Origin of the sequence: Thioalkalivibrio sp. ALJ16, assembly GCF_000377345.1 — a bacterium.
In the GTDB taxonomy this organism is placed as follows: domain Bacteria; phylum Pseudomonadota; class Gammaproteobacteria; order Ectothiorhodospirales; family Ectothiorhodospiraceae; genus Thioalkalivibrio.
Genome location: NZ_KB898046.1, coordinates 1 through 57671, shown reverse-complemented (window position 1 = coordinate 57671; position 57671 = coordinate 1). Strand labels below are relative to the sequence as shown.

The window sequence follows — 57671 nt, the reverse complement described above, 5'->3', positions numbered from 1 at the left end:
CCTCGCCATCACCCCGGCGATGGCCGATGTCGATCCCAACATCCCGGCCTACCAGTCGGTCTCCGGTATCTCCGGCAACCTGTCGAGCATCGGCTCCGACACCCTGAACAACCTGATGACGCTGTGGGCCGAGGAGTTCCAGAACTTCTACCCGAACGTCAACGTCCAGATCCAGGGTGCCGGCACCTCCACCGCGCCGCCGGCCCTGACCGAAGGCACCGCCGACTTCGGCCCGATGTCGCGCATGCCGCGTGACAGCGAGCACGCCGAGTTCGAACAGCGCCACGGCTACGAGATGACCGCCGTTCCGGTCGCGATCGACACCATCGCCGTGTACGTGAACCGCGACAACCCGATCGAGGGCCTGACCCTCGAGCAGACCGACGCGATCTTCTCCTCCACCCGCCGCTGCGGTGGCGCCGAGGACATCACCCGCTGGGGCCAGGTCGGCCTGGACGGCGCCTGGGACAACCGCGACATTACGATCTACAGCCGTAACGCGGTCTCCGGCACCTATGGCTTCTTCCGCCAGCACGCCCTGTGCGACGGTGACTTCAAGGATTCGGTCAACGAACAGCCCGGTTCCGCCTCGGTGGTCCAGGGTGTGTCCGAGTCCCTGAACGGCATCGGCTACTCCGGCATCGGCTACATGACCTCCGGCGTGCGCGCCATCCCGCTGGGCCAGAACGAGGGCGAGTACTTCGAGCCCAACGCCGACAATGCCTCCACCGGTGACTACCCGCTGGCCCGCTTCCTCTACGTGATGGTGAACAAGCACCCGGAAGACGGCCTGACCCCGCGTGCGGCCGAGTTCCTGAAGATGGTGCTGTCGAAGGAAGGCCAGGAAGTCGTGGTGCGTGACGGGTTCATCCCGCTGCCCGCCTCCGTGGCCGAGCGCGAGCGCAAGAACCTCGGCCTGGAATAATCCCAGGTCCCACGCCGGCCATCTTCGGATGGTCTGAACCGGGCCCCTCGCGGGGCCCGGTTTTTTTGTGCCCGTTGCATGCGCCCAGGCACCACAACCTGCCATCCAGCGTTCAATCGTCCGTCATATGGCTGTCACGTTTTTGTCACGAAGCACCCGTAGCATTCCCCTCAGTTTCACCCTATACCTGCCGCATCAGGGGACCCTGAATGTCCAGCCTTACCGCAACCACGACCCTCGGTCGCTTCCAGCGCTGGCGCCGCGCCAAGGATCACACCGCCCGCTACACCATCGGCTTTTTCGGTGTGGCCGTGATCGGCGCACTCACTCTGATGTTCGTATACCTGGCCAGCGAAACGCTGCCCATGTTCCAGGGGGCCACACTGGAGCCGCGCACCGAATACGCGGCCCCAGGCGGCGCCGACACCCGCACCATCCATCTCGCCGTGAACCGCCACCGCGAGATGGCGGTGCGCCTGACCGAGGACCGCCGCGCCCTGTTCTTCCGCCCCTACAGTGGCGAAATCGTCAAGGAAGAGGCGCTGCCGATCCCGGAGGATGTACAGGTCACGAGTTTCAGCGCCGCCGAGCCGCGCACGCGCCTGGTGGCCGCCGGCCTCGACAACGGCCAGGTGCTGGCCATTCAGTACGAATACAACGAACGTTTCAGCCCCGAGGGTCGCCTGTACGACCCGGGCCTGGTGTATCCGCTGGGCGACGAGGACTCGGCCCTGCTGGACGTCGATGATGCCGGCCGCGCCATCTCGGTCGTCGGGGTGCAACGCGGCTCCAGTGGCATCCGTATAGCCGCCGCCACCGAGGACGGCGAGCTGAAGCTAGTGCGCTTCGAGGAGCGCACTTCGATGATGACCGGCGAGACCGAGGTCCGGCGCTCGGCCTTTGACCTCCCCTCGCTCCCGGATGGCGCCACGCCCACCCGCATCCTGCTGGACATCACCGGCCGCCACATGCTGGTCGGTGACGATCAGGGCCAGCTGCACTTCTTCGACATCAACAACCCGGCACGCGCCAGCCTGGTCGACAGCAAGCGCGTGATCCGCGGCGATGCGGCCGAGGTCACCTCGCTGGAATACCTGCTGGGCACGGTCTCCATCATCGTCGGAGGCTCCGACGGCACGGTCGCGCAGTACATGCTGGTGCGCGACGACGACAACGTGAATCGCATCACCCGGGTGCGCGATTTCCCGTCGCATGCCGGCCCGATTCGCAACACCCAGCCGGAGTACATCCGCAAGGGCTTCCTGACCGCCGACGACCGCGGCGAGGTCAAGATCCACTACTCCACCTCGCAAAGGACCCTGATCGAGCGCCAGATCACCGACCAGCCGCTGCATCGGGTGTATGTCGACCCGCGCAACCGCCTGCTGATCGGCATCGACGACCACGAGACCTGGCACCTGCAGGACCTGTCCAACCGGCACCCGGAGGTCTCCTTCCACGTGCTGTGGCAGAAGGTCTGGTACGAGGGCCGATCCGGGGGTGACTACGTCTGGCAGTCGTCCTCGGCCACGGACGAGTTCGAGCCGAAATTCTCGCTGGTGCCGCTGACCATCGGCACCATCAAGGCCGCGTTCTACGCGATGCTGTTCGCCACCCCGCTGGCCATCATGGGGGCGATCTACAGCGCCTATTTCATGTCGCGGCGCATGCGCAGCATCACCAAGCCCTCGATCGAGCTGATGGAGGCGCTGCCGACGGTCATCCTCGGCTTTCTCGCCGGGCTGTGGCTGGCCCCGTTCATCGAGGCCAATCTGCCGGCTGTCGCCAGCATCCTGATCCTGATACCACTGGGAATGCTGGTCGCCGCATTCCTGTGGACCCGCGTGTTGCCGGAGAACCTGCGCAACCTCGTGCCCGCCGGCTGGGAGGCCGCGATCCTGATCCCGGTGATTCTGGTCATCGGCTGGTTCTCCGTTTCCATGAGCCCGCTGATCGAGGTCTGGATGTTCGGTGGCGATGCCCGCCAGTGGCTGACCGATCAGGGCATCACCTACGACCAGCGCAACGCGCTCGTGATCGGCATCGCGATGGGCTTCGCGGTCATCCCGACCATCTACTCGATCTCCGAGGACGCGGTGTTCAACGTGCCCAAGCACCTGACCCAAGGCTCGCTGGCACTGGGCGCCACCCCCTGGCAGACGGTGTTGCGCGTGGTGCTGCTGACCGCCAGCCCCGGGATCTTCTCGGCGGTGATGATCGGCTTCGGCCGCGCGGTGGGCGAGACCATGATCGTGCTGATGGCGACCGGCAACTCGCCGGTGGTCAACTTCAACATCTTCGAGGGCATGCGCACCCTCTCCGCGAACATCGCGGTGGAGATGCCGGAGGCCGCGGTTGGCAGCAGTCACTTCCGCATCCTGTTCCTGGCCGCCCTGGTCCTGTTCGCGCTGACCTTTGCAGTGAACACGGTCGCCGAGATCGTGCGCCAGCGCCTGCGCCAGAAATACAGCTCCCTTTGAGGCATACCCGATGAATCGTTGGTTCAAATCCGGCACCCCGTGGATCTGGCTGAATGCCGGAGCGGTCGCTGCCTCGCTGGTGATGGTCTTCGGCCTGATCCTGATGATCGCCGTGAACGGCCTGTCCTTCTTCTGGCCCTCCAAGGTCATCGAGTTCGAATACCAGACGGAGCAGGACGCCGAGCCCCGGCGCATCATGGGCGAGCTGCAGCGGTCCGAGACGATGACCGCCCAAGCCATGCGCGACGCCGGCTTTACCGTGCCGGAAGGCCAGGACATCGTGGTCCGCCACCTGATCAAGCGCGGCAACCGTGACCTCGACAGCCGCGACTTCCAGTGGTACCTGGACGACTTCATGTCCGAGTGGGATCGCCCGCGCGACGCAGTGGTGCTGGAGCGCCTGCAGTGGGGCGATTTCTTCGGCTATATCCGCGAGTATCAGGAGGACGGCGAGACCGTCGCCGAGGGGGCCGAGGCGCGCACCGCGTTCGAGGAACGCATGCCGCAGACCCGCGAACTGGTCCAGCAGATCCAGCGTATCGAGCGCATCGAGATCGGCCGGGTGAACTTCGATCTGGAGCGGCTGCGCATCGCCCAGCGCGGCGTGGAGCGGGCCGAAGAGCTGTCGCTGGAGGAACGCGGCCGGCGCCAGGAAGAACTGGAAGCCGAACGCGAGGGACTCGACGCCCGTTACGCCGAACTCGAGGCCGAACGCAACGCCCTGCGCGAAGAACTGGCCCGCTTTGCGATCGTGCTGGAGACCGCCGACGGCGAGCACTCGACCATCCCGCTGTCACGCATCGTGAATGCCTGGTGGCCGAACGACATGAGCGTTCCGGCCAAGCTGCGCCACTATGTGGTCGCCTTCTGGGACTTCATGACCGGCTACCCGCGCGAGGCGAACACCGAGGGCGGCATCCTGCCGGCGATCTTCGGCACCGTGCTGATGGTCATCCTGATGTCCATCGTCGTCACCCCGTTCGGCGTGCTCGCCGCGATCTACCTGCGCGAATACGCGAAGCAGGGCCCGCTGGTGCGCACCATCCGTATCTCGGTGAACAACCTCGCCGGGGTGCCGTCGATCGTGTTCGGGGTGTTCGGCCTCGGCTTCTTCGTGTACCTGATCGGCGGCAACATCGACCAGATCTTCTTCCGCGATGCCCTGCCCTCGCCGACCTTCGGCTCGCCCGCGATCATCTGGGCCTCGCTCACACTCGCGCTGCTGACGCTGCCGGTGGTGATCGTCTCCACCGAGGAAGGCCTCACCCGGATCGGCGCCAGCATCCGCCACGGCTCGCTGGCACTGGGCGCGACCAAGGCCGAGACCCTGTGGCGCCTGATCGTGCCGCTGTCGGCCCCGGCGATGATGACCGGGCTGATCCTGGCCGTGGCCCGGGCCGCCGGCGAAGTGGCCCCGTTGATGCTGGTGGGAGTGGTCAAGCTGGCCCCGACCCTGCCGCTGGACGGCAACTTCCCCTATCTGCACCTGGACCGCGCGTTCATGCACCTGGGCTTCCATATCTTCGACGTCGGCTTCCAGAGTCCGAACGTCGAGGCCGGGCGCCCGTTGGTCTACGCCACCGCCCTGGTGCTGGTGCTGCTGATCATCGTACTCAACCTGACCGCGATCTCGATCCGCAACTACCTGCGCGAGAAGTACCGCGCCGACAGCGACTGATGCGTCGAACCCTGTTCCCCATGGAGTACCCGAGATGAGTGATTCCCAGACCCACAGCGTCAACGTGGCCCAGAATACGCAGGCCCACCGTGGTCTGAGCCTGGATCGCGAGGACATCTGCCTGACCGCCGAAGGCCTGAAACTGTTCTACGGCGAGGACCAGGCCCTGAAGGGCCTCGATATCCGCATCCCGAAAAACCGCATCACTGCGTTCATCGGGCCCTCGGGCTGCGGCAAGTCGACCTTCCTGCGCTGCTTCAATCGCATGAACGACCTGATCGATGCCGCCCGCATCGAAGGCACGATCCGGCTGGACGGCGAAGACATCTACGCCAAGGCCGTGGACGTGCCGGAGCTGCGCCGCCGCGTCGGCATGGTGTTCCAGAAACCGAATCCGTTCCCGAAGTCGATCTACGAGAACGTCGCCTACGGCCTGCGTCTGCAGGGCGTGAACAACCGCCGGCGCCTGAACGAGGTGGTCGAGAAGTCGCTCAAGCGTGCCGCGCTGTGGGACGAGGTGAAAGACCGCCTGCACGAGAACGCCTTCGGCCTGTCCGGCGGTCAGCAGCAGCGCCTGGTGATCGCCCGCGCGATCGCGATCGACCCCGAGGTCCTGCTGCTGGACGAGCCCTGCTCCGCGCTGGACCCGCTGGCCACGCTGAAGATCGAGGAGCTGATGATCGAGCTGAAGAAGGACTACACGCTGGTCATCGTCACCCACAACATGCAGCAGGCCGCGCGCGTGTCCGACTACACCGCCTTCATGTACATGGGCGAGCTGATCGAGTACGCCGACACCGACACCCTGTTCACCTCGCCTGCCAAGAAGCAGACCGAGGACTACATCACCGGCCGCTTCGGCTGAGGGCGCACAAAATGGACAAGACCTTCTTCAAGCAGCACATCTCGCAGCAGTTCAATGCGGAGCTCGAGGACATCATCAAGCAGGTGATGGCCATGGGCGGCCTGGTCGAACAGCAGCTTGCCGATGCCGTACACGCCATGGTGGAGGGGGATGTCGAACTCGCCGAAAAGGTGATGACCTCGGACTATCAGGTCAACGCCAAGGAAGTCGAGATCGACGAGGAATGCACCCACATCCTCGCCCGGCGCCAGCCCACCGCCTCCGACCTGCGCCTGGTGATCGCGGTGATCAAGACCATCACCGACCTGGAGCGCATGGGCGACGAGGCCGAGCGGGTCGGCCGCATGGGCCTGCACCTGCTGGACGAGGACCGCAATAGCGCGCCGATGGCGGATATCGCCAGCATGGGCGAACACGCCCGCGAGATGACCCGCGGCGCACTGGACGCCTTTGCCCGCATGGATGTCGATCAGGCGGTCCGGGTGGCGCAGCTGGATATTCAGATCGACAGCCTGTACGAGACCATCACCCACAAGCTGATGAAGCAGATGACCGCCGTACCCGATTCGGTGCCACGCCTGATGGATATCGTCTGGGCCACCCGCTCCCTGGAACGGATCGGCGATCGCGCCCGCAACATCTGCGAATACGTCGTCTACTTCGTCAAGGGCAAGGACGTGCGCCACACCAGCTACGAACAGATGGCCGAACAGGCCACCGGGGACCGCCACTGACCGCTCCCCCGGCAACGGCCGGATACAGCCGGTTGCGTCGCCGGCCGCAGCCCGCTTGAATGGGAGGATGACGAGCACCCGACCCCGCTTCACTGCGAATTCGAACCGCCGCAGCACCTGTGTGCTGCTGTATCTGCTCGCACTGCTGGCGTCCGCCCCGGTACTGGCGGGCCACCCGCTCGATGCGCCCATGAGCGCACCCGAGCCCGTACCCGAGGAGGCCGCCTCGGACGCCATCGTGCAGCTGCTGCAGCGCGACGAGCTCCCCACGGGTGTTGTCTTCGAACTGATCGAGAACGACCGCGCGGCACTGTCCGCGCTCCTGCCCGAGATTCGCGCGAACATCGCCCAGCTGCGCGAACGCGATCCGGACTTTCCGATCGCCGTGGTCAGCCATGGTGCCGAGCAGTTCAGCCTGGCCCGTGGCGAGACGTCCACGCACCCGGGGCTGCATCGCGATGTGGAAGCCCTGGTCCGCGATGAAGGCGTGAACGTCGAGGTCTGCGGCACCTTCGCCGAATGGCGCGGCATCGAGCCGGACGCCTTCGCCGGCTTTGTCGAGGTCACCGCCAACGCGCCCGACCGCCTCGACGACTACCGCAGCCGCGGCTACGAGGTGATTCGCCTGCGCCCCTCCCTGCTCGACGCCCCCGACCAGGACCCCTGGCAGTTCGACTTCGGCACCCCCTGACCTCCCGTCGCACAGGTCGTTTCAACACAAAGCGCACGCAGAAGGGCCCGGTCAAGGGCGCTGAACAGGAAGGCTGGAAGACACGAAGAATGGATTGGCCAGAAATCGCCGGACTTGCGATCCGTGCGGCACACCGGGCAAGCCCCCTGTGGGAGCGGGTTTGCCCGCGAAGCCCCCGCCCGCGACTACTCAGCCACTGCCTTCACATCACCCCCCCGGCAAGCCTGGCCGTTCCTCTACCCCACCAAGCCCCCTTCCTGTCTTCCCGACTTCCTGTGAATCCCCTTGACCTTGACCTGCCCCTTCTGCGTGCCTTCAAACAGCCATCCACAGCACATGACTAACACTCCGGCCGTCGGGATGCTGTAACGGCTGCGGGCTCCTGTGGCATGCTCTCGCCATGCGATTCCTGATCCGAACCTTTTTCCGTGGCGTACGCCTGATCCTCACCCCGTTCATGCTGATCGGGGAGCGCGTCTCACGACCGCGCGGGATCGAACGCGACCCGGCCGAACAGGCGCGCGTGGACGAGCAGACGCGGGCCCTGGCGCTTTACCACTTCCCGGCCTGTCCGTTCTGCATCAAGGCCCGGCGCGCGATGCAGCGCCTGTCGCTGGATATCGAACTGCGCAACGCCCAGGCCGCCGGTCCCTGGCGTGAGGAGCTGCAGAACGAGGGTGGCCGCCTCCAGGTGCCCTGCCTGCGGGTGGAAGAGGACGACGGCTCGGTGCGCTGGCTGTACGAGTCCGATGTCATCATCCGCTACCTGCGCAACCGCTTCGACCCGGAACAACCGGAAACCGCCGCCGCGCCCGACAGCGCGCCGCGCTCCTGACGACCGCAGATCCGCCCCCCCCATGCAGACACGCCTGCGTCCCGCGATTGCCGCAATTGGCCTGGTTCTCGCACTGCCGTTCACAGCGGCCAGCGCCACCACACCGATCTTCGATGCCCACCTGCATTACCGCCCGGCGGTGATCGAGACCTTCGGCATCACCGACGTGGCCCGCACCCTGGCCTCCAACGAGGTCCGCTCCGCGATTGTGATGACCCCGGACCCGGCGCTGATCCGGCGCCTGCAGGCCGGCACGGATACACGCCTGGTGCCGTTCCTGGAGGTTTCCCAACGCCTGGGCCGCAAGATGGACTGGATGCACGTCGAGGACCTGGGCGAACGCATCGCCACGATGCTGGATGCGTCCGAAATCCGCTGGCAGGGGCTAGGAGAATTTCACATCCTGGCGGATGACCGTTTTGCCCCGGGCTTTGAACAGCTGCTGGACCTGGCCGTTGCGCGGGACCTGACCGTGATGATCCACGGCGACCCGGCGGTCATCGACCACGCCTACGCGACCCATCCGGAGGTGCGCATCCTCTGGGCCCACGCCGGCAGCTATGCCTACCCGCCACTGGTGCGCGACTACCTCGAGCGGCATCCGCGCATGCACATGGATCTCTCCATGCGCAACCCGCGCATCAATCCTGGCGGCACGATCGACGATGACTGGTTCGAACTGTTCCTGGACCACCCCGACCGCTTCCTGATCGGCGTGGATACCTTCACCGCCCATCGCTGGCAGCAGTACACCCAACTGAAGGACGAGACCCGCGCCTGGCTGCGACAGCTACCCGAAGACATCGCCCGCGCCATCGCCTTCGAAAACGGCGAGCGGCTCTTTCCCGCGCACTAACCTCCTGCGTTCCCCAGGAAGCTCGGGCAGAAGGACCAGGTCAAAAGCCAGGGCGATTCACAGGAAGATTGGAAGGCGGGAAGATTTTGGTTGTTGGGACGAGGCCGTGGTCCGGCCATCCCGGGGCTGACGTCGCATCCCGGCGAAATCCTTCCTGTCTTCCCGACTTCCTGTGAGCCGCTTTTGAGCTTGGCCCCGGCCGTTATCCCGAACGAAGCCGCGCGTCGTGATCAGACCTTGAACTGGCCCACGCGCTCCTGCTGCTCCGAGGCCAGCTTGGACAGTTCCTCGGCGGCGTTGCGGATCTGCTCGGAGCCGGACGCGGTCTGATCCAGCACCTCAGTGATGTTGGCCACGTTGCGGTTGATCTCCTCGGCCACGGTGGACTGCTCCTCGGCCGCACTGGCGATCTGGGTGTTCATGTCGCTGATGCGCGTGACCGACTGGGTGATCGCAACCAGCGACTCGCCGGCCAGATTCACCTGCTCCACGCTTTCGTGGGCCTTGGCACGACCATCCTCCATCGCCCGCACCGCCTCGCGCGTGCCGCTCTGCACGCGCTCGATCATCTGCTGGATCTCGTGGGTGGAATCCTGCGTGCGGCTGGCCAGGGTACGCACCTCGTCGGCCACCACCGCGAAACCGCGCCCCTGTTCTCCGGCCCGTGCCGCCTCGATCGCCGCGTTCAGCGCGAGCAGGTTGGTCTGGTCGGCGATGCCGCCAATCACCTCGAGGACCTTGTTGATCTCCTCGGCATCCTGGGACAGGCGCCCGACCACCTCCGCCGCGCTATCCACCTGCGCGGACAGGCCATTGATCGCATTGACCGTCTTCTGCACCACCTGCTGCCCGGCATTGGCGTCCTGATCGGTGCTTTGGGCCGCCGCGGCGGCATCCGCCGCATTGCGCGCCACTTCCTGCACCGTGGCGGTCATCTCGTTCATCGCAGTGGCCACCTGGTCGGTCTCGGCCTTCTGTCGCCGCACCTGTTCGTTGGTCTCCTCGCTGGTCGCGGAGAGCTCGTTCGCGGCGGCCGCGACCTGATCGGAGCCAGCTGCGACCTGCTGGATCAGTGCCCGGATCTTTTCGACGAAGGCATTGAAGGCCTCCGACAGTTCGCCCAGCTCGTTGCGCCCGGAAACCTCGAGCTTGCGCGTCAGATCGCCCTCGCCACTGGCGATGTCGTTCAAGCGCACCACGGTCTGGCACAGCGGCCGCACGATGCTGCGCGTGAGCAGCCAGGCCATCAGCGCGCCGAGCAGGACCACCGCCGTGCCGACAGCGACCACCGTACCGGTGGCATTGCGCGTCATCGCCACGTAGGCGGAACGATCCACCATCAGCTCGAGCACGCCGACCGCGTCACCCGAGAAGTCCCGCACCGGACGCCCGATCACAGCCATCGGCGTGCCGTTGTAACGGACCTGGCGCACGATCTCGTCGCCATCCAGCACCCGGCGCATCTCGGCCTCGCTGAAGCTCGAATCCCCGTCGATGGTCCCGCCAAAGCGGCTGAAGCGGCCGTCACTGCGCAGATACAGCGCCACCGGCGCCTCGGTATCGGCCGTGAAATCCTCGAAGAAGGAATCGCCAAAGGACAGGCCGAACTCCACCGACCCGACGTGCTCGCCCTGGTGCGCGATCGGCGCAACGCCGCGGATCCCGAGGCCGGCCACGCCTTCCTCGAGCCCCGACACCGGCGCGCGGGAGGCATTGGTCTCGACCACCGTCTGGCGGAAACCGGAGAGGTCATCGCCGTAGCGATCCGGTCGATGCACCCGCAGGAAGGAGGTCGCCGGCGGGGTATGGAACTGGTACTGCTCCGCCCCGTAGCGCTCGCGCAGGGCATCGAACGTCGGCACCGTCAGCTCGGCGAGCCGGTCCCGATCCCCGGCCGCCAGCGCGGCTTCCACGTCCGGTATCCGCGCCACGGTCTCGGCCATCGAAGTGGCGCGCGCCGCCTCCTGATCCAGACGACCGATCAGCTGCTCCGCCAGATCGTTCATCTCGCGTTGTTCCGCGCGTTCCCCCATGGTCCCCAGGCTCTGGACCACCACGACCAGCGTGACGACCACCGCCAGCACGACCAGCAGGATAATGCCGGCCATCAGCCGGATACCGATTCGGATGTTGTCGAACATGTGTGGGCTCCCTCAGTCCCTGCGATCTCGTTTTCCGGCATGCACGGGGTCGCCGGGTTACAGGCTGTTTAACGGCTGCGGTCGCGGGGACTTGAGCGAAACCATCCCACACTGCCCACCATCGCTGGCTCTACCGATAACTGTAGACGCTGACGAGCGCCGAAGGGCGCGGGATTCTACCGACACAGGGTGCAAACCGGTAGCCCGCAAGGCCAACGCGGAACGGGGCCGGCACAGAGACGGGACGGCCCGTCAGGCAAGTACGAGGCGTTCGGCGAGGAAATACACCGCGAGGCTGACCAGCAGGATCGCCACCAGCGACAGCGGTGCACCACCGCGGATCATGTCGACCACGCGCAGGCGGTTGCTCGCGAACACAATGGCATTGGGCGGCGTAGCCACCGGCAGCATGAAGGCCACCGAGGCCGCGAAGGCCACCGGCAGGGCCAGCAACAGCACGGGAATCTCCATGCGCATCGCCAGCGCCGCCACCAGGGGCAGCAGGGTGGCCGCGGTGGCGGTATTGCTGGTCACGTGGGAGAGCGCCATGGTGACCACGACCACCCCGCCCATTACCAGGATCAACGGCCAGGCCTGCGCCGCGATCAGGGCATCGGCCGCGAGCTCCGCCAGGCCACTGGACTCGATCGCCGCCCCCAGGCTCAGACCGCCGCCGACCAGCAGCAGCACGCCCCAGGGCAGCTCCCGGGTATTGTCCCAGGCCAGCAGCGCGCGCTGCTCGCGCGAGCCCGAAGGCAGCAGAAACAGCAGGCCCGCCCCGAGTATCGCGATACCGGCGTCGGTCAGCTCCAGCGGCAGCCAGTCATCCAGCAATGGGCGCGACAACCACAGCAGGGCGACCAGCGCGAACACCCCCGCCACCCGTTTCTCCGCGACCGACCAGGCCCCCACCTCGGCACGCTGCTCGTCCAGCAGCGAGGCCAGGCCATTGAGGCGCACCCGATGGACGGGAAAGACCCAGCGCGTCAGCAGCCACCAGGCCAGCGCCAGCAGCGTCGCGGCCAGGGGCAGGCCCAGCAGCATCCACTGCACGAAACCGATCTCGATGGCGTGCCGGTCCGCCAGGTAGGCGGCGGTCAGCGCATTCGGGGGCGAGCCGATAATCGTCGCCATGCCGCCGATGTTCGCGGCGAATGCAATCCCCAGCAGCAGGGCCAGCGCGGGTCGCCGCGCATCGGCACCTGCCCCCTGCCCGCTCGGTTGCGCGCCTTTCTCGATCAGGGCCAGCACCGACAGCGCAATCGGCAGCATCAGGGCCGCCGTCGCGGTGTTGCTGACCCACATCGAAAGCCCCGCCGTCGCCAGCATGAACGCCCCGACCAGCATGTGCAGGTGATCCCCCGAACGCACGAGGATCGCCAGCGCCATGCGCCGATGCAGATTCCATCGCTGCACCGCCAGCGCAATCGCGAAGCCGCCCATGAACAGGAAGATGATCGGGTTGGCGTAGGGTGCGGTCGCCTCGTCCATCGGAACCACACCCAGCAGCGGCAGCAGTGCAATCGGCAAAAGCGCCGTGACCGGCAGCGGCAACGCCTCGCTGATCCACCAGGTCGCCATGAACAGGGTCAGCCCCAGCACCCACCAGGCCGCCGGCTCGAATGCCGCCGGTGCCGGTATCACCAGGAACAGCCCGAAGATCGCCGGGCCGAGCATCAGGCCGATGCGCCCGCGCCAGTTCACCGGAGCGGGTGCCGGGGCCGCAGTTTCGGGTTGCCGTGACGTGTCGTCGCTGTCCGCCATGGGCCTCTGTGTTCAGGAGGGGCCTGTTGATAAGGCAACGCGGAAAATCCGCGCTTCCTTAAAACCAACCCTCATTATCGGGAATTGCATCACCCGGGCAACGTGACTATCGTTGACGCGTTACAGGACGGTCCCCGCCCGGGGCACCGTTCATCCAGTTTCTCACGACACGAATCAAGGAGTCTTTCATGGCCTACGAACTGCCCGAACTGCCCTATGCCAAGAACGCGCTGGAGCCGCACATCTCCGCCGAGACGCTGGAATTCCATCACGACAAGCACCACGCGACCTACGTGACCAAGCTGAACGGCCTGCTGCCGGGCTCCGAGTTCGAAAACGCCACGCTGGAAGACATCGTCAAGAAGGCCCCGGCCGGCGGCATCTTCAACAATGGCGCCCAGGTCTGGAACCATACCTTCTACTTCAACTGCATGGGTCCGGACGCCGGCGGCGAGCCGTCCGGCAAGCTGGCCGACGCGATCAACAGCGCCTTCGGTTCGTTCGATGCCTTCAAGGAAAAGTTCAACGACTCCGCGGTCGCCAACTTCGGTTCCGGCTGGACCTGGCTGGTGCAGAACGGCGACGGCTCGCTGGAGATCGTGAATACCTCCAACGCCGCGAATCCGATGCGTGATGGCAAGACCCCGCTGCTGACCTGCGATGTCTGGGAACACGCCTACTACATCGATTACCGCAATGCCCGCCCGAAGTACCTCGAGAACTTCTGGGCCGTGGTGAACTGGGACTTCGTTGCCCAGCAGATGAAGTAACGCCCCAAGCGGCGATATACTTGGCGCCTTTGGCCGCATGGCGCGGCCGCGCCTTTCATCGAGCCGGCGGCCCTCCGCCGGCTCTTTGGTTTCGGAGAACCCCATGAGCGACGCCCTGCAGAACACCTACAAGCGCCTGCCCGTTGCCTTCGAGCGCGGCGAAGGCGCCTGGCTGTGGGATACCGACGGCAAGCGCTATCTCGACGCGCTGTCGGGGATCGCGGTGTGTGGCCTCGGGCATGCCCACCCCAAGGTGGCCCAGGCCGTCTGCGACCAGGCCAGCACCCTGGTACACACCTCGAACCTCTATCGCATCCCGCTGCAGGAACAGCTGGCGCGGCGCCTGTGCGCGCTGTCCGGCATGGACCGCGCCTTCTTCTGCAATTCCGGCGCAGAGGCCAATGAAGCGGCGATCAAGCTCGCCCGCCTGCATGGCCGCGCCCGCGGCGTCGCCGAGCCCAAAATCGTGGTGATGGAGGGCAGCTTCCATGGCCGCACCATGGCGACTCTGTCGGCCACCGGCAACGCAAAGGTCCGGGCCGGCTTCGAACCCCTGGTCTCCGGCTTCGTGCACGTAGCGCACGGGGACGCCGATGCGGTCGAGGCGCTGGCAACCGACCCTGACGTGGTCGCCATTCTGGTCGAGCCGGTCACCGGCGAAGGCGGGATTCATGTCCCGCCCCCCGGCTACCTGCGGCGCCTGCGCGAACTGTGCGACCGCACCGGCTGGCTGCTGATGCTGGACGAGATCCAGGCCGGCATCGGCCGGACCGGCCACTGGTTTGCGTTCCAGCACGAGGCCGTCACCCCGGACGTGATCAGCCTGGCCAAGGGTCTGGGCAATGGCATCCCGATCGGTGCCAATCTAGTCGCCGGCGCCGCCCGGGACCTGTTCAGCCCCGGCATGCACGGGACCACGTTCGGCGGCAACCCGCTGGTATGCCGGGCCGCACTGGCCGTGCTCGACGTGATGCAGGACGAGGCCCTGTGCGAACAGGCCGCACGCCAGGGCGAGCTGCTGCTGGCACGGCTGCGCGACCGCCTCGCCGCGCATACCGGCGTGGTCGCCGTACGCGGTCGCGGCCTGATGATCGGGGTCGAACTCGACCGCCCTGCCGGCGAGCTGGTGATGGCCGCCCTGGAACGAGGGCTGATCCTCAACGTAACCGCCGAGCGGGTGATCCGCCTGCTGCCCCCGCTCATCATCGACGACGCCCAGGTGGAACAGATCGCCGCCACCGTAGCCGACCTGGTGGAGGCCTTTCTTGCCTCCCCCCAAGCGAACGAGGTCCCCGCATGAACCCACGCCACTACCTCTCGTTTCTCGACCTCTCCGGAGACGAGACCCGCGCCCTTATTCAGCGCGCGATTGAGCTCAAGCAGCAACTGAAGTCCGGCGAACACCATGACGATCTGCTGCGCGGGAAGACCCTGGGCATGATCTTCGAGAAGTCCTCCACCCGGACCCGGGTCTCGTTCGAGGTGGGCATGCAGCAGCTGGGTGGCAACGCCCTGTTCCTGTCCCCGCGCGACACCCAGCTGGGCCGTGGCGAGCCGATCGAGGACACCGCCCGCGTGCTCTCGCGCATGGTCGACTGCGTGATGATCCGCACCTACGAACACGAGAAGATCGAGCTGTTCGCCAAGCACGCCTCGGTGCCCGTCATCAACGGCCTGACCGACTTCGAACACCCGGCCCAGCTGCTGGCCGACCTGCAGACCTATTTCGAACATCGCGGCGATATCCACGGCAAGCGCGTGGCCTGGATCGGCGACGGCAACAACATGTGCCACAGCTACATGTACGCCGCGCGCCTGCTGGACTTCCAGCTGGTGGCCGCCTGCCCCGAGGGCTACGATCCGGAACCCGGCGTCGTCGATACCACGCGCGAACACTTCGAACTGACCCGCGATGCCCGCGCCGCCGCCGAAGGCGCGGACCTGGTCGTCACCGATGTTTGGGCCAGCATGGGCCAGGAGCAGGAAAAGAGCGCGCGCCGCCGCGCGTTTACCGGCTTCTTCGTCGATGCCGACCTGATGCGCCTGGCCAACGACGATGCCCTGTTCATGCACTGCCTCCCCGCCCACCGCGAGGAAGAGGTCTCGACAGAGGTGCTGGAAGGCCCGCAAAGCGTCGTCTGGGACGAGGCCGAAAATCGCCTGCACGCGCAGAAGGCCCTGCTCGAGTTCCTCATCACCCTAAACGCCGGCCAGCCGCCGTCTTGAGGGCGAAAAGCGTTAACAGGAAGATGGGGAGTCAGGAAGGGTTATTGGTGAGGTGGCATCCCCGGCGCGGCGGCTAGCATCGCGCGGTGGGCGAAATCTCAGCCTCCACAATCAGAAGCTTCCTGTCTTCCCGTCTTCCTGTGAAACCCCCTTGACCCGGACCTTCAGGCGGCGGCGCGGCGGCGGGCCTGGACCCGGCGGCTGTGCCAGCGGTAGGCGATGCGCCAGCCCAGCAGGGCCGTCAGGATGGCCGCGTACAGCGCGACCTCGGCATAGTCGGCACGGGCCAGCCACAGGAAGTGCAGCACCGCCAGCACGCCGGCCACATACACCCCCCGATGCAGCCAGAGCCATTTCCGGCGCAGCCAGCGCTGCGCCGCAGTGGTCGAGGTCAGTGTCAGGAGCAGCAGGATCACCCAGGCCGCAAACCCCACCATCACAAACGGGCGCTCGGTCAGGTCATAGAACACCAGCTCCCAGTCAAAGAACAGGTCCACCCCGAGCCAGATCAGTGCATGCGCAGTCACGTAGACGAACGCGACCAGGCCCAGCATGCGCCGCAGCCGGGCAATCCAGGCAAACCCCGTCAGCTGCCGCAACGGCGTCACCGCCAGCGCCACCAGCAGCGCGATCATCGCGTGGGTGCCGGAGAGCTCCAGCAGCTTCTCGACCGGGTTCACGCCCAGCCCGCCAAAGCCGCCCAGCGTGCGCAGGCCGATCCAGAGCGCGGGCAGTAGCGACACCAGCAGCACCGCCCACCAGACCGCTCGTGGCGACAGCCCCCCAGCGCGTTCTTTTGAAACCGTCACACCCACACCGGTTCAGCCAGCACCCGTTCAGAAGTACTCGCGCAGGTCCATGCCCTCGTACAGCGAGGCGACCTCGTCTCCGTAGCCATTGAACATCTCCGTTCGCTGGCGCCGGAACTCGCCGATCCGCCGCTCGGTGCGCTGCGACCAGCGCGGATGGTCCACGTTCGGGTTCACATTGCTGTAGAAGCCGTATTCGTCCGGCTGCGCCTGGTTCCACAGGGTCGGCGGCTGGCCCTCGACGAAGCGGATGTGCTGGATGGACTTGATGCTCTTGAAACCGTATTTCCAGGGCACGACCAGGCGTAGCGGCGCCCCGTTCTGATTCGGCAGCACCTCGTCGTACAGACCCACCGCGAGGATGGTCAACGGGTGCATCGCCTCGTCCAGGCGCAGGCCCTCGGTATAGGGCCACTGCAGCCCACCGGAACTGGCCCGGCGCCGGGGGCGCTGCCCCCGCAGGTTTTCCGGATCGTGAATGCTCTCGAACGCTACATAGCGGGCATCGCCCCGCGGCGCCGCCTTTTCGATGATGCGGTTGAGCTCGAAGCCGATCCAGGGGATCACCATGGACCAGCCCTCCACGCAGCGCATGCGGTAGATGCGCTCCTCCAGCGACCAGGGGCTAATGAAGTCCTCCACCGCGTACTCGCCCGGGTTGTCGCACAGCCCGTCCACGGTGATGGTCCAGGGGTCCGTCTTTAGCTGGTCGGCGTAGGTCTTTGGATCCCCCTTGCCGGGGCCCATCTCGAAGAAATTGTTGTAACTGGTGATCTCGTCGTACGAGGTCTTCGCCTCGTCGGTCGAGAACGCACTCGGCTCGAACTCCAGCTCGTACCCGCGCAGGGCCGCCGCAGCAGGCAGCGCCATGCCAAGACTGCCGAGCGCCACGCCGGCCCCGAGACCGACGCCTGCGCGCAGGAACTCGCGCCTGCGGGCGTAGATCTCCCGAGGCGTGACCTCGCTACGGGAACACTCGGAACGACGTCGGGTACGGATCAGCATGCTCGGCCCTCGCGAATGGGTCACACGGCGGCGGAAAGCGCAACCGCTCGTGCTCCATGGACCAGCCGTATCCGTCCGAGTTCGCCACCCAAGCACCATAAGGAGACACGCGCGAGCATAAGAATTTTCTGCTTGCGCAGGTCCGAAAACCCTTTATAAGGCTTTTCTGATACCGCAGTCCGGGGTGGCCCGGCCGGCTTGTCAGGAGACCCGACAATGGATCCGACGATCGACGACGCGACTGATGGCGCCGACGAGATCGCCAGCCTGTTCGACACTCAGCTCGTCAACGACCGTGGCCCGGCGCGTCATGCCGCCCGCCGCACCCTGGAACGCCTAATGGAAGAACGCGCCCTGCGCGCCCACCTTCAGGACGACTTCGACCTCGACATCCCGCACGAGGCGATGGACTGGTAACAGCCCGGGGTGGCATCGCGCCACCCCTCTCCTGCAGGCCGTCCTGTTGCACCACAGAGGACACGGAGAACAGCCAGGTCAAAAGCGATTAACAGGAAGATTGGAAGGAAGGGTTGCTGTGGGGTGCCCGGGTTAGCCCTGCGCGCCAGGGCTGATCATGACCCGGATGCAGCACTGCCGGCACCCAAAAAAGCCTTCCGGTCTTCCAATCTTCCTGTGAATGCTTTTCGCATTTGACCTGGCTGTTCTCCGTGTCCTCTGTGCGCTCTGTGGTAGAAACGCCCTAGTCGTCGTACCCCGTCAGTTCCACAAAGCCTCGCCCGATAGCCTCGCCGTCCGGGTCGAGGATATCCACGGCGCCCTCCCAATAGCGGATCACGGTGTCCATCTCCTGTTCGTCGCGGATCGCGCGCACGGTGAATTCGCGTGACGCCGAGCCGTCCGGCGGCGCGATAAGCATGGCCCACTCCACCGGATAGCGGTTGCCGGAGGGCTGCGTGGCCCAGCGCCGGGGCTCCAGTTCGACCTGCGCGGGCTCCAGCAGCCGGTCGTCGGCGTCCGCCGGCATCCAGCGGCCCTTGGATAGCGGGTGTGGCTGCCCGTCCGCCTTGCGCAGCTGGTAGTACATCACGTCCAGCCCGTCGGCGAACTGCAGCGCGAACCAGTCCCAGCCCACCTGATCCTCGGACAGCGCACTGGTGCTCCACTCGCGGTCCATCCAGGCCTGACCCGTTACCGCCAGGCGCCCGTGCTGCGCGCGCTCGACCTCCCCGCGCACCGCGATGCGTGGCATGGAGTAGTAGTAGGAGGCATTGCCCGGTTCCGGACCCTTCTGGCTGAGCCCCGCCTCGCCCTGGAGGACCGGGCCGCGCAGGGGCTCCAGTTCCAGCGCCAGCCGGTAGTCGTCCACGCTGAAGTCCAGCGTCCAGCGGTCCCGGTCCAGATGCGCGAGCTGCCAGTCCTCGGCCCAGACCCGACCGACCGGATCGGACGCACCCGCCAGCCCCGCCCCGTCGCGCACGAAGCGCTCCTCGGAGGCGTGGTGCCCGGCCTCGCGATCGACCACCGCCGTATGCGCCATCCAGATATCCGGGCTGGCCCAGGCCGATTCGTGCCAGCGGGCATCCCCCGAAAGCTCCGGTGCGAGCCCGACGCGGAAGAAGGTGATGTGAAAGCCCAGCCGCTCGCCCTCCGGCCCGTCGAGATTGCCGGTCACATACCACCACTCGTTACGAAACCCCGGATGCGGCCCGTGATCACGCGGAAACTCGAATTCCCGCGGCGCATCGGCGCGGCGGAACCCGTCCGTCTCCTCCCCGCCCAGGGCCTCGCCCACGCGCAGGCCGGACACCTCGGCCTCGCGCGCATCCGGCGGCTCCGCCCCGCCACAGGCCGCCAGCAGCACCACGAGCCCAACCAGCACCAACAGGCGCAAAATCTTATGAGGAAACATCTCCAGGAGCACCTGTGGGAGCGGGCTCGCCCGCGAAGCCCCTGCCCGCGTCGGGCTCTGGCAAGATCCTTTCGCGGGCAAGCCCGCTCCCACATGCATCAACCGCTCCATCACGGCACCTCCCGCAACGCCGGCACCAACCGCATGCGTGCCATGCGCCAGGCCGGGATCAGCGCCGCCAGCAGCGCAGCCCCCATGCCCAGGGCGACGGTCTCGCCGATCTCGCGGACTGGCCAGCGCAGGTCCATGCCCCAGCCGAAGGCCTCGCGGTTGATCACCTCGATCAGCAGCCAGCCCATGCCCAGCCCCAGCGGGATCGCGGCCAGCGCGGCAAAGCCCCCCAGCACCGCGCCCTGAAACACCACCAGCCCGCGCACCCCGCCGGGCAGCAGACCCAGGCTGCGCAGCGTGGCGAACTCGCGCGCGCGCTCCATCTGCAGCGCCATCAGCGCCCCGAGGATCGCGATGAACGCGACCAGCAGTGTGATCACCCGCAGCAGGTGCGTGATCGCAAAGGTGCGGTCGAAAATCGCCATCGACTCCTGCTCTATATCGCCGGGCCGCGTAACCATGGCCGCCGTCTCGCGCTCGGCCAGCCACGCCTCCAGGCGCTCGATCACCACGGCGGCATCCGCGCCGTCGGGCAGACGCAGCCCAAACGATCCCACCTCCTCGGCACCGGCCGTGCCCGCGTAGAACCGCTCGCCCAGCATCAGCACGGTGCCCTGCGGGCTGCCGTAGTCGCGATACACGCCCGCCACCTCGAACATCCGCCGACCGTCGTCCACGCGGATCTCCAGGCGATCGCCCACACCCACGTCGTGATGGGCCGCAAAGGGCTCGGTGACCAGCACCGCATCACGCTCGCGCAGGCGCTGGTCGAGTGCCGCGCCCGTGGTCTCGGCCCGCAACAGCGGCAGGTAGTCCAGCCAGACCGGGTGCGGCTCGACGACAAAGAGATCGATCATCCCGGCATCGCTCGGTGTGTCCTGGCTGGAGCCGGTGCTGACCGACTCCGCCTCGGCGATGCGGGCGAGCGGCTCCCCCCAGTCCGCGGGCAGGCGCGCCCCGTTACGCGCCGCGGCGGGCGCCACCGGCACCACGTACACATCCGAGGTAAGCGCCTGCCCCAGCCACTGCTCCACGCTGTCGCGAAAACTCCCGACCATCACCGACACGCTGATCGCGGCCGCCAGGGCCAGCGTCAGCGCCGAGGTGGCCGGCGCGCTGCGCGACAGGCTCCGCTCCAGACTGCGCACCCCGATGCGCGGCAACGTCTGACCGCGACCCAGCCGTGCCAGACCGCTCAGCACCCCGGCCAGCACCAGCGGGATCAGCAGCACAAAGCCGGTAATCAGCAGAAACAGCGCGACAAAGCTGCCCACCAGCCCCCCGATCCCGAGCAGCAATATCACACCACCCGCCGCCAGCAGCACGACCGCCGCCACGGCCAGACCGCGCAGACCCCGGCGCGCCCGCCGCTCCAGCCGCCCGCGGCCGAGGCTGCCTGGGCTGGCCGCCCGTGCCGCCTCCCAGGCCGGGGCGAGCGCCGCCAGCAGCGACAGCCCTACCCCCAGCGCGATCACCGCCAGCAGCGCCAGCGGACGCGGCGTCACCTCCGTTACCGCCACCACAAAGAAATGATCCGTCACCGTCTGCGCGACCTGGCCGACCAGCACCTGCGCAAGACCCATCCCGACCAGCACCCCCAGCAGCGTGCCGATCACACCGACCAGCAAGGCCTCCAGCATCACCACGCCGAACAGCGCCCGCCGACCGGCCCCCACCAGGCGCAGGCTCGCCAGCACCTCGCGTCGGCGCAGCACCGCAAAGGTCTGGGTGTTGTAGATCAGGAAGGCGGCAATCAGCAGCGCCAGCAGGCTCATCGCCGTCAGGTTGATGCGGAAGGCCTGCGCCAGCTCGCGCGAGGCCTGGTCGCGCGCCGCCACTGGCACGAGTTCCAGCCCATCCGGCAACCGCTCCGCGAAGGCGTCGATGTCAGCCTCATCGAGGCGCACGTCGATACGATCGAGCCGCCCCGGCCGGCCGAGCAACGTCTGTGCGGTGGCGATATCCGTGACCCACAGCGAGCCACCCTCGTCGTCTGACTCGGCCGCCGGTTCGTCACGCTCCGCCGCGCGGTCGAGCAGTGTGACCTCGAAGCGCCCGGCAGCAGTCTCGAGCGCAAGGCGGTCCTCGTGGGCCATCCCGGAACCCGCCCACCAGCCACTCGGCGGCAGGATCGTGCCCGGCTCGGTAACGAGCCGCTGCACCGGGGCATCCCCGATATCCGAGGCCGCCCCGCGGAACGGGCCCTCGGCCAGCGGATCGACCCCCAGCACATAGATCGTGCGCCCGTCCGGCAGCCGCGCGGGCCCCTCCACGATCGGCGCGCTATCGCGCCAGCCGGCCAGGCGCAGATCCCGGTAATGTACCTCGTCGAAACCCCGGGCCGGCCCCAGGACCTGGTGGGTCGCCGTTCCCGCCACCTCGTCCATCGAACGGTCGAACGCGCGCTGCGCCGACTGGTTGGCCAGGTCCACCGCCAGCACCACGGCCACGGCGATCACCACACCCACCAGCGTCAGCAGCCGCTGCAAGGGGCGCCTGCGCCAGTCGCGCAGCCAGGCCTTTACCAGCAGCAGGCTCACGTCGCCGGGGTCTCCGCGGCGCGATCCTGCAGATGGCCGTCCTGCATGCGCAGCACGCGGTCCAGACGCCCGGCCAGATCGTCGCTGTGCGTAACCAGTAACAGGGCACAGCCGGTCGCCCGCACCTGCTCCAGCAACAGCGCGAACACCTCCTCGCCGGTGCGCGAGTCGAGGTTGCCGGTCGGCTCGTCCGCCAGGATCAGCGTCGGCCGGTGCACCAGCGCCCGCGCGATCGCCACGCGCTGCTGCTCGCCCCCGGAGAGCTGCTCCGGCTCGCGCCCGGCCTTGTCCCCCAGGCCCACGGCCGCCAGCTGCGCCGCGGCCCGTTCGCGGCGCAGCGCGGCATCCAGATCCGTCGCCAGCTCCAGCGGCAGCATCACGTTCTCCAGCGCCGTGAGCGTGGGGATCAGATGAAACGACTGGAACACGATGCCGACCTGCGCGCGCCGCAGCCGCGTGCGCGCCGCCTCGTCCAGCCCTGCCAGGGCCTGCCCGGCCAGGCGCACCGTGCCCGCGTCCGCCGGCTCGAGCCCGGCGGCCAGATGCAGCAGCGTGGACTTGCCGCTGCCGCTCTCGCCGACAATCGCCACGCATTCGCCCGCGCCCAGTTCGAGATCCACGCCATGCAGCACCTCCCCCTCGCCGGGGTAGGCAAACCCTACATCCGTCATGGACAGGACCATGCCGGCCACCGAGCCTTGCTCGTCCATCGCATGCACCTTTTCTGAGTCACAAATCGTTGCGTCAGCCCGACGCCGAGTGGTTCGCCTGCAAGCAGGCTCCTGCAAGGCAGGACAATCCCCTGCAGGAGCCTGTTTGCAGGCGAACGGAGGGCCCATAACCGGGTCCAGGAACACACCCCACCACCCAACGCTCAGCACTCATCGACCCGCGGACTGGCTGGCCCATCACTGACCATGAAGAGTAGATGAATGTTTCAAAACCCCGCACAAGCGGTTGATTGACGCCCACCATGCGTTAGAATGAGCAGCATCTCCACACACGGGAATGTGCCTTGAAACGTCGATCACGCAATCGATCTATCCGCGCCTAGCGGCAAGCGCCCGTTCTCGAACCGGTCGTTTTCCGTCAGGCCTCTTTGATCAAAGAGCCGGAAATGACCGGGCCCCATGCCCGATCCAAACCGGACCAAGACACCGCATCCGTGCGGCGCCTGGCAAGGCTCTGTATTCAGCCCCAGGCCCGTCGATTATTGCCGGGAGTAAGGCATGGATTCGCATCTGGAACAATCCATCATCGAGCTGAAGGAGCTGCTGCGCCTGGATGAGCGCGACGGCATTCAGGAACTGCTCGACTACATGCGCGTGCAGGACATCGCGCATGCGCTGATGGAGGTGAACGACCACGATCTCGGAATCGTGTTCAACCTGCTGGAGCCTGGACGCAAGGCGGATGTCTTTTCCTACCTCGACACCGCGCACCAGATCCGGCTGCTTGAGGCCTCGCCGAAAGACGATGCCCGCTTCATCCTCTCGGAGATGGAGGCGGACGACCTCACCGGCCTGCTCCAGACCCTGGATCCGGAGGCCCTGCGTGGCTACCTGCGGCTACTGCCGTTCCGTGCCATCCGCCGCGCCCTCAAACAACTCAACTATCCGGAGGACTCCGCTGGCCGAGTAATGTCACCGGATGTCGTCGCGGTGGATCCGGACTGGTCGCTGAAAAGGGCGCTCGCCTTCATCCGCCGTAACGCGGATGAACACTCGAATAACGTGATCTTTGTGGTGGATCAGGAACGCGTGCTGCTTGCCGCCGTGCCGATCCGGCACTTCCTGCGCGCCTCGGCAGACAGCCCGGTGCGCGAACTGCTGAGCGAATCCGACCCGATCACGATCGGGGTATCCGAGTCGGCCGTCGAGGCCGCGCGCAAGATCCAGCACTACGACCTCGAGACCCTGCCGGTCGTCGGGGAACATGGCGAGCTGCTTGGGGTGATCACGGTCGACGACGTGATGGACGTGCTGGAGGCCGAATCCACCGAGGATTTCCACAAGATCGGGGCGGTCGGCACCCTCCCGCTCTCGCCGCAGGATGCGAGTCCCTTTCTGCTGTATCGCAAGCGCGTCGGCTGGCTGATCGGTCTGGTCGCGTTCAACACCATCGGCGCACTGATGATCTCGCAGTACGAGGAGGCCATCGAGGCCCTGGTGGTGCTGGTATTCTTCCTGCCGCTGATTATCGACTCCGGCGGTAACGCGGGTGCTCAGAGTGCCACGCTGATGGTGCGCGCCCTGGCTACCGGCGAGGTCACATCGAAGGACTGGCTGCGACTGTGGGGCAAGGAGCTCGGCGTGGCCGTCGGGATCGGCGTGACCATGGGGCTGGCCGTATCTGTGCTCGGCCTGTGGCGGGGCGGGGCCGACATCGCCCTGATGGTCGCGATTGCGATGACGCTGATCGTCGCCTTTGCCAGCATGGTCGGCATCCTGCTCCCGTTCATCCTCAGTCGCCTGAAGCTGGACCCGGCCACCGCCAGCGTGCCGCTGATCACCGCCATCGCCGACCTCGGCGGCATCATGATCTATTTCTCCCTGGCCGTAGCGATGCTCGGCCTGGCGACTCCGTAGGGGACTGACCGATGAGCCCGACCGACGACGACATCCAGACCCTGCCGGATACGCTCAAGACCGCGCTGAACCAGCCCACGGATGACGCGCTGCGTGGTCTTTGCGATGCCCATGCCAGCGCCGACCTCTCGGATGCGCTGGAGGCGCTGCCGGAAGACCGGATGCTGGACTTCTTCCGCCGCCTCGACGTGGCCTGCTCCGCCGAGGTGTACGCCCACCTGGAGCCCGATCACCAGACGCGCGTGCTGCATGCGCTCGACGAAGACCATGCGAGCCAGCTGATGTCCGCGCTGTCCTACGACGACGCCGCCTCGGTCCTCGAAGGATTGCGCGACGAGCACGCCGAATCCCTGCTCGAGTCCCTGCCGGACGACGACCAGGAGGCACTCGAAACGCTGCTCGGCTACCCGGAGGAAAGTGCCGGGCGCCTGATGACACCGGAATACGCCACCGTCCAGCCGGACTGGTCCGTGGCCGAGGCCATGGATCACCTGCGCGACCGCCACGCACTCGCGGAAACGGTCAACACCATCTTCGTGACCACGCCGGAGGGCGAACTGCTCGGCTGGGTGCGTCTGAAAGAGCTGCTGCTGTCGCGACCCACCATCAGCGTGCGCGAGCGCATGCATACCGATGTCGTGAGCATCGCGGCGGAGGAAGACCGCGAAGAGGCCGCCCACCGCATCGGGCATTACGACCTCGACGTCCTCCCCGTGGTCGACGACAACGGCCACCTGCTCGGCATCATTACCGTCGACGACGTGATGGACGTGCTGCGCGCCGAGACCACCGAGGACTTCCACCGCATGGCGGCAGTCGGCGACATGGTGCTCTCCCTGCGCGACGCCAGCATGAGCCTGCTCTACCGCAAGCGCATCGGCTGGCTCCTGATCCTGGTCGCGGTCAACATCTTCGCCGGCATCGCCATCGGCTACTACGAGGCCGCGATCGAGGCCGTGGTCGCGCTGGTCTTCTTCCTGCCCATGGTCATCGCCTCCGGCGGCAACGCCGGGGCCCAGGCCGCAACACTGGTCGTGCGATCACTCGCGGTGAACGACATACAACTACGCGACTGGTGGCGCCTCGGCGGCAAGGAAGTGCTGGTCGCCACCGCGCTGGGCGTCACCCTCGCCGCCGCCATCTGGGTCTCCGGCAACTGGCTGGGCACCGTCGAGGTCGCCAACGCCATCGCCCTGGGCATGTTCTTCGTGATTGTCTTCGGCTCGCTGTTCGGCATGCTCCTGCCGTTCGCCCTGACCCGCTTCGGCATCGACCCGGCCGTGGCCAGCGCCCCGCTGATCACCTCCGTAATCGACATCGTCGGCATCCTGATCTACTTCGGCGTCGCCGTCGCCGTCCTCGGCCTCTAACCCCAACGGGCTGTTACCCGCAGCCCCTGCGGGAGCCGCCCTTGTGGGAGCCGCCCTTGTGGGAGCAGGCTTTGTGGGAGCGGGCTTGCCCGCGAAGCCCCTGCCAGAGCGCGATACCAGCACCGCACCACCGTAGAAGAAGCCCCTGTACAAACGACCTCTGGGGAGGCAGAGCCATGGGCGAGCGCCCTTCGTGGGAGCGGGCTTGCCCGCGAAGCCCTCGCCAAAGTATGACACCCGCACCGCGCCACCCCCTCGTTACCGCTCTCAAGCACCACCCCACCAGGCCCCCGACGAGCCAAGGCTGCCCCTCCTCATACCGGCACCCCACCGCCATCCCGGCCGCAGCGAAGCAAAGAACCGGACTCTCCACCGATGAGCGAAACCCACCGCATACCGGACCACCACCGAGGACCACCCGGAACAACGACCAAATCGGCAATAGCCCCCGAGACACACATCAGCGGTCCAATCCACGAACCGACCGCCTGAACCCGATACCGCCGGCGATAGCGCCACCCCTAACTATTTTGTACAATCTGTACCTAATAGACAGAAAGGAACCGGCATGCGTACCGTCAGCGCAAGCGAAGCCAAGCAGGGCCTGGCAGCCGTCATCGAATCCGCGCGCAAGGAGCCCGTCATCATCCAGCGCCAGAAACGCGATGTGGCCGTGGTCCTTTCGCCCGAAGAATACGAGCGCCTGGTCCACCTGAACGTGAATGAGTTCCGCCGGTTCTGCGACCAGATCGGTGGCAAGGCCGAAGCGGCCGGCCTGACCCAGGAAAAGCTCGACCAACTGCTCGCGGATGACTGAGTCCAAGCGGCAGCGCCGATGGGTACTGGACACCAACCTGCTCGTCAGCCGCCTCCTGGTTCCATCCGGCCCCGCTGCGCGGGCCGTTGACCACGCACTCGACCGGGGCATCCTCCTGGTCTCGGAGGCCACCCTCGACGAGCTCGTCCAGGTTCTCTCGCGCCCCAAATTCGATCCCTACATCAGTCAAGCGGAGCGACAGCAGTTCATCCGCCTGCTGGGTGGCATTGCACGGTTCGTTACGATTACCACCCCGATCACGGCCTGTCGTGACCCGAAAGACGACAAATTCCTCGAAGTCGCCATCCACGGCGAGGCCCATGCCATCGTCACCGGAGACGGCGACCTGCTCGATCTCGATCCGTTCCACAGCATCTGCATCCTCCGCCCCGCCGATCTCCTCACCCAGCGCTGAACTGCACCCGCACCCAATCCACTTGTCGCGCAGAGCCTTGTCCACCCTGTAGGAGCCGCCTTGCCCGCGAAGCCCCCGCCAAAGCGCGACACCAGCAACGCCCCAGCCGCAGCCCGCTCCCCGTCATACCACGCCCCAGTCATCCCGGCCGCAGCGCAGCGAAGAGCCGGGATCTCCCACCCCGACCCAAACCCCAGGCCACCTGACCACCGACGTCACCCTAGGTGACCATTTTTGTCAGTTGTGTCACATCCCTCCCACCGAAACCGTCCCATGACGGCCCTGCAACCGCGCCCCCAACGCATTTCCGAAAAGGCTCGCCTTCCTGGCACACCCATTGCTAATATCCAGACAGCTGCCTTCGGGCGGCCGGGCCGCCGGCCCCGCTTTCATCACACAAGGGAGTACGACCATGCAGAAGAAGACCGCCCAAAAGGGCTTTACGCTTATCGAGCTGATGATCGTTGTGGCGATTATCGGGATTCTGGCGGCGATTGCGATTCCTGCCTACCAGGACTATACAGCCCGAGCACAGGCCTCTGAGGCTCTTTCCGTCACAGCAGGACTCCGGGCAGACATTGCCGAACGCGTCGCATTGGGCCAGGTCGACAACCTCGACAATATCGTGGAAACCAACACGGATCTGGCTGGCCGCTACGTAGCCACAGTCGACGTCGATGAAGACGGCCTGATTACCGTGGTGTTCGGAACTGCTGGTGTTGCCAACCCAATTTCGGGCGCCACCATGCTTATTGGTCCCGTCAACACTGCGGGGGATGAGATTATTGATGTCGATGACACCATCGATCGCATTGAAGGCTGGGGTTGCGAATGGGCGGAAGGCGCAGACGCCCCCGCCGATAACCTGCTCCCCGGTGGATGCCGCCTTAACTAAGTCAGGTCCAAAAAAACATAGGGTAAAGACACCCACTTAGCACTGTAGCCCCGGCCTTGCGCCGGGGCTTTTTTCTGGTTCATTGTGAACCGTACCGACTTTTCCTGTCCACTTCCCCGGATTAGGTCCACGCATAACTAGAGGTTTCCGGGTGGTGTAGCTGCCGGTATTCGACCGGCGTGAGATCCCCCAGCGAGTCGTGGGGGATGGTTTCGTTGTAGTCCTGCAGCCACTGCTCGGTGTGTTCCCGGACTTCGGTCAGCGTTCGGAAGACGTAGAGGTCCAGGACCCCTCGGCGGTAGCTGCCGTTGAACCGTTCGATGAACCCGTTCTGCATGGGCTTGCCCGGCTGGATGAAGCTCAGTTCCACGCCCCGCTGCTCGGCCCAGTCGGCGATCGCGGCCGAGACGAACTCGGGACCATTGTCGAGGCGGAGTTGCTGGGGATAGCCCCGCCAGGCCGCAATACGCTCCAGCACCCGGATCACACGGGGTGCGGGCAGATTCAGATCGATCTCCACCGCCAGCGCTTCCCGGTTGAAGTCATCTACGACGTTGAAGGTGCGAAAGCGCCGTCCGTCCCACAGCGCATCCGACATAAAGTCCGCTGACCAGCACGCGTTCGGAGCTTCGGTCGATGCCAGAGGTCGTGGCTCCCGTGGTGGTAAGCGGCACCCACTCTCCGGGACACCCACTTTGTCATGGGGCATCCTTCGGGACACTCACGTTGTTTTCGCAGCCACTCTCCGGGACACCCACTTTGTCATAAGCCGGATTCACCGACACCAGCGACACAACCAATTGGCGCGGGGCTCCGCACGCATTCCCAGTCCGCTCCTTCCCCCCAGGGCCACTAGCCATCCCCGGTGTTTTCGCCGTGGCGCGTTATGGCTTGCCAACGACCGGGATTGCCCGAGGGTCCGCGGCTGACCCAACCCGCCAATTGCATTCACCAGTTCCTGTGCATACAGTAATTCTATGGAGATCGAGTTTGACGCAGACAAGGACGCTGCGAACCTGGCGAAACACGGAGTCTCACTCGGCGATGCCCTTGGGCTCGAATGGGATACGCTCCTGGCCATGGAAGACCGACGGAAAAGCTACGGCGAACGCCGAATGCTCGGGTACGCCTTAATGGGAGAACGCTTGTATTGCGTCGTGTTCACCGATCGATCGTCCGTGCGGCGAATCATCAGCCTGCGCAAAGCCAACAACCGGGAGATTGCGCGTTATGTCGAAATCACTAACGCTACGTAGCGGTCGTCGGGTCGTCTTGAACGACTCCGACGAGGAATCGTCCATTCAGGCCGGAATCGATGCCGATTCAGAGACCCGGGAACCTTCCGAAGACGAGACGAAAGCCCTGCGACGCGTCGGTCGCCCACCTCTGCCTGTGACTAAAGAGCGCATCACGATCCGTCTGTCGCCAGACGTCGTGGAAGCATTCCGCGCCACCGGAAAGGGTTGGCAGACGCGAATGGACTCGGCTTTGAAAGACTGGCTCAAGGACCATAACCCGACTTCTAATAATCGTTAATGCTCGGCTCTGCGGCAGTGAGCGTCCGGAGGCGGACAGCAACCGCTGGCATCCGCTGGGACACCCACTTGCGGATATAAGCCGGATTCGCCGCCGCAAGCCCCGCGTCTGCACCCCCGGCCCCTCGCGCAAACCCATTTCCGCGACAGTTGTAACTAAGGTATGATATGACCATCTACATGGTCAGGAGAGTGCGAAATGCCCGAGCCGACGGTTAGCCTGGCGAACGCCAAAGCCCACCTGAGCGAACTGGCGGAACGCGCTGCGGCAGGTGAATCCATCCTCATCACCAAGCGAGGCAAGGCCGTCGTACGCCTTTCCAGCGCCACGGCACCCAAAAAACCGATTGATGCAAATGCGCTCCGTGCAGTGACGGATGCCCAGCAACACGGGTCCGATGAGGCCTTCATGCGACACATCCGCGACGATGCTCGCTACTGATGCGCTATCTGGACACCAGCATCCTGGTTGCGGCGCTCACTCGCGAGCCCCGTACCGAAGATATGCAAAATTGGCTGGCGGCACAGGGCCCCGATTCGCTATGCATCAGTGACTGGGTGCTCACGGAGTTCTCCGCGGCCTTGTCCATGAAGGTTCGAATGGAAATCCTGGCACCCCGGGAACGGGCAACCGTGCTTGGCGCATTTGCAGCGTTGCGGGAATCGTCGCTCTCGACCCTGACGGTCTCATCCATCGATTACCACACCGCTGCCCATTTCGCCGACGATCATGCCTCCGGGTTGCGCGCTGGGGACGCCCTTCACCTGGCCATTGCGTACAACCACGGCGTGGAACTTTGCTCTCTCGACAAAACGCTCATGGCCGCTGCAGAACCCATGGGCGTCAATGCGACGTTGCTGTAACGAGAACCCGCCCAGCCTTCCGAGCGTTCCGCACCAGCCTGCCGAATCACCCACTTTCCCGATCCTCTGGGACACCCACCCTCCTTACTCCCGATCCTCTGGGACACCCACCCTCCTTACCGTTCTCCTGAAAACCCGCAAGACAATGGCTATGCTATCGGCAGGAGCGCAACGGACAGCGTTCCAGCAGGCCTACTCCACGGAAGGAGTCCATCATGACCCAACCCCGCTCGACCCTCGTCTCTCTGGACGATACGCCCTGGTACCACGTGGTCTCGCGCTGCGTGCGACGCGCCTTTCTGTGCGGCCACGATGCACACACCGGCCGCTCCTTCGAACACCGGCGAGGCTGGATCGCCGACCGCATCAAGCAACTCGCTTCGGTATTCGCCATCGACATCGCGGCCTACGCGGTGATGAGCAACCATTTTCACATCGTGGTCCGGGTGGACGACACGCGGGTCCAGGGCCTGGGGCGCGACGAAATTCTGAGTCGGTGGACTCAACTCTTTTCCGGACCCACTCTGGTGCAGCGGTATCTGGCGGATGCGGAACGGCTCGGTCAAGCGGAAATCGTGCTCGTGGACGCCTGGGCGGAGACATATCGCTCGCGTCTGGCTGATCTGTCGTGGTTCATGCGCGTGCTGAACGAGTCGATCGCACGGCAAGCCAACGCCGAAGACGGGGTGACAGGGCGCTTCTGGGAAGGACGCTTCAAAAGCCAGGCGCTCCTCGACGAGCAGGCTGTGCTGACCGCCATGGCCTACGTTGACCTCAACCCCATCCGGGCCGGGATCGCGGATACGCCCGAGCGTTCGGATTACACATCGGTTGCCGAGAGGACCGACCGGCTCCTCAGGTCGGCCAAGGACGACGACCCGCGAACCTGCGGGCCAGCGAGGATCGATGCAGCCGATTCAACGAAAGTGTGCATGAGACGCTCGTACCGAATCTCCAGGGCGGCCGGGCATCAGTGGCGTGCGGATCCACAGGATGCAGAATCCCTGAACCCCGAGTGGGCCCTGAATCGTCTGCCGGGCGCCCCGCTACTGCCATTCGATGCCACTGGCCGGACGGAACCAGCGGTGCCCTTTGGGTTCGAGGACTACCTGCAGCTCGTGGAGGCAACCGGCCGCGTGATCCGCGAAGACAAGCGCGGCTTCATTGATGGCGAAACCCCACCCTTGCTGGTACGTCTGGGAATCGACCCCGACCAGTTCATCCGCACCTCCAGCCGCATGCTGCGGCAATTTGGCAGCGTGGTGGGGACACCGGCTCGCATCACGGCCCGGTGCGACGCGCGCCAGACCCGCTATTTGCGAGGCATCGGGGCCGCCCGCAAGCTCTTCCCCAATCGCGCTGCCTGACACCGTCGACAGCAATACAGACACCAACGGCCGGGATTCGCAGACACTCTGTGCCATCGAGGCCGGGAGATTTCAATTCTGGAGGACATCCACTTTGGCGTCACCCCAGCCCTGCCATCCCGGCCGGAGCGCGGCGAAGAGCCGGGATCTCCCGCGTCGAGGCAGCCCCAATCACCCAGATCCCGGATAACCGCTGCGCGGTTTCCGGGATGACCGGTGGGTGGGTGCGTTCTCTTAGGACACGCACTTTTTTGCTGGGCCCAATTCGCCAGCGGGGCAACGGGGGACACATTTACTTTTGGTTCCCCGAGCACCGGCGCGCGGTCGGGCATTTTATTGCCAGAGGCTGGATTCGCTGATACACCCGGCAGTTTGGGCAGGTCCGGCTTGGGCGGGGGCTTCGCGGCCGAGGCCGCTCCCACTTGGGGCAGGCGAGAACGCCTGACCCTTCAGTACATCGCGCAGCCGGCGCGTCAGTTCTGGAACAGGTCGCTGGCGGGGCGTGGGCGGCCGAGCAGGAAGCCCTGGCCGATGGCGCAGCCTTCGCGCAGCAGGAAGGCGCGCTGGGCCTCTTCTTCCACGCCTTCCGCGATGAGGTCCAGTTCCAGGGCGGCGGCGAGTGCGATGATCGCGCGGATGATGGATTCGTTGTGGCGGGAGTGGCCGATATCGCGCACCAGGGACTGGTCGACCTTGAGGCGATGCAGCGGGAGCCGGCGCAGGTGCGCCAGGTTGGAATAGCCGGAACCGAAGTCATCCATGGCCAGGCGCACGCCCAGGGTATCCAGGCGTCGCAGGATGGACAGCGCACGCTCCGGGTACTCCATGATCATGGTCTCGGTCAGTTCCACCTCCAGGCGTGCCGGGGCGATGCCGAAGCGCTCCACGGTCTCGCGGATGGTGGCGACCAGGCCCTCGTCATGCAGGTCGCGCGCGGACAGGTTGATCGCGATCACCGGGATATCGCGCCCTTCGGCATCCCATGCGGCCAGCTGTTCACAGGCGGCCTCCAGAACCCAGCGGTCAATCGACTGGATGAGCCCGGTCTCCTCCGCCAGCGGGATGAACTCGGCCGGCGAGACCATGCCCCGTTGCGGGTGGACCCAGCGCACCAGGGCCTCGACCCCCACGCAGGCCCCGCTGGCAAGGTCGAACTGCGGCTGGTAGTGCAGCACGAACTCGCGCTGCGTGATCGCCTGGCGCAGGTCGTTCTCCAGGAACAGGCGGTGCTCGGTCAGCGTGCCCAGCTCGGCCTGGTAGACGCACCAGTGGTCGCCGCCACGCCGGCGTGCCTCCCCCATTGCCAGTTCGGCGGCGGTCAGCAGTTCATCGCGGGTGCGGCCGTGCTCGGGAAACACCGCCAGCCCGATGCTTGCAGTCATCACCAGCGAGCGCCCGGCCACCTCGAACGGCGTACGCAAGGCCTCCATCAAGCCCTGTACGAACGCATCCGCCGAGGTGTCGGGCAGGCTTTCGACAATCAGGCAGAACTCGTCCGCCCCGACGCGGGCGACCGTGTCCTGCGGCGTCAACCGGTGCCCAAGACGCTGCGCAATGCCCTGGAGCACGGCATCCCCGGCCGCGGTGCCCAGCGTCTCGTTCACGTTGCGGAACCGGTCCAGGTCCATCAGGATCAGCCAGCGCGTGCGGCCGTCAGCCAGGCCCCGCTCCACGGTATGCCCAAGCCGGTCGTGCAGGAGCACACGGTTCGGCAAGCCGGTGCGGTCATCGTAATGCGATAGCTGCCGCAGCCGCTCTTTCTGCTCCACGCTGGCGGTGAGGTCGGTCCACACGCCGACGATCTCGGGCTCGCCGCGCCCCGGGATCAGACGCATCTCGTCGCGCACATGGCGCAGCTTGCCCCAGCCATCGAAGACCCGCAGTTCGCGCACCAGCTCGCCATCCTCCAGCACCCGGCCATTTTCCCGCTGTGCCGTAACCCGGTCTTCCGGGTGGAGCTGCTGCTCCAACCAGCCCGGGCGCAGGGCCACTTCCGGCTCCACGCCGAACACCCGCTCGATATTGCGGCTGACCCACACCGGGCGAAAATCCGTCCCGCGCAGCTGATAGATCACGGTAGGCCCGCTGTCGAGCAGATGCTCCAGGCGCTGATTCACGGCCCGCAGCTCGCGCGTGCGGTGGCGCACCTGCCAGCGCAGCACCACGCCGGCCAGGGCCAGCAACAGCACGAGGATGGCGGATAGCAGCAGCGTCCAGCCTACCCAGTCCGGCAGGCCGGGGCGCTCGGGGGTCAGCAGGGTGGCGTCCATCGCGTGCTGGTAGGGGGAATCCGCCAGCGGCTTCCAGCGCTCAAGGTAGGCATCGATGATGGCCAGGCGCTCGGTCTGCTGGCCGGGTGCGGCAGCGTAGTACAGCCCGACCTGGCCGAAGGTGATCGGCGTCTCCACCAGGCCGTGCAGCAGGGAATGGCGACGGCCATAGAAGTTGTTGCTGACGGCCACATCGGCCTCCCCCGTCTGCACCGAGGCCAGCACGGACTCGAGGCTTCCGAGGGTCACGAGTTCGAGAGCCTCGATCACACCGGCCATCTGCTGCTGGCGCAGGTGGGCCTCCTGCACCGAGCCCTCCAGCACCGCGATGCGCACGCCGGACAGGTCTTCCAGCTGACTGTGACCCGACTGGGGTGGCCCGTAGACCTGGCTCCAGCCGTGCACGACCGGGATCTGGTGAAACTCCAGCAGTTCCCGGCGCGCATCGGTCAGGGCGACATCCGGCATCAGATCCAGCCGGCCCGCGCGCAGATCGTCCAGGCACTGCGCCCACTCGCACGGGATGTACTCGATCTTCCAGTGCTCGCGCCGCGCAATGGCATCCAGCAGCAGCACGAAGGCGCCGGCCGGCTCGCCGCGCTCGGTTATGCTGACCTTCGGCGCGTTCTGGTACAGCCCCACGCGAAGCTCGGAACCGGCCTGCGCCGAGTTCGCTACCGAAGCCAGCACCAGTAACAGCAACGCCAGCAGGGCACCCGCCGACCACCCGCGGGGCGACAGCCAGGGCTTGTGGCCCGGCATGCCCGCCCTGCGCTGCCCTGCTGTTCGGAACGACACGCTCACCCACTCCCCCCGCTGCGACCCACTTGGGCATAGTGCCACGCCTGCGGCATGCCTGCCCGAAAACGGGTACGGGCTCGCCCGCGCAGCCATCAGGTGGGGTTTTCCTGCTCGTGAAACACACAGTCACGGCCGTGTTGCTTGGCCTGATACATCATGTTGTCGGCGCGCCCGAGCACCGCGTCCAGGGAGTCGCCGGGGCGAAACGCGGTGATGCCGAACGAACCGGTCACCGCGACACCCGCGATGGAAGCACGCGCAATCGCCTCCCGGCAGCGTTCGGCCAGATGCCGGGCCTTTGCTGCGCTGATCTCCGGGGCCACGATCAGGAACTCCTCGCCGCACCAGCGCGCCACCAGATCCGGCTCGCGCACGCTGTCCTGCAGACGCTGCGCGACGCCGGCTATTACTGCGTCGCCCCTGGCATGGCCGTGGGTATCGTTGACCGCCTTGAAATGGTCGATGTCCATGCTGATCACGGCGACCGGCCGGCCGTAGCGCTCGACCGCAGCGGCCTGGCGCTGCAGAAAGGCCTCGGCCGCACGGCGGTTGGCGAGCCCGGTCAGGGCATCGGTACGGGCGGCCCGGGCCATCACCTCGGAACGCACCAGCGCATCCTTGACGGTGTCGCGCATGGAGGTCGCAATGCTGGCCAGCACCAGCAGCACCCCCAGGAACAGGTGCACGCGCAGCAGGTAGACCAGCGACTGGGTGGAAACCTCATCCCGCATGACCTCTCCGGCCACGCCGGTGACGGCAATGGCCGTGGCCAGTACGAGGATCGCAAGCCCCGCCCACAGTCCCTGGCGATGCTCCAGCATTACAAAGGCGGCCAGGATCACGATCCCGACCGCCCAGTAGTGCCCCCCGGCCAGTACCAGCAGATGGTCATCCACCGGGCCGCCGGCGTGGAAATGCCAGGCCAGGCGGCCGAGGATGATCACCGCAACCAGCCCCAGCATCCAGGGCTCCAGCCGCGCCAGCGCTTCGGGATAGCGCCACAGTCCGAGCCAGAACACCGCCAGCAGAGCCGCGAACGCGGGATACAGGTAGGTCAGGAAGGGATCGTCCGGGCCGCGGATCAGCCAGCTCAGCAGGAAGATCGCAATGCCACCGGCCAGCGCCACCAGGTACACGACGCGCTTGCGCGCCATCAACTGCGCCGCATCGAACTGCGCCCCGCCGGTTGCCTCTTCCTGCATCAATTCATCCCAAGGAAAACACTACGGCACCTGCTGCCCCATATGATTGGGCACGACCGCCCCGAGGATGCCCGCTGCGGCGTCTGCGGACAACAACACCCAAACGCACAGGGCCGCCCCGGAGGGCGGCCCTGTACAGATGCTGCAATGGAGGCTGGGGTCGGAATCGAACCGGCGTACACGGATTTGCAGTCCGCTGCATAACCACTCTGCCACCCAGCCTTGAACGGCGGGTTCCGGACCGGAAGGGCCTGCGCCTCTCCAGTGGCCGAAACAGAAAACCCCGGCCGAACCGGGGTTTCAGGAATCTGTTGGAGCGGGAAACGAGATTCGAACTCGCGACCCCAACCTTGGCAAGGTTGTGCTCTACCAGCTGAGCTATTCCCGCTCTTCACTAACGGCGCGTATTCTACCGCAGATTACGGGCACGTCAATACCCACGGTATCCAACGACTCCGGAATCGTGCACCGCACGGTCATACACGACCACCTGATTGCGCCCGGCGTTCTTGGCCACATACATCGCCGCATCGGCCGCCCGCGATAATGCCGGGCCATCGTCGGCATCCAGCGGGAACAGCGCGATCCCGATACTGCAGGAAATGCGCACCTCGACCCCGTCGCAGTCAAACGGCCCCGCCAGGGCGGTGCGGATCTTCTCGCCCACCACGGCAGCCTGCGCCCGGCTCTCCTGGATCGACTGGAAGCGCGGCAGCATCACCACAAACTCGTCACCGGCAATGCGCCCGACCACGTCGCTTTCGCGTATCGCACCCGTCATACGCTGCGCCACCTGCCGCAACAGGAGATCCCCCACCGCGTGACCGTACTGATCGTTTACCGGCTTGAACTCGTCGAGGTCCACGAACATCAGGGCCACCGGCTGCCCTGCACGGCGCGCGCCCGTCAGTTCGTGCTCGAGGATCTGGTAAAACAGGGTGCGATTCGGCAGGTCCGTGAGCGGGTCGTAATGGGCCAGACGCTGCATCTGCTCCTCGGTTGCCTTGCGCTCGGTGATATCGCGCGCGATACCGAGAAACTCGGTGACGCGGCCCTCCTCGTCCAGCACCGGCGACACGTTGCTGGTGTGCCAGCGGTAATGCCCATCCTGGTGACGGATACGATATTCGATGCCCGAGGCTTTCTGCCCGGTGCGGGCAATCCCCTCGAGAAAGGAGTAGCAGGCCGGAAGGTCCTCCGGCGAGACGTACTCGTCGATGGCGTGGTCGATGGCAGCGCTGATCGGGTAACCGAGGTTTTCGGTCCAGTTGGGCGATACATAGCTCAGCACACCGTCGGGGCGTAGCGAATAGATCACGTCGCTGGCCGTCTCCACGAAGGCGCGAAACTTCGCCTCGCTCTGACGCAGTGAAGCCTCCAGTTGCTTGCGCTCGGTTACCTCGACCGCAAACCCGGTCCAGACGATCGCCCCGTCATCGAGCCGGCGCACGGTGTCGTAGGCGGACAGCCACATCTCCCCGCCCCCGTGACAACGCATACGGAACTCCATACTCCAGGGTTCCGCGTGCTCCACGGGCTCCATCCTGGAGCGCATGACCCGCTCGCGGTCGTCCGGGTGGATGCAGTCCAGCAGAGGCGCGCCGTCGACCTTCAGCGCCTCCCGGTCCACGCCGAACCAGCGCTCCGCCATCTTGCCGACATAGGGGCAGACGAAATGCCCGTCAGGCTCCCTGCGCAGCTGGTACACGAAGCCGGGAAGCAGACCCTGAAGCGCCTCCAGCGTCTGGATATTGTCGAGATCGATCTGGGGATCGGGCATGTGTATTCCGCTGGCGACAGGCGGTCAATCCGCGCAGTGTATCGCCGAACGGCGGCCAGGCGGAACGCTCGGCGCAGCGATGTCGCCGCACGGTGGAAGCCCGGCGGCGCCCAAGCAGAAGCCCGGCGGCGCCCAGGCAATGGCGGGTCAGCGATTGTTCGCGGCGGCCAGCATGTACTGGATCATCGACACCAGCGTGAGGGCCGCTGCCAGATACAGGAGCCACTCGCCAATGCGAAAGGTCGGCAGGCCAGCGATGGGCTCGGCCCACAGCAGCAGGAAGATCGCCACCATCTGCGCGGTGGTCTTGACCTTGCCCACCCAGGACACGGCGACCTTCGCGCTTCCGCCAATCTCCGCCATCCACTCGCGCAGCGCGGAAATCGCGATCTCGCGCCCGATGATCACGATCGCCGCCAGCGCCAGGCCCAGCCCCGGGTTGTGGTCCACCACCAGCACCAGTGCCGCGGCCACGATCAGCTTGTCCGCCACCGGGTCGAGGAAGGCCCCAAACCGACTGGTCACCTCCCAGCGCCGGGCCAGATAGCCATCCAGCCAGTCGGTGGCGCCCGCAAGGGCGAAGATCACCGCCGCGACGATGCCAGCAAGCGGCATCGACAGGCCGTAGAACGCTGCCACCAGCAGAGGGATCATTACGATCCGCGACCAGGTCAGCCAGGTGGGCAGTTGGGGAAACATGTCAGTAGCTTAAGGAAACACTGATTAATGTGCACGCTCGCGCTCGAGTCGCTTTTGCGTGCGTTTAATGGGCAGTGACCGCCGTGCAGTCATTCTGCACAAGCGAACCGCAACGCCGGAGCCCCTTCGGGGTTGGCACCCCAGGTTCCCCGATCCTGCGTTGCGGCACTTGCCGGTAGAACCACTACCGGCTGCGCACCGCGCCTTATCTCGGAAAACCTGAGGTGCCAACGCGAGCGTGCACATTAATCAGTGGTTCCTTAACTCTCGTGAAACTGGTCGTAGATCGACTGCGCGAGACGCCGATGGATCCCCGGCACCTTGGCCAGCTCCTCGACTCCGGCCCGACTGACCCCGCGTAGGCCTCCAAAATGCTTCAGCAATGCGCTGCGCCGTTTCGGACCCAGCCCCGGGATCGCCTCCAGGGTCGACTCCTTGCGCGCCTTTGCACGGCGGGCGCGGTGCCCGGTGATCGCAAAGCGGTGAGCCTCGTCGCGGATCTGCTGGATCAAATGCAGCGCACCCGAATGCGCGGGCAGTATAGAGGGGGCCTCTACACCGCTCAATATCAGGGTTTCCATGCCCGGCTTGCGCTCCTCGCCCTTGGCTACGCCGACCACCAGAATGTGGTCGAGGCCGAGATCCGCCAGCACGTTCAGGGCCTGGGTCACCTGACCCTTGCCCCCATCAATGAACAGGATGTCGGGTTCCTGGCCCTCGCCCTTCTTCAGGCGCGCGAAGCGGCGGCTCAGGGCCTGGTGCATCGCGGCATAGTCGTCCCCCGGTTCGATGCCCTCGATGTTGAATCGGCGGTAATCCGACTTGATGGGCCCCTCGGGCCCGAACACCACGCACGAGGCGACGGTGCCCTCGCCCCCGGTATGCGAGATATCGAAGCACTCCATGCGCCGGGGCGGGGACTCCAGGTTCAGTGCGGCGGTCAGTGCATCCAGGCGCGCGCTCTGCCCGGCCTGGCTGGCCACGCGCGTTTTCAGAGCCAGTTCCGCGTTGCGCTGCGCCATCTCCAGCCAGCGCGCGCGTTCACCGCGCAGCGACCACGCCAGGCTGACCTTGCGCCCGCTACGGCGCTCGGCCAGGAAGGCCTCCAGGCCTTCGGCGCCGTCGGGCGCGTGCGACAGCAGCACCCGTGCCGGCGGCTCGCGCTCGGCGTAGTACTGCGCCAGCACGGCGGTCATGATCTCGTCGGTCTCGGTGGCATCCGGCACATTCGGAAACAGCTCGGCATTGCCCAGGTTCTGACCGCCGCGCACGAAGAAGATCTCCACGGCCACCGTGCCGCCCGCGCGGGCCAGGGCGAACACATCGGCCTCGCCCTCACCGCCGGCGACGAACTGCTGCTCCGAGATCTGGCGCAGCCGCGCGATCTGGTCGCGCAGGCGGGCGGCATGCTCGAAGTCCAGCCGTTCCGAGGCGGCCTCCATGCGCTGCATCAGATCCGCGATCACGGTATCGCTTTTGCCCTGCAGGAACTGCACCGAGGACTCGACGTCGCGGGCGTACTCCTCGGGGCTGATGTAATCCACGCAGGGCGCGGTGCAGCGCCCGATCTGATACTGCAGACAGGGGCGCGAGCGATGTGCGAACACGCTGTCCTCGCACTGACGCACCTGAAACAGCTTCTGCAACAGCGCCAGGCTCTCGCGGACCGCGCCCGCCGACGGATACGGGCCGAAGTAGCGCACCCCCTTCTTCTTCGCGCCGCGGTGGAAGCCGAGGCGCGGGTACTCTTGACTGGACACAAAGATGTAGGGGTAGCTCTTGTCGTCACGCAGCAGCACGTTGTAGCGCGGCCGGTGACGCTTGATCAGGTTGGCCTCCAGCAGCAGCGCCTCGGCCTCGGTGTGCGTGACCGCCACGCGGATATCCGCGATCTGGCGCACCATCGAGCGGATGCGCGGCCCGCGGTCGTCACTGCCACGGAAGTAGCTGGCGACGCGGCTTTTCAGGTTGCGCGCCTTGCCCACATAAAGAACCGTACCGGCGCCATCCAGCATCTGATAGACACCGGGCGACTGCGTCAGCGTCTGCAGAAAGGTCTTGGGGTCGAATCCGGTCTCGGGGGTACTCATGATGCCCTCAGGATACCGGAACTGCCCCGACACCCGGCATAGGCACTGCGGCGTGTGCGCCCAGGAACCGCTGCCGGAGCAGCCACCTCGGGTGCGCCGAATGCAGGCTGCCCGCGTATGCCGTGGCAACGCAGGCCGGGCCGCGCTGGCTAGCCGAGGTGGCTGCGAATGCGGGCGAACAGGTCGTGGAACATTTTCGGGGTCAGGCGCCGGGTCTGGGTGTTGTAACGCGAGCAGTGGTAGGAGTCGACCAGGCGGGTCTCCGCATCCAGCGTGTGCTCCGCGCCATGGGCGAACCGCAGGCTGGACAGCGGCAGGCCCTTCGCGCGCAGGATGGCATCGTGGGCGATCTTGCCCAGCGCCAGGATCACCTGCGGCTGCATCGCCGTAATCTCGGCCGCGAGAAAGCCGTTGCAGGTGCGGATCTCTTCGGTGGTGGGCTTGTTCTGCGGCGGCAGGCATTTCACCGCGTTGGTAATGCGGCAGTCGATCAGTTCCAGTCCATCGTCCGCGCTCGTGCTCTCCGGCGCGCTGGCAAAGCCGTGCGCATGCAGCGTCTCGTACAGCAGCACCCCCGCATAGTCGCCGGTGAACGGGCGTCCAGTGGCATTGGCGCCATGCATCCCGGGCGCCAGCCCGACGATCAGCAGGCGCGCCGTCAGCGGCCCGAAGGCTGGCACCGGTGCGGCATGGTAATCGGAATGCTTCGTGCGCACGTCTTCCAGAAACGCGGCCAGGCGTGGGCAGGCGCGACAGTCCGCGGCGAAGATCGCGGGCGGCTCAGGAGGCATCCGACCAGTCGCGGTAGGGATTACGCGCAAGCTCGGTGTTGTAGTAGCGCGGGTCGTGGGAGACCTCCTCGCCCAGCCAGTCGGGGCGCGGGAACTCGGCATCGCTGCTCGGCAGTTCCAGTTCGGCGACGATCAGGCCGGCGTTGGCCCCCTCGAACACGTCGATCTCGTACTCCCAGCCCTGGACGTCGACCCAGTAGCGGGTCTTCTCGACCTGCGGGCCTGCAAGGGTGTCCAGCAGGCGGTGCGCCTCGTCCACCGGGATCGGGTACTGGTATTCGTCGCGTTCCACGCCCAGGGTCGCGCTCTTGATATTCAGGTTGGCGCCCTCCTCGTCCACGCGGACGCGGATGGAGGCGCGGTCGTTGCCACAGAGATACCCCTGGCGCATGCGCTGGGCGCGCACGACACCCCCGCGCCAGGCATCACTGGCCAGCAGGAACTTGCGTTCGATCTCGCGCCCCATGTCGTCGACTCCCGTCTTGCGGCGAACTGCCGGGTGATCTCTTTCCTGCCGGGAAACGCTGTTCAGTATTGCCCGGTCGGCGTGCGCTACATCCGGATCAGCGCGGAACCCCAGGTGAAGCCGCCGCCAAAGGCCTCGGTCAGGATCAGGTCGCCCTTCTTGATGCGCCCGTCACGCACGGCGGTGTCCAGCGCCAGCGGAATGGACGCGGCGGAGGTGTTGCCGTGCCGGTCCACCGTGACGACCACGTTGTCCATGGACATGTTCAGCTTCTTCGCGGTCGCCTGGATGATGCGGATGTTCGCCTGATGCGGCACCAGCCAGTCCAGCTCGGACTTGTCGATGCCGTTGTATTCCAGGGTCTCGTCGACGATCTGGTCCAGCGTGTTCACCGCCACGCGGAAGACTGCCCGCCCTTCCATGCGGATAAACGCAAGGTCCGGGTTATCGCTCGGCTGCGAAACGCCCCCCGGAACCTCCAGCAGGCCCTTGTGGTGGCCATCCGCATGCAGATGGGTGGAAATGATGCCCGGGTCCGGCGAACGCGACAGCACCACCGCGCCCGCACCGTCGCCCCACAGGATGCAGTTGCTGCGATCGGTGTAATCGGTAATACGCGAAAGCGTCTCCGCACCGACCACGAGCACGTGCCGGATCTCGTCGCTCTGCATGAAGCGATCAGCGGTCGCCAGGGCGTACACAAAACCGCTGCAGACCGCCTGGATATCGAACGCCGGACAGCCCCCGATCCCCAGCTTGGCCTGCAGGATGCACGCGGTACTGGGAAAGATCTGGTCCGGGGTCGTGGTCGCCACCAGGATCAGGTCCAGATCGGCGGCGCGAATCCCGGCCGCATCCATTGCGCGTTCCGCGGCCTTCAGCGCGAGGTCGGAGGTCACCTCGTTTTCGGCGACGATGTGGCGCTCGCGGATCCCGGTGCGCTCGCGGATCCAGGCATCCGAGGTATCCACCATCGCCTCCAGCTCGGCGTTGGTCAGGATCCGTTCCGGCAGGTAACTCCCGGTCCCGCTGATACGTGCATGCTTCACTCGCTGCTCTCCTGCCCCAGCAGCTGTCCCAGCTGCTTGTCGATACGCCGCGAGATGTTCGCCTCGGCCTCGATGCGGGCAATCCGGATGGCGTGCTCGAAGGCCAGCTCGTCGGCGCTGCCGTGGCTCTTGATCACCACGCCCTGCAGCCCCAGCAGCGAGGCCCCGTTGTAGCGTCGGTGATCGAAACGATGGCGCAGGCGTCGCAGCACCGGCAGCGCAAACAGGCCGGCCAGGCGCGAATACAGCGATGCGCCGAATTCGGCCTTCATGTTCGAGGAAATCATCTTGGCGACGCCCTCGCTCACCTTCAGCGCGACGTTGCCGACAAACCCGTCGCAGACGACCACGTCCACGTCGCCGCAGTAGACGTCGTTGCCCTCGACGAAACCGATGTAGTTGAGACTGGAGGCCTCGAGCATGCGCCCGGCCTCGCGCACCCGGTCGTTGCCCTTGATGGCTTCGGAGCCGATGTTCAGCAGACCGACCCGCGGGGCCTCGAGACCATCCACGGCGTTCGCCAGCACCGAGCCCATCACCGCGAACTGGTAGAGATGGGCCGCCTCGACATCGACGTTCGCGCCGAGATCCAGCATGTGGGTATGCCCCAGCATGGACGGCAGGGCCGTCGCGATGGCCGGCCGATCAATGCCGGGAAGGGTCTTCAGGACGTAGCGCGCGGTCGCCATCAGCCCGCCGGTATTCCCGGCGGAGACACAGGCCTGGGCGGTGCCGTTCTTGACCTGGTCAATGGCCACACGCATGGAGGAGTCGCGCTTGTTGCGCAGCGCAACCGCCGGGAGCTCCTCCATGCCGACTACCTGGCTGGCATGAACGATCTCGACGCGCTCGCGCTCGGGCGCCGACCAGCCGGAAAGACCCGATTCGATGGTCTCCTGGTCGCCGACCAGCAGCAGGCGGAAGTCATCCGCGACCTTCAGGGATCGCCGCGCCGCAGGCAGGACAACGGGGGCTCCATGGTCGCCACCCATCACGTCCAGTGCGATGGTAAAACTGGCTGTCATGTTCGGGTCCGACGATCGGCCGCGATACGGCCGGATTCAAACACGGAAAGGCCACGGTGCAGGCGCAGCCGTGGCCCCGGGACGGTCATTCCCTGGACCTTAATCTTCGTCTTCGTCGACTTCGACGTCCTGCTGGATCACCTGACGACCGCGGTAGAAGCCATCCGGGGTCAAGTGATGACGGCGATGGATCTCGCCGGTGGTCGGGTCGGTGGACAGGGTAGCGCCCTTAAGACCGTCGTGGGACCGGCGCATATCGCGCTTGGAACGGGTCTTGCGGCGTTGCTGAACAGCCATGATGGATCTCCAGATTAATCAAATCCCGTGGCGACGGGAGTGAGCCCGAAACGGAAACGGGCGCAAGTATAACGGTTTGACCGGGGCAATGCCCCGGCCCGCGTTCACATTCGGAAAACGCCAGTCCGCGCTTTCCTCAGGGGCCATCCCCTCCGGGACCTCCCTTCTTGAGTTGTTCAAGCACCGCAAACGGATTGTCGCCGCGCTCGCCCTCCTCGAATTCGGGTCCGGTGGCGGGCTCGCAGTTCTCGTGGCGCGGCACCAGCGGCCAGGCCAGCAGGATCTCTTCCTCGATCCACGCCGCCGGGCGCAGCAGCCCGTCGGCCTCGAGTTCGACGCAATCGTCATCCTCGCCGACCTCGACCGGCAGGCCCTCCGGCGGCTGCAACACAGCATCCGGCTGCAGGCCGAACGCCCAGGCCATGGGCTTCAGGCAGCGCTGACAGGTCAGCCACAGCTCGCCGGTGATCGTTCCGCTCAGCCGCATCTCGTTCAGCGGCCCGCGCTCCAGCAGGAACTGCGCATGGACCCGCAGCGGATGCCCCGGCAGCGCGTCGGCACGCAGTCGCGGCAGGTCCTCGGGGCGCAGATCGCCCTCGAATTCGAGGTGCCGGGCTCGCGGTTGCCACGGATCGAGAGAGACGGGGATACGACTCATAAACGGCTCGCTTGCAAGGGCGCGGAATATACGCGCGCGCGTGACGAGTGTCAAAGCGAAACAGAAACTTGCAGCCTCCACGCACGACGTCAATACTCGGGGCTTGTCGACCTGCCCGGGGCCTTCCGTTTGATACGCAAGCTGCTCATTGCCAACCGGGGCGAGATCGCCGTGCGCCTGATCCGGGCCTGTAGCGAACTCGGGATCATCTCGGTCGCCGTCTACACCGATGCCGACCGCCATGCCCTGCACGTAAAGAAGGCCGATGAGGCCTACGCCATCGGCCCGGACTCCATGGGCGGCTACCTCAGCATCCATCGCCTGATCGGCGTGGCGCGCGCGGCCGGCTGCGATGCCGTGCATCCGGGCTACGGGTTCCTGTCGGAAAACCCGGATTTCGCCGCCGCCTGCGCCGCGCGCGACCTGATCTGGGTAGGGCCCGATGCCGGCGTGATCCGGCGCATGGGCGACAAGGTCGCGGCACGCCAGGCCATGATCGAGGCCGGAGTACCGGTCACGCCGGGCTCCGACGGCAACCTTGCGGATGCGGCGGCGGCGCTGGAAGTGGCCGAACGCATTGACTACCCGGTCATGCTGAAGGCCACCAACGGCGGCGGCGGCCGCGGTATCCGGCTGTGCGAGGACGCCGCGGCGCTTGCGCACAACTTCGAGCGCGTACGCTCGGAGGCGACCCGCGCCTTCGGCAGTACGGAGATCTTCCTCGAGAAGGCCGTGATCAATCCACGGCACATCGAGGTGCAGATCCTCGGGGACGCGCACGGCCATGCGATTCACCTGTTCGAGCGCGACTGCTCGGTGCAGCGGCGCCACCAGAAGCTGGTGGAGATCGCCCCGTCCCCGCAACTGGACGAGGCCCAGCGCGAATACCTGGGCGAGCTGGCTGTGCGCGCGGCGCTGGCGGTCGGCTACCAGAATGCCGGCACGGTCGAATTCCTGATGGACGGCGACGATAGCTTCTATTTCATGGAGATGAACACCCGCCTGCAGGTGGAACACCCGGTCACCGAGATGATCACCGGCGTGGACATCGTGCAGGAGCAGCTGCGGATCGCGGCCGGGGAACCCCTGCGCTACCGGCAGGCGGACATCACCCGGCGCGGCTACGCGATGGAGTTCCGCATCAACGCGGAAGACCCGAAAAACGACTTCCTGCCAAGCTTCGGGCGCATCACGCGCTATTTCGCGCCCGGCGGCCCCGGGGTACGCACCGACGGCGCGATCTACACCGGCTACACCATCCCGCCGCATTATGATTCGATGTGCGCCAAGCTGATCTGCTGGGCGCTGGAATGGGACGACCTGCTGGCCCGCGCCAATCGCGCGCTAAGGGACATCGGCGTGTTCGGGGTACGGACGACCATCCCGTTCCATCTGGCCATCGTGGACCACCCCGCCTTTCGCAGCGGCCGCTTCGATACCGGGTTTGTCGCCGCCCATCCGGAACTGACGCATTTCCCCGGCAAGCGCTCGGACCGCCAGCTGGCGGTCGCCATCGCCGCCGCGATCGCCGCCCACCACGGGCTGTAGACCGCAGCCCGCCGCACGGACACCGGAATGACCATGGATCGAGTTCACATCACCGATGTCACCCTGCGCGACGGCCACCAGAGCCTGATCGCGACCCGCATGCGCACCGAGGATATGCTGCCGATCTGCCCGCAGCTGGATGCGATCGGGTTCCACTCGCTGGAGGTCTGGGGTGGCGCCACATTCGACGCCTGCCTGCGTTTTCTGAAGGAAGACCCCTGGGCCCGCCTGCATCAGCTCAAGGCCGCCCTGCCGAACACGCCGCTGCAGATGCTGCTGCGGGGCCAGAACCTGCTGGGATACCGCCACTACGGCGACGACGTGGTGCGCGCCTTTGTCGAGCGCTCGATCGCCGGGGGCATCGACATCATCCGTATCTTCGACGCGATGAATGATGCCCGTAACCTGCGCACCGCAATCGAGGCTACGCGCGCGGCCGGTGGCCACGCCCAGGGCACGCTGTGCTATACCACCGGCCCGGTGCACTCGGCGGCCGAGTTCGTGAACCTGGCGCGCGAGCTGGTGGCCATGGGTGCGCAAAGCGTCGCCATCAAGGACATGGCGGGGCTGCTGACCCCGGCCGCCACGCGCGAACTGGTGAGCGAACTGGTGGCCGCCGTGGACGTGCCGATCCACCTGCATGCGCATGCCACCTCGGGACTGTCCGAGCTGTGTCACTGGCAGGCGATCGAGGCCGGCTGCCGCCACATCGAGACCGCGATCTCCGCGTTCGCCGGCGGGACCAGCCACCCGCCCACCGAAAGCCTGGTGGCCGCGCTGGCCGACACCGAATACGCCACCGGCCTGGACCTGGTGGCCCTGCAGGAGATCGGCCTGTACTTCCACGAGGTGCGCAAGAAGTACCACCGCTTCGAGAGCGAATACACCGGCGTGGATACCCGCGTCCAGATCAATCAGGTCCCCGGCGGGATGATCTCCAACCTCGCCAACCAGCTGCGCGACCAGAATGCACTGGAACACTTCGACGCGGTACTGGACGAGATCCCCAGGGTTCGCGAAGACCTCGGCTATCCCCCGCTGGTCACGCCCACCTCGCAGATCGTGGGTACCCAGGCGGTGATGAACGTCCTGTCCGGCGAGCGCTACAAGACCATCACCAACGAGGTCAAGCAGTACCTGAGCGGGCACTACGGCCGTGCCCCCGGCCCGATCAACACGGTCGTGCGGCAGAAGGCCATTGGCAATGCCGAGGTCATCGACTGCCGCCCGGCCGACCGCATCGCGCCCGAAATGGACACGCTCGCCCGCGAGATCGGGGAACGCGCAGAGTCCACCGAGGACGTGCTCACCTGCGCCCTGTTCCCGGAGATCGGGCGCCAGTTCCTGGAACAGCGCCGTGACGGCACCCTCACCCCGGAGCCGCTGAACCCGCCGGAGAACACCCAGGCCGGCTGCCCGGCGACGGTCGAGTTCAATGTCACCTTCCACGGCGAGACCTACCATATCCAGGTGAACGGCTCCGGCCATCACCGCGAAGACACCCGCCCGATGTACGTCACCGTGGACGGCATGCCGGAAGAGGTCCAGATCGAGACCCTGGACACCATCGACACCGCTGGCGGTGGTGCCGCCGCCAGCGGTGGCAGCCTCAAGAAATCCCGCCGGGCCACGCGCCCCGGTGATGTCACCACCTCCATGCCGGGCACCATCATCGACGTCCTGGTGGCCGAGGGGGACCGGGTCGAGGCCGGTCAGCCGGTGCTGGTACTGGAGGCCATGAAGATGGAGTCAGAGATCACCGCCCCGGTCGCGGGAACGGTCGCTGCGGTCAACACCAGCAAGGGCGCCGCCGCCAACCCGGACGATGCGCTGATCGAGATCGACGCCGACGATGGCTGAGACCCCGCGTCCGCTGGTCCTCGCCTCGACATCCCCCTATCGGGCCGAACTCCTCGGGCGCCTGCGGCTCGCGTTTGCGACCGCGCGCCCCGAGGTTGACGAGACCCCGCTGCCTCAGGAGACCCCCGCGGCCATGGTCATGCGCCTTGCGGAGGCCAAGGCCCGGGCGGTGGCCCCCGCCTTCCCCGACCACCTTGTGATCGGCTCCGACCAGAATGCCAGCCATGCCGGGGACATCCTCGGCAAGCCCGGCGACACGGCCCGCGCCGAGGCGCAGCTGGCCACACTTTCCGGGGAGACGGTCACCTTCCACACCGGGCTGTGCCTGCTCGACACTGCCACCGGCAGCACCCGCGTCGATCAGGTTCCGTTTACCGTGACCTTCCGCGAGCTCGCGCCGGACGAAATTCGCCACTATGTCGCGCTGGACCAGCCCCTGGACTGCGCCGGCAGCTTCAAGTCCGAAGGCCTGGGCATCAGTCTGTTCGCCCGCATGACCGGTGACGACCCCACCGCGCTGATCGGGCTACCGCTGATCACCCTGAGCCACTGGCTGCGCGCGGCGGGGGTCGCGGTGCCACCCGCCACGCCCTGACGGGACATCGTTGCGACCAGACTGCGCTCGGGAGCGCGTCTAAAAACCGACAGTCCCCTGACCCCAGTCCTGCCGCGGCTTGTCTCGGAAAACCTGGGGTACCAACGCGAACGCGCGATTCAATCAGCGTCTCCCTATGATCTGCACAACCGCGCCGCGTCCGGTGTGAAACTGCCCCTCGACCACGTCGCGCTCGCGCTCGACGGCCTCCTCGAATTCCAGCCCGTCCAGCTCCTCGATCAGGGCATCCCGCGTCATCATCAGCTCCGCGGTCGGCGGGCCACCGGTTCCCCATTCCAGTTGCGCCGGGGTGTAGGCCTCGAGGATGAACACCCCGCCCGGACGCAGCCCCCCGACCACCTCGGCATGCAGCCGCCGCCGGATTGGGGCCGGCACATGGCAGAAGATCGAGGTGATCAGGTCCCAGCCATCCGGCTCGATCGCGTAATCGGCGAGGTCCGCCACCAGGGTCTCGATCCGTACGCCGCGATCCTCGGCCAGGCGCTGGGCCTTCTGCAGCCCCACAGCGGAGCTGTCCACCGCCAGCACGTCAAAACCCTGCTGCGCCAGATAGACCGCATTGCGCCCCTCTCCCTCGCCCAGGCACAGGGCCTTTCCGGGTGGCACGTTGGCCACCGCGGTGCGCAGGAAGTCATTCGGTTCGGTGCCGTAGACGTAGTCGTCCGTGGCATAGCGCTCGTCCCACATGGCCTGTCTCCTTCGGGTCCGGTCCGCGGCCCCTTCGTTCTATCACACCCGCCCGGGCCACCCCGATTCCTGCGCAGTTGACGGGCCGGCGCCGGCGCGCCGTCGATTGCCGGAACCCCTTCTTTACCCTACTCTTGCGCCTCCCCTGGCACTGCAACGAACCGCGAGACCATGAGCGAGACATCCACGCTGCGCACCCGGCTGGAAGGCTTCATCGAGGCCCGGCTGACCCAGCGCTTCATCATCGGCCTGATCCTGCTGAACGCCCTGACCCTGGGGCTTGAGACCTCCGAGACCGTGATGGGCTGGATGGCCCCGGTCATCCTCGGCGCCGACGCCATCATCCTGTCGATTTTTACGGCCGAGGTGCTGGCGAAGCTGTTCGTGTATCGCCTGCGCTTCTGGCGCAACCCCTGGAACGTGTTCGACTTCTTCGTGGTGGGGATCGCGCTGATCCCGGCCTCCGGGCCGTTCTCGGTGCTGCGTGTGCTGCGTCTGTTGCGTCTGGTCTCGATGGTGCCGAAGCTGCGCTTTATCGTGGAGGCGCTGCTGCGCGCCATCCCCGGCATCGTGTCGATCATCGGTCTGCTGGCACTGATCTTCTACGTGTTCGCGATCATCGCCACCGGCCTGTTCCGCGAATCGCATCCGGAATGGTTCGGCACCCTGGGCGCGTCGATGTACACCCTGTTCCAGATCATGACGCTGGAGAGCTGGTCGATGGGCATCGGCCGCCCGGTCATGGAGGAACACCCCTGGGCCTGGGCCTTCTTCGTGCCGTTCATCCTGATCGCCACCTTCACCGTGCTGAACCTGTTCATCGCGATCATCGTGGACGCGATGCAGCGCATGCATGATCGCGCCATGGAGATCGAACAGCAGATAATCCACGACAGCGTGCACGAGGAGAACAAGGCGCTGCACTCGGAGATCCACGAGCTGCAGCAGGAGACGATGAAGCTCCAGGAACGCCTGATCCGCATGCAGAACATGCTGGAGAAGCGGGTGAAGTAGCGGCCTGACGGCCGGTGGGGGACGGCGTGCGCTCGGTTCGCGTGCGAGCACGCTCCCACAGGGGGGGGCGGAATGCCCCCCCCGGGGGCCCACGAGATCAGGCGCTGGCGGCGGCCGGTTCGGCGGCGCGTTCGCCCAGGCGGCGGCCAGTGGCGTTCAGCACGGCCTGCAGCGTGGCGGCAGTCGTGTCCTCACCCAGGGCGACGCCGACGGAGCGTTCGCCGTCCACCTGCACGTCCACCGCGGCCATGGCGCGCGCCTCGGTGCCGGACTCCATCGCGTGCTCGTCAAAGTGGCTCACCTTGACCTCCACACCCCGGTCGGCCTTCATCGCGGCGGTCAGAGCCTCGACCGCGCCGTGGCCCTCGCCATGCAGGCGCGACTCGCGCCCGGGCGGGCCCATGGTCGCGTCCAACCTCACTACCGGGCCTTCCTTCTCGATCTCGTAGCGCACCAGATCCCAGCCGGCGACCGGCGTCAGGTAGTGCTGCTCGAACAGCTCGTGGATACGCTTCGAGGAGACCTCGACCTGCGTGGTCTCCGCGTCCTTCTGCACGATGCGGGCGAACTCGATCGCCAGCCAGCGCGGCAGTTCGATGCCGTAGTCGCGCTCCAGCACATGCGTCACCCCGCCCTTGCCGGACTGGCTGTTGATGCGCACGACCTCCTCATAGCGCCGGCCCAGATCGCTCGGGTCGATCGGCAGGTAGGGCACGTTCCAGTGGCCGCCCTTCTCCTTGTAGTGCGCCAGCCCCTTGCGGATCGCGTCCTGGTGGCTGCCGGAGAACGCGGTGTAGACCAGCTCGCCCGCCCACGGATGGCGCGGGTGGATCGGCATGTCGGTGCACTCCTTGTACACGTCCATCAGCCGCTCCATGTCGGACAGGTCGATGGTCGGGTCGATGCCCTGCGAGTACAGGTTCATCCCGACGGTGACCAGGTCCATGTTGCCGGTGCGCTCGCCGTTGCCGAACAGCGTGCCTTCCAGGCGGTCGGCCCCGGCCAGCAGGCCCAGCTCGGCCGCGGCCACGCCGGTACCCCGGTCGTTGTGCGTATGCAGCGACACGCAGAAGTGTTCGCGGTACTGCACGTGATCGCAGAACCACTCGACCTGGTCGGCAAAGACGTTCGGCGTGGCCGATTCCACCGTGGCCGGCAGGTTGATCACGACTTTCTGGCCCTGATCCGGGCGCCAGATCGCGTTCACCGCGTCCACGACCTCGACCGCGTAGTCCAGCTCGGTGGTGGAGAAACTCTCCGGCGAGTACTGGAAGATCCAGTCCGTCTGCGGGTACTTCGCCGCGTAGTCACGCACCCAGCGCGCACCGTTCTCGGCGATGCCGCGGATGCCGTCGCGGTCCATGCGGAAGACCTGCTCGCGCTGCGCCGGGTTGGTGGAGTTGTACACGTGCACCACCGCGCGCGGTGCGCCCTCCAGTGCCGCGAAGGTCTTCTGGATCAGGTCCTCGCGCGCCTGGGTCAGCACCTGCACGTACACGCCCTCGGGGATGCGATCCTCCTCGATCAGGCGGCGGGTGAAGTCGTAGTCGATCTGCGAGGCGGAGGGGAAGCCGATCTCGATCTCGGTCAGGCCGATATCCACCAGCACCTCGAAGAAGCGCATCTTCTGCTCGACGCTCATCGGGTGCACCAGCGCCTGGTTGCCGTCGCGCAGGTCCACCGCGCAGAAACGCGGCGCAACCGTGGTGCGCTGCGCCGGCCAGCGGCGATCCGCCTTGTCGATCGGCGGGAACGGGGCATATTTGGTGTGATCGAAGGCCATCTTGCTTCTCTCCTGTTGAACCGCAGCCGCCGGTCCTGTCCTGGCGGGCTGCGTCGCAGATTTCGGTCTGTGCATTATTCTAACGCATACGCCCCGGCATAACCTTGCGTTTTTTCCTATCATCCCCTTAGTTTTGGACAATTATTGCGCTTTTAAGCCCATTGTGCGCAATATCTGACCCATGAAACCGGAACCGCACCACCTGGATCGCTTTGATCGCCGCATCCTCGAGACTCTGCAGGAGGATGCCAGCCTGTCCAACCAGGCGCTCGCCGAGCGTGTAGGCCTGAGCCCCTCCCCTTGCCTGCGGCGGGTGCGTGCACTGGAACAGGCCGGCATCCTCCTGCGCCGTGTGGCACTGCTGGACCGGCGCCGCCTGGGGCTCGAACTCACCGCCCTGATCCACATCGGCATGGACCGCCACACCCCGGAGCGCTTCGCCCGCTTCGAGGAGGCCGTGGCCGCCTACCCGGAGGTGCAGCACTGCTACCTGATCACCGGGCAGTCCGCCGACTACATGCTGCAGGTGGTAGTCCCCGACATGGACGCCTACCAGGACTTCCTGTTGCGGCGCATCACCCGCCTGGAGGGCGTGGACAGCGTGCATTCCAGCTTCGTCCTGCGCCGCGTCGTCGACCGCACCGCCCTGCCACTCGACTACACCCCCACCTGACCGCCCAAAATCAAGGGCGGTCTACAGGAAGATGGGAAGGCTGGAAGATTGGTGGATATGACGGCAGTGCCGTAACACACGGCGGGGAGACAACATGGACGTCTGCGATCACGCCTCACCCTAAAAACCTTCCGATCTTCCCATCTTCCTGTGAATCGCCCTTGACCTTGACCTTTTTCGCTTGTCCTCGTGCGGGGCGTAGATGTACTGTATGTATATACAGTTATCGGAGGGCGCCTTGTGTCGCTTACTGAACGCCAGCAGGCCATCCTCGACTACATCGCCGAGACCGTCGCCACCCAGGGCACGGCACCGACCCGCAGCGAGATCGCCCGGGCCTTCGGCTTTCGCTCGCCCTACGCGGCCGAGTGCCACCTGAAGGCGCTGGCAAAAAAAGGCGCGATCGAACTGCTGGGCGGCACCTCCCGCGGTATCCGCCTGCCCGGCAGTGGTCGGGTGCAGGCCACCGCGCTGCCACTGGTCGGGCGGGTCGCCGCTGGCCTGCCGATCCTCGCCACCGAACACATCGAGCGTCACTACCGCGTCGATGAACACCTGTTCCGCGCCCGCCCCGACTACCTCCTGCGCGTGCATGGCGAGAGCATGCGCGACGCCGGCATCCTCGACGGCGACCTGCTGGCCGTGCGCCAGACCCCGGAGGCCCGGCCTGGTCAGATCGTGGTCGCCCGCCTCGAGGACGAGGTCACCGTAAAGCGCTTCGCGCAGGACGGCCCGCGGGTGCGCCTGCTGCCGGAAAACCCGGCCTTCGCAGCGATCGAGGTGGACCTGGAACGCCAGGAGCTGGCCATCGAGGGGATCGGTGTAGGCGTACTGCGCGATCTCGACCCCCAGGCCTAGGAAAACACGGATTCATGGGCGCGCTGGACACCCTGCTCGACCATCCGGCCCTCTGGCGCGGACGCAGCGCCACCCCGGCCCCGGATGCCCCGGTCTGGCCCAGCGGCCACGCGGAGCTCGACCGGGCCCTGGGGGGCGGCTGGCCACGCGGCCAGCTGGTCGAACTGCTGGGCGCCCCGTTCGGCTGCGGCGAGACCCGGCTGCTGGCCCCGATGCTGGCGGCCTGCGGCCAGGCCGGCTACAGGATTGCGCTGATTGCACCCCCGGCCACGCCCTGGCTGCCGGGCTGGCAGGCGCTCGGCATCCCCGCCGAACGCGTGTTGCTGATCCGTGCCGATGCGGACCGTGATCGCCTCTGGGCCGGCGAGCAATGCCTGCGCGACCCGGCCTTCGGCGCCCTGCTCGCCTGGCTGCAAGGCCCGGTGGAGGCCGCCCTGCTGCGCCGCCTGCGTCTCGCCGCCGCGGAAAGCCGGGCCTGCGCCATCCTGTACCGTCCGCCACAAGCCGCACAGCAGCCCTCCCCTGCCCATCAACGCCTGCAGTGGCAGCCGGCTCGTGACGGGCTGCAACTACTCAGTCTCAAGGGCCACGGGCGCTGGGCGCGTTCGGGGCAGCCCCTGCATATCCCCGATCCACACCCGCTGCCCGGTACCTGAGCATGGGCCGCCCTGCCCGCCGTTCGTCCCCTGGCTCGAGTCCGCCCCGGCGCCAGCTGAGCCTGATTCCGGACAGCCCCCCGGCGCCCGCCCCCGAGCCATCCCGCCCGCCGTCTCCGGCTGCCACCGGAAACGACCAGTGGATGGCGGTCGAGCTGCCGCATCTGGCCCTGGAACAACTGGCCCGCAGCGCATCCCCCCCGGCGGGCGGTACGCCGCTGCTGGTGGTGGAATCCGGCCCGCGCCCGCGGGTACACGCGGCCAGCCGCGCCGCGCGCCGCGCCGGGGTGCGGCCCGGCATGGCCCTGGTCGATGCCCTGGCCGTGCTGGATACCCCGCATCTGGTCGAATACGACCCGGCGGCACTGCACGCCCAGCTCGAACGCCTCGCCGGGGTACTGCTGCAGTTCAGCGACCACGTCCATCCGGAACCGGCAGCGCAGCGCATCATGCTCGAGGTCGGGCGCAGCCGGCGCCTGTTCGGCGGGCTGGAGGCACTGCGGGAGCAGGCCCGTCAGACCCTGGCCGCACTCGGCTTCCACGCCCGGATCGGGCTGGCGCGCAGTCCGGCCGCCGCACGCCTGCTGGCCGGGCTGCGGCATCCGGATATTCCGGAAACCGCGGAGGCCCTGCGCCGCACCCTGGGCCCGGTATCGCTGCAGGCCCTGCCACTGTCCGCCGCCACCCGCGAGGCCCTGCAGGCCACCGGACTGCGGCGGCTGGAAGACCTGCTGCGACTGTCACGTGATGCCCTGGCGCAGCGCCACGGCCTCGAACTGATCCGGCTGCTGGACCAGCTGCTGGGCCGGCAGCCGGAAACCCTGCCCCGGTTCAGTCCACCGGCGGAACTGGACCTGCCTCTGCGCCTCGACCACGAGATTCACGCGACCACCGCACTGGCCTTCCCGCTCAAGCGCCTGCTGCGCCAGGCCGAGGCACAACTGCGCGGCATTGGCCGCAGCCTGCAGGGCATGACCCTGGACCTGCAGCATCGCGAGACCCGCACCCGGCTGGAACTGGAGCTCGGGGAGCCCGATATCCGTGCCACGCAGTGGCTGGGGCTGTGGCAGACCCGGCTGGAACGCGTCACCCTGGAGGCCCCGGTCATCGGCCTGCGCCTGCGTGCGGAGCGCCTGCTGGACCCGCCGACCACTGGCGCAGCCCTGCTGGCCACGGCCCCCGACGACCACGCCACGGGGATCACGCCCACCGCCCCGGCCCGTATCCGCGCGCGCCTGGGCAACGCCGCCGTGTTCGGCCTGGAAAACCGCCTGACCCCGCTGCCGGAGGCCGCCCAGCAACCCTGCCCGCAACCCGAGGCCATGCGCCGCACGAACACCGCGACCCCCTCCCAGGAGGTCTGCGGCAGCGCCTTCTGGGTGCAGGACCCGGCCTCGATTGCGCCTCAGGGGGCGCTGCAACCGCTGGGCCGCCTGGAGGATGGCTGGTGGGATCACGGCCGCGACCAGCGCCGAGACTATGCCCTGGCCCGGGACCCGCGCGGGCGCCGGTTGTGGCTATTCCGCTGCCTGCGCAGCGGCCAGTGGTTTCATCAGGGCTATTGGGGGTAGACCAGCCGACTGCATTTACCGGTGATATTCGCCGGCACGCTCGGGCTGATAGAGCACCGCATCAATGCGCACGTGCATCCGGCCGCCGCCCGGACGCGGCCATTCGATCTCGTCCCCCTCAGACAGCCCCAGCAGGGCACTGCCCACGGGCGCCAGGATCGACAGCGTCCCGCCACTCTCGTCCATGTCGCGCGGGTAGACCAGCGTCATCTCGAAGGCCTCGTCGGATTCGATCACACGGAAGCGCACGCGCGAATTCATGGTCACCACCGTCGGCGGGATCGCCTTCGAGTCCACGACTTCGGCCCGTTCCAGCTCGGCCTCGAGATCGGCCTTGCCCGGGAAGGCATCGGCCGGCATCGACTCCAGCAGCTTGTCCAGGCGCTCCACGTCGGTGACAGAGACAGTGATCTTCGGCTTGTTCACGTTCACACTCCAAATACAGGACGCGCCTCTCAGGGAGGCGCGCCAGACAGGAAATTCAGGGATTTTCCGGAAACCGGGAAACGAACTTCGAGATTAGCCAAGTCTCGACGAAAAAGCGATCCAGCCGGTCACGGCACCGGGAACCCGCTCCGCCCGTACGCTCGCTACCGGGCCCCGTCGTCCCGCCAGGCCGCATAGCCACCGCGCAGCACATGCGCCTCGATTCCCATCGCCCGCAGGCTGTCGGCCACCAGCTGGGACCGGCCACGCCCTCCACAGAACACCACGACGGGCTGCTGGGGGTCCTGCATATGGGATTCAATGGTGGCCTCCAGCTTGGGCCGGGGGATATTCACCGCGCCCTCGATCGTACCCTCGGCCGCCTCCTCCGGCTGGCGCACGTCCACCAGCAGAAACGGCTTCCCGTCCTGGGGAGACGCTGATTGAATCGCACGTCCGCGTTGGTGCCCCCTGTTTTCCGAGACAAGGCGCGTCGTGCAGCGGGTAGTGGTTCTACCCGCAAGCGGCGCAACGCAGGATCGGGGAACCTGGGGTGCCAACCCCACAACCTATTGAGAGCAGGGGCTCGGCCGCTTTTGCGCGCGCACGGCGTTGCGGCTCCCTTGTGCAGAATGACTGCACGGCAGTCACCGCGCCTTGTTCGCACGCAAAAGCGACTCGAGCGCGGACGTGCGATTCA

51 protein-coding genes, 2 tRNA genes and 2 pseudogenes (1 of these 55 running past the window's edge) are annotated in these 57671 nt (G+C 66.6%); 30 read left to right on the top strand and 25 right to left on the bottom strand.

What is annotated here, in order from left to right; genetic code table 11:
* From D000_RS0109515 to D000_RS0109480, 8 genes are all read left to right on the top strand, one after another.
* Positions 1–925: the 3' portion of a PstS family phosphate ABC transporter substrate-binding protein gene (locus D000_RS0109515; protein ID WP_018873302.1), read on the top strand. Its footprint begins 44 nt before the window's first position; only the last 925 of its 969 coding nucleotides appear in the window; the start codon falls outside the window, past its left edge; the stop codon is at positions 923–925.
* 209 nt (positions 926–1134) lie between these two features.
* Complete coding sequence (locus tag D000_RS0109510) at positions 1135–3405, top strand: ABC transporter permease subunit (RefSeq protein WP_018873301.1); 2271 nt, start codon at positions 1135–1137, stop codon at positions 3403–3405.
* Positions 3406–3415: 10 nt separating this feature from the next.
* Entirely contained in the window at positions 3416–5083 is a 1668-nt protein-coding gene (pstA, locus tag D000_RS0109505) for a phosphate ABC transporter permease PstA (RefSeq protein WP_018873300.1), read from the top strand.
* Positions 5084–5117: 34 nt separating this feature from the next.
* On the top strand, positions 5118–5948 hold the full coding sequence (gene pstB / locus D000_RS0109500) for a phosphate ABC transporter ATP-binding protein PstB (protein ID WP_018873299.1): 831 nt from the start codon (positions 5118–5120) through the stop codon (positions 5946–5948).
* 11 nt (positions 5949–5959) lie between these two features.
* A complete protein-coding gene (phoU, locus tag D000_RS0109495) occupies positions 5960–6682 on the top strand; it encodes a phosphate signaling complex protein PhoU (RefSeq protein WP_018873298.1) in 723 nt (240 codons plus the stop codon).
* A 190-nt stretch (positions 6683–6872) separates the two neighbouring features.
* Positions 6873–7373, top strand: coding sequence for a DsrE family protein (locus D000_RS0109490; protein ID WP_231371012.1), 501 nt, complete (start codon positions 6873–6875; stop codon positions 7371–7373).
* 400 nt (positions 7374–7773) lie between these two features.
* Positions 7774–8208, top strand: coding sequence for a glutathione S-transferase N-terminal domain-containing protein (locus tag D000_RS0109485; protein ID WP_018873296.1), 435 nt, complete (start codon positions 7774–7776; stop codon positions 8206–8208).
* Positions 8209–8230: 22 nt separating this feature from the next.
* Positions 8231–9064: an amidohydrolase family protein gene (locus D000_RS0109480; protein WP_018873295.1), complete on the top strand. Its 834-nt coding sequence runs from the start codon at positions 8231–8233 to the stop codon at positions 9062–9064.
* Between the two features lie 230 nt (positions 9065–9294).
* On the opposite strand, the gene D000_RS0109475 is transcribed toward D000_RS0109480, so the two are convergent.
* Together D000_RS0109475 and D000_RS0109470 are read right to left on the bottom strand one after the other, a co-directional pair.
* The gene (locus D000_RS0109475; RefSeq protein ID WP_018873294.1) at positions 9295–11205 is read right to left on the bottom strand and encodes a methyl-accepting chemotaxis protein; all 1911 of its coding nucleotides are present in this window, start codon (positions 11203–11205) and stop codon (positions 9295–9297) included.
* Between the two features lie 252 nt (positions 11206–11457).
* Positions 11458–12969, bottom strand: coding sequence for a DASS family sodium-coupled anion symporter (locus D000_RS0109470; protein ID WP_026279891.1), 1512 nt, complete (start codon positions 12967–12969; stop codon positions 11458–11460).
* A 188-nt stretch (positions 12970–13157) separates the two neighbouring features.
* Between D000_RS0109470 and D000_RS0109465 the strand changes: the two genes are divergently transcribed.
* The 3 genes from D000_RS0109465 (at position 13158) to argF (ending at position 15965) form a co-directional block, all read left to right on the top strand.
* Positions 13158–13739 (top strand): superoxide dismutase, encoded by a 582-nt coding sequence (locus tag D000_RS0109465; RefSeq protein ID WP_018873292.1) that lies wholly within the window; start codon positions 13158–13160, stop codon positions 13737–13739.
* A gap of 103 nt (positions 13740–13842) precedes the next feature.
* Positions 13843–15039: an acetylornithine transaminase gene (locus tag D000_RS0109460; protein WP_018873291.1), complete on the top strand. Its 1197-nt coding sequence runs from the start codon at positions 13843–13845 to the stop codon at positions 15037–15039.
* Positions 15036–15965 (top strand): ornithine carbamoyltransferase, encoded by a 930-nt coding sequence (argF, locus tag D000_RS0109455; RefSeq protein WP_018873290.1) that lies wholly within the window; start codon positions 15036–15038, stop codon positions 15963–15965. The genes D000_RS0109460 and argF overlap by 4 nt, the downstream gene beginning before the upstream one ends.
* Positions 15966–16129: 164 nt before the next feature.
* Here the strand turns inward: argF and D000_RS0109450 are convergent, their stop codons facing one another.
* The gene (locus tag D000_RS0109450; RefSeq protein WP_081616662.1) at positions 16130–16774 is read right to left on the bottom strand and encodes a sulfite oxidase heme-binding subunit YedZ; all 645 of its coding nucleotides are present in this window, start codon (positions 16772–16774) and stop codon (positions 16130–16132) included.
* 27 nt (positions 16775–16801) lie between these two features.
* Positions 16802–17779, bottom strand: coding sequence for a protein-methionine-sulfoxide reductase catalytic subunit MsrP (msrP, locus tag D000_RS0109445; RefSeq protein WP_018873288.1), 978 nt, complete (start codon positions 17777–17779; stop codon positions 16802–16804).
* A 216-nt stretch (positions 17780–17995) separates the two neighbouring features.
* Here msrP and D000_RS0109440 point away from each other — a divergent pair, with 216 nt between their 5' ends.
* Positions 17996–18196, top strand: coding sequence for a PA3496 family putative envelope integrity protein (locus D000_RS0109440; RefSeq protein ID WP_018873287.1), 201 nt, complete (start codon positions 17996–17998; stop codon positions 18194–18196).
* Positions 18197–18479: 283 nt separating this feature from the next.
* On the opposite strand, the gene D000_RS0109435 is transcribed toward D000_RS0109440, so the two are convergent.
* The 3 genes from D000_RS0109435 to D000_RS0109425 all read right to left on the bottom strand — a co-directional run bounded on the left by D000_RS0109435 (position 18480) and on the right by D000_RS0109425 (position 23010).
* On the bottom strand, positions 18480–19649 hold the full coding sequence (locus tag D000_RS0109435) for a lipocalin-like domain-containing protein (protein ID WP_196800602.1): 1170 nt from the start codon (positions 19647–19649) through the stop codon (positions 18480–18482).
* Between the two features lie 110 nt (positions 19650–19759).
* Positions 19760–22300, bottom strand: coding sequence for an ABC transporter permease (locus D000_RS0109430; RefSeq protein WP_018873285.1), 2541 nt, complete (start codon positions 22298–22300; stop codon positions 19760–19762).
* A complete protein-coding gene (locus D000_RS0109425; RefSeq protein ID WP_018873284.1) occupies positions 22297–23010 on the bottom strand; it encodes an ABC transporter ATP-binding protein in 714 nt (237 codons plus the stop codon). Before D000_RS0109425 ends, D000_RS0109430 begins: the two co-directional genes overlap by 4 nt.
* Before the next feature lie 519 nt (positions 23011–23529).
* Here D000_RS0109425 and mgtE (D000_RS0109420) point away from each other — a divergent pair.
* From mgtE (D000_RS0109420) to D000_RS0109400, 5 genes are all read left to right on the top strand, one after another.
* Positions 23530–24888 carry a magnesium transporter gene (gene mgtE, locus D000_RS0109420; protein WP_018873283.1) on the top strand — a complete coding sequence of 453 codons (1359 nt, stop codon included), beginning with the start codon at positions 23530–23532 and terminating at the stop codon, positions 24886–24888.
* An 11-nt stretch (positions 24889–24899) separates the two neighbouring features.
* The gene (gene mgtE, locus D000_RS0109415) at positions 24900–26258 is read left to right on the top strand and encodes a magnesium transporter (RefSeq protein ID WP_018873282.1); all 1359 of its coding nucleotides are present in this window, start codon (positions 24900–24902) and stop codon (positions 26256–26258) included.
* A gap of 568 nt (positions 26259–26826) precedes the next feature.
* The gene (locus D000_RS0109410; protein WP_017926719.1) at positions 26827–27075 is read left to right on the top strand and encodes a type II toxin-antitoxin system Phd/YefM family antitoxin; all 249 of its coding nucleotides are present in this window, start codon (positions 26827–26829) and stop codon (positions 27073–27075) included.
* A complete protein-coding gene (locus D000_RS0109405) occupies positions 27068–27490 on the top strand; it encodes a putative toxin-antitoxin system toxin component, PIN family (protein WP_018873281.1) in 423 nt (140 codons plus the stop codon). The genes D000_RS0109410 and D000_RS0109405 overlap by 8 nt, the downstream gene beginning before the upstream one ends.
* A 412-nt stretch (positions 27491–27902) precedes the next feature.
* Positions 27903–28385, top strand: coding sequence for a pilin (locus D000_RS0109400; RefSeq protein WP_018873280.1), 483 nt, complete (start codon positions 27903–27905; stop codon positions 28383–28385).
* A gap of 121 nt (positions 28386–28506) precedes the next feature.
* On the opposite strand, the pseudogene D000_RS0109395 reads toward D000_RS0109400, so the two are convergent.
* Positions 28507–29055: pseudogene (locus D000_RS0109395) on the bottom strand (IS3 family transposase); the annotation flags it as partial.
* Between the two features lie 307 nt (positions 29056–29362).
* Here D000_RS0109395 and D000_RS0109390 point away from each other — a divergent pair.
* The 5 genes from D000_RS0109390 (at position 29363) to D000_RS0109375 (ending at position 32151) form a co-directional block, all read left to right on the top strand.
* Positions 29363–29641 (top strand): BrnT family toxin, encoded by a 279-nt coding sequence (locus D000_RS0109390; protein ID WP_018873278.1) that lies wholly within the window; start codon positions 29363–29365, stop codon positions 29639–29641.
* Positions 29616–29921, top strand: a complete 306-nt coding sequence (locus D000_RS13915; RefSeq protein WP_081616660.1) for a BrnA antitoxin family protein — start codon at positions 29616–29618, stop codon at positions 29919–29921. The genes D000_RS0109390 and D000_RS13915 overlap by 26 nt, the downstream gene beginning before the upstream one ends.
* 198 nt (positions 29922–30119) lie before the next feature.
* Positions 30120–30362 (top strand): type II toxin-antitoxin system Phd/YefM family antitoxin, encoded by a 243-nt coding sequence (locus D000_RS0109385; protein WP_018873277.1) that lies wholly within the window; start codon positions 30120–30122, stop codon positions 30360–30362.
* Positions 30362–30784: a type II toxin-antitoxin system VapC family toxin gene (locus D000_RS0109380; RefSeq protein WP_018873276.1), complete on the top strand. Its 423-nt coding sequence runs from the start codon at positions 30362–30364 to the stop codon at positions 30782–30784. The genes D000_RS0109385 and D000_RS0109380 overlap by 1 nt, the downstream gene beginning before the upstream one ends.
* Before the next feature lie 215 nt (positions 30785–30999).
* Positions 31000–32151 (top strand): transposase, encoded by a 1152-nt coding sequence (locus D000_RS0109375; RefSeq protein ID WP_018873275.1) that lies wholly within the window; start codon positions 31000–31002, stop codon positions 32149–32151.
* Positions 32152–32624: 473 nt separating this feature from the next.
* On the opposite strand, the gene D000_RS0109370 is transcribed toward D000_RS0109375, so the two are convergent.
* From D000_RS0109370 to D000_RS0109310, 13 genes are all read right to left on the bottom strand, one after another.
* Positions 32625–35063, bottom strand: coding sequence for an EAL domain-containing protein (locus tag D000_RS0109370; RefSeq protein ID WP_051074962.1), 2439 nt, complete (start codon positions 35061–35063; stop codon positions 32625–32627).
* A gap of 251 nt (positions 35064–35314) precedes the next feature.
* A complete protein-coding gene (locus D000_RS0109365) occupies positions 35315–36424 on the bottom strand; it encodes a diguanylate cyclase (RefSeq protein WP_018873273.1) in 1110 nt (369 codons plus the stop codon).
* A 148-nt stretch (positions 36425–36572) separates the two neighbouring features.
* A tRNA-Cys gene (locus tag D000_RS0109360) sits at positions 36573–36646 on the bottom strand.
* Between the two features lie 90 nt (positions 36647–36736).
* Positions 36737–36812, bottom strand: a tRNA-Gly gene (locus tag D000_RS0109355).
* A 42-nt stretch (positions 36813–36854) separates the two neighbouring features.
* On the bottom strand, positions 36855–38204 hold the full coding sequence (locus D000_RS0109350; RefSeq protein ID WP_018873272.1) for a GGDEF domain-containing protein: 1350 nt from the start codon (positions 38202–38204) through the stop codon (positions 36855–36857).
* Positions 38205–38351: 147 nt separating this feature from the next.
* The gene (gene pgsA / locus D000_RS0109345; protein WP_018873271.1) at positions 38352–38903 is read right to left on the bottom strand and encodes a CDP-diacylglycerol--glycerol-3-phosphate 3-phosphatidyltransferase; all 552 of its coding nucleotides are present in this window, start codon (positions 38901–38903) and stop codon (positions 38352–38354) included.
* Positions 38904–39163: 260 nt separating this feature from the next.
* Positions 39164–40993, bottom strand: coding sequence for an excinuclease ABC subunit UvrC (uvrC, locus tag D000_RS0109340; RefSeq protein ID WP_018873270.1), 1830 nt, complete (start codon positions 40991–40993; stop codon positions 39164–39166).
* 149 nt (positions 40994–41142) lie between these two features.
* Entirely contained in the window at positions 41143–41784 is a 642-nt protein-coding gene (locus D000_RS0109335) for a uracil-DNA glycosylase (protein ID WP_018873269.1), read from the bottom strand.
* Positions 41774–42250 carry a CYTH domain-containing protein gene (locus tag D000_RS0109330; RefSeq protein WP_018873268.1) on the bottom strand — a complete coding sequence of 159 codons (477 nt, stop codon included), beginning with the start codon at positions 42248–42250 and terminating at the stop codon, positions 41774–41776. Before D000_RS0109330 ends, D000_RS0109335 begins: the two co-directional genes overlap by 11 nt.
* Positions 42251–42336: 86 nt before the next feature.
* Positions 42337–43299, bottom strand: coding sequence for a beta-ketoacyl-ACP synthase III (locus D000_RS0109325; RefSeq protein ID WP_018873267.1), 963 nt, complete (start codon positions 43297–43299; stop codon positions 42337–42339).
* Positions 43296–44324 carry a phosphate acyltransferase PlsX gene (gene plsX, locus D000_RS0109320; RefSeq protein WP_018873266.1) on the bottom strand — a complete coding sequence of 343 codons (1029 nt, stop codon included), beginning with the start codon at positions 44322–44324 and terminating at the stop codon, positions 43296–43298. The genes D000_RS0109325 and plsX overlap by 4 nt, the downstream gene beginning before the upstream one ends.
* 99 nt (positions 44325–44423) lie before the next feature.
* Positions 44424–44621: a 50S ribosomal protein L32 gene (rpmF, locus tag D000_RS0109315; protein ID WP_018873265.1), complete on the bottom strand. Its 198-nt coding sequence runs from the start codon at positions 44619–44621 to the stop codon at positions 44424–44426.
* Positions 44622–44757: 136 nt separating this feature from the next.
* A complete protein-coding gene (locus D000_RS0109310) occupies positions 44758–45279 on the bottom strand; it encodes a DUF177 domain-containing protein (protein ID WP_018873264.1) in 522 nt (173 codons plus the stop codon).
* A gap of 129 nt (positions 45280–45408) precedes the next feature.
* Here D000_RS0109310 and D000_RS0109305 point away from each other — a divergent pair, with 129 nt between their 5' ends.
* The 3 genes from D000_RS0109305 to D000_RS0109295 are packed head-to-tail and all read left to right on the top strand — an operon-like array spanning position 45409 to position 49282.
* Positions 45409–46827 carry an acetyl-CoA carboxylase biotin carboxylase subunit gene (locus D000_RS0109305; protein WP_018873263.1) on the top strand — a complete coding sequence of 473 codons (1419 nt, stop codon included), beginning with the start codon at positions 45409–45411 and terminating at the stop codon, positions 46825–46827.
* A 33-nt stretch (positions 46828–46860) separates the two neighbouring features.
* The gene (oadA, locus tag D000_RS0109300; RefSeq protein ID WP_018873262.1) at positions 46861–48687 is read left to right on the top strand and encodes a sodium-extruding oxaloacetate decarboxylase subunit alpha; all 1827 of its coding nucleotides are present in this window, start codon (positions 46861–46863) and stop codon (positions 48685–48687) included.
* Complete coding sequence (locus tag D000_RS0109295; protein ID WP_018873261.1) at positions 48680–49282, top strand: nucleoside triphosphate pyrophosphatase; 603 nt, start codon at positions 48680–48682, stop codon at positions 49280–49282. The genes oadA and D000_RS0109295 overlap by 8 nt, the downstream gene beginning before the upstream one ends.
* Before the next feature lie 123 nt (positions 49283–49405).
* On the opposite strand, the gene D000_RS0109290 is transcribed toward D000_RS0109295, so the two are convergent.
* Positions 49406–49990, bottom strand: a complete 585-nt coding sequence (locus D000_RS0109290; protein ID WP_018873260.1) for a bifunctional 2-polyprenyl-6-hydroxyphenol methylase/3-demethylubiquinol 3-O-methyltransferase UbiG — start codon at positions 49988–49990, stop codon at positions 49406–49408.
* Positions 49991–50161: 171 nt separating this feature from the next.
* On the opposite strand from D000_RS0109290, the gene D000_RS0109285 reads away from it, so the two are divergent.
* Entirely contained in the window at positions 50162–51004 is an 843-nt protein-coding gene (locus D000_RS0109285; protein ID WP_018873259.1) for an ion transporter, read from the top strand.
* 97 nt (positions 51005–51101) lie between these two features.
* Here D000_RS0109285 and D000_RS0109280 read toward each other — a convergent pair whose 3' ends face one another.
* Positions 51102–52787 carry a 2-isopropylmalate synthase gene (locus D000_RS0109280; protein ID WP_018873258.1) on the bottom strand — a complete coding sequence of 562 codons (1686 nt, stop codon included), beginning with the start codon at positions 52785–52787 and terminating at the stop codon, positions 51102–51104.
* A 181-nt stretch (positions 52788–52968) separates the two neighbouring features.
* Between D000_RS0109280 and D000_RS0109275 the strand changes: the two genes are divergently transcribed.
* The 4 genes from D000_RS0109275 (at position 52969) to D000_RS0109260 (ending at position 56545) form a co-directional block, all read left to right on the top strand.
* On the top strand, positions 52969–53460 hold the full coding sequence (locus D000_RS0109275) for an Lrp/AsnC family transcriptional regulator (protein ID WP_018873257.1): 492 nt from the start codon (positions 52969–52971) through the stop codon (positions 53458–53460).
* A 240-nt stretch (positions 53461–53700) separates the two neighbouring features.
* The gene (lexA, locus tag D000_RS0109270) at positions 53701–54318 is read left to right on the top strand and encodes a transcriptional repressor LexA (protein WP_018873256.1); all 618 of its coding nucleotides are present in this window, start codon (positions 53701–53703) and stop codon (positions 54316–54318) included.
* Positions 54319–54332: 14 nt separating this feature from the next.
* A complete protein-coding gene (gene imuA / locus D000_RS0109265) occupies positions 54333–54974 on the top strand; it encodes a translesion DNA synthesis-associated protein ImuA (protein ID WP_018873255.1) in 642 nt (213 codons plus the stop codon).
* Between the two features lie 143 nt (positions 54975–55117).
* Positions 55118–56545, top strand: a complete 1428-nt coding sequence (locus D000_RS0109260) for a DNA polymerase Y family protein (protein ID WP_018873254.1) — start codon at positions 55118–55120, stop codon at positions 56543–56545.
* Between the two features lie 15 nt (positions 56546–56560).
* Here the strand turns inward: D000_RS0109260 and rnk are convergent, their stop codons facing one another.
* Both rnk and D000_RS13485 read right to left on the bottom strand, forming a co-directional pair.
* Entirely contained in the window at positions 56561–56971 is a 411-nt protein-coding gene (gene rnk, locus D000_RS0109255; RefSeq protein WP_018873253.1) for a nucleoside diphosphate kinase regulator, read from the bottom strand.
* 164 nt (positions 56972–57135) lie between these two features.
* Positions 57136–57402 (bottom strand): annotated as a pseudogene (locus D000_RS13485) (rhodanese-like domain-containing protein); the annotation flags it as partial.
* Between the last annotated feature and the right edge of the window lie 269 nt (positions 57403–57671).

Coding starts and splice junctions, on each gene's coding strand:
- D000_RS0109510 (WP_018873301.1), top strand. CDS start 1,135: ATGTCCAGCCTTACCGCAACCACGACCCTCGGTCGCTTCCAGCGCTGG.
- pstA (WP_018873300.1), top strand. CDS start 3,416: ATGAATCGTTGGTTCAAATCCGGCACCCCGTGGATCTGGCTGAATGCC.
- pstB (WP_018873299.1), top strand. CDS start 5,118: ATGAGTGATTCCCAGACCCACAGCGTCAACGTGGCCCAGAATACGCAG.
- phoU (WP_018873298.1), top strand. CDS start 5,960: ATGGACAAGACCTTCTTCAAGCAGCACATCTCGCAGCAGTTCAATGCG.
- D000_RS0109490 (WP_231371012.1), top strand. CDS start 6,873: ATGAGCGCACCCGAGCCCGTACCCGAGGAGGCCGCCTCGGACGCCATC.
- D000_RS0109485 (WP_018873296.1), top strand. CDS start 7,774: ATGCGATTCCTGATCCGAACCTTTTTCCGTGGCGTACGCCTGATCCTC.
- D000_RS0109480 (WP_018873295.1), top strand. CDS start 8,231: ATGCAGACACGCCTGCGTCCCGCGATTGCCGCAATTGGCCTGGTTCTC.
- D000_RS0109475 (WP_018873294.1), bottom strand. CDS start 11,205: ATGTTCGACAACATCCGAATCGGTATCCGGCTGATGGCCGGCATTATC.
- D000_RS0109470 (WP_026279891.1), bottom strand. CDS start 12,969: ATGGCGGACAGCGACGACACGTCACGGCAACCCGAAACTGCGGCCCCG.
- D000_RS0109465 (WP_018873292.1), top strand. CDS start 13,158: ATGGCCTACGAACTGCCCGAACTGCCCTATGCCAAGAACGCGCTGGAG.
- D000_RS0109460 (WP_018873291.1), top strand. CDS start 13,843: ATGAGCGACGCCCTGCAGAACACCTACAAGCGCCTGCCCGTTGCCTTC.
- argF (WP_018873290.1), top strand. CDS start 15,036: ATGAACCCACGCCACTACCTCTCGTTTCTCGACCTCTCCGGAGACGAG.
- msrP (WP_018873288.1), bottom strand. CDS start 17,779: ATGCTGATCCGTACCCGACGTCGTTCCGAGTGTTCCCGTAGCGAGGTC.
- D000_RS0109440 (WP_018873287.1), top strand. CDS start 17,996: ATGGATCCGACGATCGACGACGCGACTGATGGCGCCGACGAGATCGCC.
- D000_RS0109435 (WP_196800602.1), bottom strand. CDS start 19,649: ATGTTTCCTCATAAGATTTTGCGCCTGTTGGTGCTGGTTGGGCTCGTG.
- D000_RS0109425 (WP_018873284.1), bottom strand. CDS start 23,010: ATGGACGAGCAAGGCTCGGTGGCCGGCATGGTCCTGTCCATGACGGAT.
- mgtE (WP_018873283.1), top strand. CDS start 23,530: ATGGATTCGCATCTGGAACAATCCATCATCGAGCTGAAGGAGCTGCTG.
- mgtE (WP_018873282.1), top strand. CDS start 24,900: ATGAGCCCGACCGACGACGACATCCAGACCCTGCCGGATACGCTCAAG.
- D000_RS0109410 (WP_017926719.1), top strand. CDS start 26,827: ATGCGTACCGTCAGCGCAAGCGAAGCCAAGCAGGGCCTGGCAGCCGTC.
- D000_RS0109405 (WP_018873281.1), top strand. CDS start 27,068: ATGACTGAGTCCAAGCGGCAGCGCCGATGGGTACTGGACACCAACCTG.
- D000_RS0109400 (WP_018873280.1), top strand. CDS start 27,903: ATGCAGAAGAAGACCGCCCAAAAGGGCTTTACGCTTATCGAGCTGATG.
- D000_RS0109390 (WP_018873278.1), top strand. CDS start 29,363: ATGGAGATCGAGTTTGACGCAGACAAGGACGCTGCGAACCTGGCGAAA.
- D000_RS13915 (WP_081616660.1), top strand. CDS start 29,616: ATGTCGAAATCACTAACGCTACGTAGCGGTCGTCGGGTCGTCTTGAAC.
- D000_RS0109385 (WP_018873277.1), top strand. CDS start 30,120: ATGCCCGAGCCGACGGTTAGCCTGGCGAACGCCAAAGCCCACCTGAGC.
- D000_RS0109380 (WP_018873276.1), top strand. CDS start 30,362: ATGCGCTATCTGGACACCAGCATCCTGGTTGCGGCGCTCACTCGCGAG.
- D000_RS0109375 (WP_018873275.1), top strand. CDS start 31,000: ATGACCCAACCCCGCTCGACCCTCGTCTCTCTGGACGATACGCCCTGG.
- D000_RS0109365 (WP_018873273.1), bottom strand. CDS start 36,424: ATGCAGGAAGAGGCAACCGGCGGGGCGCAGTTCGATGCGGCGCAGTTG.
- D000_RS0109350 (WP_018873272.1), bottom strand. CDS start 38,204: ATGCCCGATCCCCAGATCGATCTCGACAATATCCAGACGCTGGAGGCG.
- pgsA (WP_018873271.1), bottom strand. CDS start 38,903: ATGTTTCCCCAACTGCCCACCTGGCTGACCTGGTCGCGGATCGTAATG.
- uvrC (WP_018873270.1), bottom strand. CDS start 40,993: ATGAGTACCCCCGAGACCGGATTCGACCCCAAGACCTTTCTGCAGACG.
- D000_RS0109335 (WP_018873269.1), bottom strand. CDS start 41,784: ATGCCTCCTGAGCCGCCCGCGATCTTCGCCGCGGACTGTCGCGCCTGC.
- D000_RS0109330 (WP_018873268.1), bottom strand. CDS start 42,250: ATGGGGCGCGAGATCGAACGCAAGTTCCTGCTGGCCAGTGATGCCTGG.
- plsX (WP_018873266.1), bottom strand. CDS start 44,324: ATGACAGCCAGTTTTACCATCGCACTGGACGTGATGGGTGGCGACCAT.
- rpmF (WP_018873265.1), bottom strand. CDS start 44,621: ATGGCTGTTCAGCAACGCCGCAAGACCCGTTCCAAGCGCGATATGCGC.
- D000_RS0109310 (WP_018873264.1), bottom strand. CDS start 45,279: ATGAGTCGTATCCCCGTCTCTCTCGATCCGTGGCAACCGCGAGCCCGG.
- oadA (WP_018873262.1), top strand. CDS start 46,861: ATGGATCGAGTTCACATCACCGATGTCACCCTGCGCGACGGCCACCAG.
- D000_RS0109295 (WP_018873261.1), top strand. CDS start 48,680: ATGGCTGAGACCCCGCGTCCGCTGGTCCTCGCCTCGACATCCCCCTAT.
- D000_RS0109290 (WP_018873260.1), bottom strand. CDS start 49,990: ATGTGGGACGAGCGCTATGCCACGGACGACTACGTCTACGGCACCGAA.
- D000_RS0109285 (WP_018873259.1), top strand. CDS start 50,162: ATGAGCGAGACATCCACGCTGCGCACCCGGCTGGAAGGCTTCATCGAG.
- D000_RS0109280 (WP_018873258.1), bottom strand. CDS start 52,787: ATGGCCTTCGATCACACCAAATATGCCCCGTTCCCGCCGATCGACAAG.
- D000_RS0109275 (WP_018873257.1), top strand. CDS start 52,969: ATGAAACCGGAACCGCACCACCTGGATCGCTTTGATCGCCGCATCCTC.
- imuA (WP_018873255.1), top strand. CDS start 54,333: ATGGGCGCGCTGGACACCCTGCTCGACCATCCGGCCCTCTGGCGCGGA.
- D000_RS0109260 (WP_018873254.1), top strand. CDS start 55,118: ATGGCGGTCGAGCTGCCGCATCTGGCCCTGGAACAACTGGCCCGCAGC.